64 protein-coding genes and 4 tRNA genes (1 of these 68 only partly in view) are annotated in these 54,467 nt (G+C 68.2%); 31 read left to right on the top strand and 37 right to left on the bottom strand.

Going from position 1 to position 54,467, the window contains the following annotated elements; translation table 11 throughout:
• The first annotated feature begins 219 nt into the window (after positions 1-219).
• Positions 220-1,854, top strand: coding sequence for a fatty acyl-AMP ligase (locus G6N51_RS28540; protein WP_083175934.1), 1,635 nt, complete (start codon positions 220-222; stop codon positions 1,852-1,854).
• A 46-nt stretch (positions 1,855-1,900) separates the two neighbouring features.
• Entirely contained in the window at positions 1,901-2,704 is an 804-nt protein-coding gene (locus G6N51_RS28535; protein ID WP_083175912.1) for a GAF and ANTAR domain-containing protein, read from the top strand.
• Between the two features lie 5 nt (positions 2,705-2,709).
• Here the strand turns inward: G6N51_RS28535 and G6N51_RS28530 are convergent, their stop codons facing one another.
• The 3 genes from G6N51_RS28530 to G6N51_RS28520 all read right to left on the bottom strand — a co-directional run bounded on the left by G6N51_RS28530 (position 2,710) and on the right by G6N51_RS28520 (position 4,503).
• Positions 2,710-3,468: a GAF and ANTAR domain-containing protein gene (locus tag G6N51_RS28530; protein ID WP_083175914.1), complete on the bottom strand. Its 759-nt coding sequence runs from the start codon at positions 3,466-3,468 to the stop codon at positions 2,710-2,712.
• Between the two features lie 43 nt (positions 3,469-3,511).
• Positions 3,512-4,219, bottom strand: coding sequence for a GAF and ANTAR domain-containing protein (locus tag G6N51_RS28525; RefSeq protein ID WP_083175916.1), 708 nt, complete (start codon positions 4,217-4,219; stop codon positions 3,512-3,514).
• A 212-nt stretch (positions 4,220-4,431) separates the two neighbouring features.
• Positions 4,432-4,503 (bottom strand) — tRNA-Val (locus tag G6N51_RS28520).
• Between the two features lie 182 nt (positions 4,504-4,685).
• Between G6N51_RS28520 and G6N51_RS28515 the strand changes: the two genes are divergently transcribed.
• The 3 genes from G6N51_RS28515 to G6N51_RS28505 all read left to right on the top strand — a co-directional run bounded on the left by G6N51_RS28515 (position 4,686) and on the right by G6N51_RS28505 (position 4,948).
• Positions 4,686-4,758 (top strand) — tRNA-Gly (locus G6N51_RS28515).
• Between the two features lie 28 nt (positions 4,759-4,786).
• Positions 4,787-4,860: transfer RNA gene (locus tag G6N51_RS28510), tRNA-Cys, on the top strand.
• 13 nt (positions 4,861-4,873) lie between these two features.
• A tRNA-Val gene (locus G6N51_RS28505) sits at positions 4,874-4,948 on the top strand.
• A 198-nt stretch (positions 4,949-5,146) separates the two neighbouring features.
• On the opposite strand, the gene G6N51_RS28500 is transcribed toward G6N51_RS28505, so the two are convergent.
• The 10 genes from G6N51_RS28500 to G6N51_RS28455 form a co-directional block, all read right to left on the bottom strand.
• Positions 5,147-6,040 carry a helix-turn-helix transcriptional regulator gene (locus G6N51_RS28500; protein ID WP_083175918.1) on the bottom strand — a complete coding sequence of 298 codons (894 nt, stop codon included), beginning with the start codon at positions 6,038-6,040 and terminating at the stop codon, positions 5,147-5,149.
• Between the two features lie 127 nt (positions 6,041-6,167).
• On the bottom strand, positions 6,168-6,974 hold the full coding sequence (locus G6N51_RS28495; RefSeq protein WP_083175920.1) for an SDR family oxidoreductase: 807 nt from the start codon (positions 6,972-6,974) through the stop codon (positions 6,168-6,170).
• A 304-nt stretch (positions 6,975-7,278) separates the two neighbouring features.
• The gene (locus G6N51_RS28490) at positions 7,279-7,611 is read right to left on the bottom strand and encodes a hypothetical protein (protein ID WP_083175922.1); all 333 of its coding nucleotides are present in this window, start codon (positions 7,609-7,611) and stop codon (positions 7,279-7,281) included.
• A 271-nt stretch (positions 7,612-7,882) separates the two neighbouring features.
• Complete coding sequence (locus G6N51_RS28485; RefSeq protein ID WP_083175924.1) at positions 7,883-8,173, bottom strand: hypothetical protein; 291 nt, start codon at positions 8,171-8,173, stop codon at positions 7,883-7,885.
• 66 nt (positions 8,174-8,239) lie between these two features.
• Positions 8,240-8,740, bottom strand: coding sequence for an Rv2253 family sensor-like surface protein (locus G6N51_RS28480; protein ID WP_083175936.1), 501 nt, complete (start codon positions 8,738-8,740; stop codon positions 8,240-8,242).
• 75 nt (positions 8,741-8,815) lie between these two features.
• Positions 8,816-9,007, bottom strand: coding sequence for a hypothetical protein (locus G6N51_RS28475; protein WP_142275248.1), 192 nt, complete (start codon positions 9,005-9,007; stop codon positions 8,816-8,818).
• Between the two features lie 126 nt (positions 9,008-9,133).
• Positions 9,134-9,403: a hypothetical protein gene (locus tag G6N51_RS28470; protein ID WP_083175926.1), complete on the bottom strand. Its 270-nt coding sequence runs from the start codon at positions 9,401-9,403 to the stop codon at positions 9,134-9,136.
• A 122-nt stretch (positions 9,404-9,525) separates the two neighbouring features.
• Complete coding sequence (locus G6N51_RS28465; protein ID WP_083175928.1) at positions 9,526-9,756, bottom strand: hypothetical protein; 231 nt, start codon at positions 9,754-9,756, stop codon at positions 9,526-9,528.
• 28 nt (positions 9,757-9,784) lie between these two features.
• On the bottom strand, positions 9,785-10,531 hold the full coding sequence (locus G6N51_RS28460) for a hypothetical protein (protein ID WP_083175930.1): 747 nt from the start codon (positions 10,529-10,531) through the stop codon (positions 9,785-9,787).
• Positions 10,532-10,627: 96 nt separating this feature from the next.
• Entirely contained in the window at positions 10,628-10,975 is a 348-nt protein-coding gene (locus G6N51_RS28455) for a DUF732 domain-containing protein (RefSeq protein WP_083175932.1), read from the bottom strand.
• Positions 10,976-11,596: 621 nt separating this feature from the next.
• Here G6N51_RS28455 and G6N51_RS28450 point away from each other — a divergent pair.
• Positions 11,597-11,809: a hypothetical protein gene (locus G6N51_RS28450; RefSeq protein ID WP_083176736.1), complete on the top strand. Its 213-nt coding sequence runs from the start codon at positions 11,597-11,599 to the stop codon at positions 11,807-11,809.
• A gap of 7 nt (positions 11,810-11,816) precedes the next feature.
• On the opposite strand, the gene G6N51_RS28445 is transcribed toward G6N51_RS28450, so the two are convergent.
• The gene (locus tag G6N51_RS28445; RefSeq protein WP_083176734.1) at positions 11,817-12,152 is read right to left on the bottom strand and encodes a DUF732 domain-containing protein; all 336 of its coding nucleotides are present in this window, start codon (positions 12,150-12,152) and stop codon (positions 11,817-11,819) included.
• 362 nt (positions 12,153-12,514) lie between these two features.
• Here G6N51_RS28445 and G6N51_RS28440 point away from each other — a divergent pair, with 362 nt between their 5' ends.
• Positions 12,515-13,435, top strand: a complete 921-nt coding sequence (locus tag G6N51_RS28440) for a cation diffusion facilitator family transporter (protein ID WP_083176732.1) — start codon at positions 12,515-12,517, stop codon at positions 13,433-13,435.
• Between the two features lie 31 nt (positions 13,436-13,466).
• Here G6N51_RS28440 and G6N51_RS28435 read toward each other — a convergent pair whose 3' ends face one another.
• From G6N51_RS28435 to G6N51_RS28420, 4 genes are all read right to left on the bottom strand, one after another.
• Complete coding sequence (locus tag G6N51_RS28435) at positions 13,467-13,811, bottom strand: DUF732 domain-containing protein (protein WP_083176730.1); 345 nt, start codon at positions 13,809-13,811, stop codon at positions 13,467-13,469.
• An 82-nt stretch (positions 13,812-13,893) separates the two neighbouring features.
• The gene (locus tag G6N51_RS28430) at positions 13,894-15,408 is read right to left on the bottom strand and encodes an alanine/glycine:cation symporter family protein (protein WP_232078496.1); all 1,515 of its coding nucleotides are present in this window, start codon (positions 15,406-15,408) and stop codon (positions 13,894-13,896) included.
• Positions 15,409-15,550: 142 nt separating this feature from the next.
• Positions 15,551-15,868 (bottom strand): DUF732 domain-containing protein, encoded by a 318-nt coding sequence (locus tag G6N51_RS28425; protein ID WP_083176728.1) that lies wholly within the window; start codon positions 15,866-15,868, stop codon positions 15,551-15,553.
• A 59-nt stretch (positions 15,869-15,927) separates the two neighbouring features.
• Positions 15,928-16,230: a DUF732 domain-containing protein gene (locus G6N51_RS28420; protein WP_232078495.1), complete on the bottom strand. Its 303-nt coding sequence runs from the start codon at positions 16,228-16,230 to the stop codon at positions 15,928-15,930.
• Between the two features lie 140 nt (positions 16,231-16,370).
• On the opposite strand from G6N51_RS28420, the gene G6N51_RS28415 reads away from it, so the two are divergent.
• From G6N51_RS28415 to G6N51_RS28405, 3 genes are all read left to right on the top strand, one after another.
• The gene (locus G6N51_RS28415; RefSeq protein WP_083176704.1) at positions 16,371-17,117 is read left to right on the top strand and encodes a Clp protease N-terminal domain-containing protein; all 747 of its coding nucleotides are present in this window, start codon (positions 16,371-16,373) and stop codon (positions 17,115-17,117) included.
• A 95-nt stretch (positions 17,118-17,212) separates the two neighbouring features.
• Complete coding sequence (locus G6N51_RS28410; RefSeq protein WP_083176738.1) at positions 17,213-17,737, top strand: hypothetical protein; 525 nt, start codon at positions 17,213-17,215, stop codon at positions 17,735-17,737.
• Positions 17,725-18,234 carry a GNAT family N-acetyltransferase gene (locus G6N51_RS28405; RefSeq protein ID WP_083176701.1) on the top strand — a complete coding sequence of 170 codons (510 nt, stop codon included), beginning with the start codon at positions 17,725-17,727 and terminating at the stop codon, positions 18,232-18,234. The genes G6N51_RS28410 and G6N51_RS28405 overlap by 13 nt, the downstream gene beginning before the upstream one ends.
• Here the strand turns inward: G6N51_RS28405 and zapE are convergent.
• Positions 18,212-19,309: a cell division protein ZapE gene (gene zapE / locus G6N51_RS28400; protein ID WP_163750854.1), complete on the bottom strand. Its 1,098-nt coding sequence runs from the start codon at positions 19,307-19,309 to the stop codon at positions 18,212-18,214. The two genes, G6N51_RS28405 and zapE, sit on opposite strands and share 23 nt — an antisense overlap.
• Between zapE and G6N51_RS28395 the strand changes: the two genes are divergently transcribed.
• From G6N51_RS28395 to msrB, 4 genes are read left to right on the top strand one after another with little or no spacing between them, the layout of a single operon-like run.
• Positions 19,308-20,069 (top strand): pyrimidine reductase family protein, encoded by a 762-nt coding sequence (locus tag G6N51_RS28395; RefSeq protein ID WP_083173766.1) that lies wholly within the window; start codon positions 19,308-19,310, stop codon positions 20,067-20,069. The genes zapE and G6N51_RS28395 overlap by 2 nt on opposite strands.
• A gap of 14 nt (positions 20,070-20,083) precedes the next feature.
• Positions 20,084-21,643 carry an alpha/beta hydrolase gene (locus G6N51_RS28390; RefSeq protein ID WP_142275116.1) on the top strand — a complete coding sequence of 520 codons (1,560 nt, stop codon included), beginning with the start codon at positions 20,084-20,086 and terminating at the stop codon, positions 21,641-21,643.
• 19 nt (positions 21,644-21,662) lie between these two features.
• Positions 21,663-22,973 (top strand): arabinofuranan 3-O-arabinosyltransferase, encoded by a 1,311-nt coding sequence (gene aftC, locus G6N51_RS28385; protein WP_083173764.1) that lies wholly within the window; start codon positions 21,663-21,665, stop codon positions 22,971-22,973.
• Positions 22,970-23,380: a peptide-methionine (R)-S-oxide reductase MsrB gene (gene msrB, locus G6N51_RS28380; protein WP_083173763.1), complete on the top strand. Its 411-nt coding sequence runs from the start codon at positions 22,970-22,972 to the stop codon at positions 23,378-23,380. Before aftC ends, msrB begins: the two co-directional genes overlap by 4 nt.
• 14 nt (positions 23,381-23,394) lie before the next feature.
• On the opposite strand, the gene G6N51_RS28375 is transcribed toward msrB, so the two are convergent.
• The 4 genes from G6N51_RS28375 to hemE are packed head-to-tail and all read right to left on the bottom strand — an operon-like array spanning position 23,395 to position 27,278.
• Positions 23,395-24,144, bottom strand: a complete 750-nt coding sequence (locus G6N51_RS28375) for a class I SAM-dependent methyltransferase (RefSeq protein ID WP_083173762.1) — start codon at positions 24,142-24,144, stop codon at positions 23,395-23,397.
• Between the two features lie 31 nt (positions 24,145-24,175).
• Complete coding sequence (gene hemQ, locus G6N51_RS28370) at positions 24,176-24,871, bottom strand: hydrogen peroxide-dependent heme synthase (RefSeq protein ID WP_083173761.1); 696 nt, start codon at positions 24,869-24,871, stop codon at positions 24,176-24,178.
• Between the two features lie 5 nt (positions 24,872-24,876).
• Positions 24,877-26,232, bottom strand: a complete 1,356-nt coding sequence (locus G6N51_RS28365; protein ID WP_083173760.1) for a protoporphyrinogen oxidase — start codon at positions 26,230-26,232, stop codon at positions 24,877-24,879.
• Complete coding sequence (gene hemE / locus G6N51_RS28360) at positions 26,229-27,278, bottom strand: uroporphyrinogen decarboxylase (RefSeq protein WP_083173759.1); 1,050 nt, start codon at positions 27,276-27,278, stop codon at positions 26,229-26,231. Before hemE ends, G6N51_RS28365 begins: the two co-directional genes overlap by 4 nt.
• A gap of 47 nt (positions 27,279-27,325) precedes the next feature.
• On the opposite strand from hemE, the gene G6N51_RS28355 reads away from it, so the two are divergent.
• From G6N51_RS28355 to G6N51_RS28345, 3 genes are all read left to right on the top strand, one after another.
• Positions 27,326-28,159, top strand: coding sequence for an enoyl-CoA hydratase/isomerase family protein (locus G6N51_RS28355; RefSeq protein WP_083173758.1), 834 nt, complete (start codon positions 27,326-27,328; stop codon positions 28,157-28,159).
• Between the two features lie 176 nt (positions 28,160-28,335).
• Positions 28,336-28,971: a DUF3000 domain-containing protein gene (locus G6N51_RS28350; protein ID WP_083173757.1), complete on the top strand. Its 636-nt coding sequence runs from the start codon at positions 28,336-28,338 to the stop codon at positions 28,969-28,971.
• Between the two features lies 1 nt (position 28,972).
• Positions 28,973-30,280: an HRDC domain-containing protein gene (locus G6N51_RS28345; RefSeq protein ID WP_083173756.1), complete on the top strand. Its 1,308-nt coding sequence runs from the start codon at positions 28,973-28,975 to the stop codon at positions 30,278-30,280.
• On the opposite strand, the gene dxs is transcribed toward G6N51_RS28345, so the two are convergent.
• The 4 genes from dxs to G6N51_RS28325 form a co-directional block, all read right to left on the bottom strand.
• A complete protein-coding gene (gene dxs, locus G6N51_RS28340) occupies positions 30,277-32,190 on the bottom strand; it encodes a 1-deoxy-D-xylulose-5-phosphate synthase (RefSeq protein ID WP_083173755.1) in 1,914 nt (637 codons plus the stop codon). The two genes, G6N51_RS28345 and dxs, sit on opposite strands and share 4 nt — an antisense overlap.
• Before the next feature lie 54 nt (positions 32,191-32,244).
• The gene (locus tag G6N51_RS28335) at positions 32,245-33,708 is read right to left on the bottom strand and encodes a cation:proton antiporter domain-containing protein (RefSeq protein ID WP_083173773.1); all 1,464 of its coding nucleotides are present in this window, start codon (positions 33,706-33,708) and stop codon (positions 32,245-32,247) included.
• 168 nt (positions 33,709-33,876) lie between these two features.
• Positions 33,877-35,064: a class I SAM-dependent RNA methyltransferase gene (locus G6N51_RS28330; protein ID WP_083173772.1), complete on the bottom strand. Its 1,188-nt coding sequence runs from the start codon at positions 35,062-35,064 to the stop codon at positions 33,877-33,879.
• Positions 35,065-35,099: 35 nt separating this feature from the next.
• Complete coding sequence (locus G6N51_RS28325) at positions 35,100-37,094, bottom strand: APC family permease (protein WP_083173754.1); 1,995 nt, start codon at positions 37,092-37,094, stop codon at positions 35,100-35,102.
• Positions 37,095-37,228: 134 nt separating this feature from the next.
• On the opposite strand from G6N51_RS28325, the gene G6N51_RS28320 reads away from it, so the two are divergent.
• Both G6N51_RS28320 and G6N51_RS28315 read left to right on the top strand, forming a co-directional pair.
• Positions 37,229-37,894 (top strand): potassium channel family protein, encoded by a 666-nt coding sequence (locus tag G6N51_RS28320; RefSeq protein ID WP_163750852.1) that lies wholly within the window; start codon positions 37,229-37,231, stop codon positions 37,892-37,894.
• Between the two features lie 12 nt (positions 37,895-37,906).
• Positions 37,907-38,584 (top strand): potassium channel family protein, encoded by a 678-nt coding sequence (locus G6N51_RS28315; protein WP_083173753.1) that lies wholly within the window; start codon positions 37,907-37,909, stop codon positions 38,582-38,584.
• On the opposite strand, the gene G6N51_RS28310 is transcribed toward G6N51_RS28315, so the two are convergent.
• Both G6N51_RS28310 and G6N51_RS28305 read right to left on the bottom strand, forming a co-directional pair.
• Positions 38,581-39,285 carry a DUF3159 domain-containing protein gene (locus G6N51_RS28310; RefSeq protein ID WP_232078600.1) on the bottom strand — a complete coding sequence of 235 codons (705 nt, stop codon included), beginning with the start codon at positions 39,283-39,285 and terminating at the stop codon, positions 38,581-38,583. The two genes, G6N51_RS28315 and G6N51_RS28310, sit on opposite strands and share 4 nt — an antisense overlap.
• Positions 39,286-39,299: 14 nt before the next feature.
• The gene (locus tag G6N51_RS28305) at positions 39,300-39,668 is read right to left on the bottom strand and encodes an OB-fold nucleic acid binding domain-containing protein (RefSeq protein ID WP_083173751.1); all 369 of its coding nucleotides are present in this window, start codon (positions 39,666-39,668) and stop codon (positions 39,300-39,302) included.
• Between the two features lie 114 nt (positions 39,669-39,782).
• Between G6N51_RS28305 and G6N51_RS28300 the strand changes: the two genes are divergently transcribed.
• Positions 39,783-40,484: a hypothetical protein gene (locus G6N51_RS28300; RefSeq protein ID WP_083173750.1), complete on the top strand. Its 702-nt coding sequence runs from the start codon at positions 39,783-39,785 to the stop codon at positions 40,482-40,484.
• On the opposite strand, the gene G6N51_RS28295 is transcribed toward G6N51_RS28300, so the two are convergent.
• Positions 40,481-41,221 (bottom strand): DUF3710 domain-containing protein, encoded by a 741-nt coding sequence (locus tag G6N51_RS28295; RefSeq protein WP_174814351.1) that lies wholly within the window; start codon positions 41,219-41,221, stop codon positions 40,481-40,483. The genes G6N51_RS28300 and G6N51_RS28295 overlap by 4 nt on opposite strands.
• On the bottom strand, positions 41,221-41,685 hold the full coding sequence (dut, locus tag G6N51_RS28290; protein WP_067927364.1) for a dUTP diphosphatase: 465 nt from the start codon (positions 41,683-41,685) through the stop codon (positions 41,221-41,223). Before dut ends, G6N51_RS28295 begins: the two co-directional genes overlap by 1 nt.
• 25 nt (positions 41,686-41,710) lie before the next feature.
• Here dut and G6N51_RS28285 point away from each other — a divergent pair, with 25 nt between their 5' ends.
• Positions 41,711-42,196 (top strand): DUF3093 domain-containing protein, encoded by a 486-nt coding sequence (locus G6N51_RS28285; RefSeq protein ID WP_083173748.1) that lies wholly within the window; start codon positions 41,711-41,713, stop codon positions 42,194-42,196.
• A gap of 13 nt (positions 42,197-42,209) precedes the next feature.
• Here G6N51_RS28285 and G6N51_RS28280 read toward each other — a convergent pair whose 3' ends face one another.
• Entirely contained in the window at positions 42,210-42,512 is a 303-nt protein-coding gene (locus tag G6N51_RS28280; RefSeq protein WP_007171590.1) for a DUF4193 domain-containing protein, read from the bottom strand.
• A gap of 191 nt (positions 42,513-42,703) precedes the next feature.
• On the opposite strand from G6N51_RS28280, the gene cei reads away from it, so the two are divergent.
• Entirely contained in the window at positions 42,704-43,354 is a 651-nt protein-coding gene (cei, locus tag G6N51_RS28275; RefSeq protein WP_083173747.1) for an envelope integrity protein Cei, read from the top strand.
• Between the two features lie 7 nt (positions 43,355-43,361).
• Here cei and G6N51_RS28270 read toward each other — a convergent pair whose 3' ends face one another.
• Positions 43,362-44,231, bottom strand: coding sequence for an inositol monophosphatase family protein (locus G6N51_RS28270; RefSeq protein ID WP_083173746.1), 870 nt, complete (start codon positions 44,229-44,231; stop codon positions 43,362-43,364).
• Between the two features lie 130 nt (positions 44,232-44,361).
• Here G6N51_RS28270 and ppgK point away from each other — a divergent pair, with 130 nt between their 5' ends.
• The 3 genes from ppgK to G6N51_RS28255 all read left to right on the top strand — a co-directional run bounded on the left by ppgK (position 44,362) and on the right by G6N51_RS28255 (position 47,343).
• On the top strand, positions 44,362-45,144 hold the full coding sequence (gene ppgK / locus G6N51_RS28265; RefSeq protein ID WP_372510049.1) for a polyphosphate--glucose phosphotransferase: 783 nt from the start codon (positions 44,362-44,364) through the stop codon (positions 45,142-45,144).
• Between the two features lie 175 nt (positions 45,145-45,319).
• Entirely contained in the window at positions 45,320-46,828 is a 1,509-nt protein-coding gene (locus G6N51_RS28260) for an RNA polymerase sigma factor (protein WP_142275115.1), read from the top strand.
• 101 nt (positions 46,829-46,929) lie between these two features.
• Positions 46,930-47,343, top strand: a complete 414-nt coding sequence (locus G6N51_RS28255; protein ID WP_083173769.1) for a RidA family protein — start codon at positions 46,930-46,932, stop codon at positions 47,341-47,343.
• Here the strand turns inward: G6N51_RS28255 and G6N51_RS28250 are convergent.
• Positions 47,292-47,657 (bottom strand): DUF952 domain-containing protein, encoded by a 366-nt coding sequence (locus tag G6N51_RS28250; protein ID WP_083173744.1) that lies wholly within the window; start codon positions 47,655-47,657, stop codon positions 47,292-47,294. The genes G6N51_RS28255 and G6N51_RS28250 overlap by 52 nt on opposite strands.
• A 136-nt stretch (positions 47,658-47,793) precedes the next feature.
• Here G6N51_RS28250 and G6N51_RS28245 point away from each other — a divergent pair, with 136 nt between their 5' ends.
• Entirely contained in the window at positions 47,794-47,979 is a 186-nt protein-coding gene (locus G6N51_RS28245) for a DUF7455 domain-containing protein (protein ID WP_083173743.1), read from the top strand.
• Between the two features lie 64 nt (positions 47,980-48,043).
• Complete coding sequence (locus G6N51_RS28240) at positions 48,044-49,015, top strand: YihY/virulence factor BrkB family protein (RefSeq protein WP_083173742.1); 972 nt, start codon at positions 48,044-48,046, stop codon at positions 49,013-49,015.
• A 20-nt stretch (positions 49,016-49,035) separates the two neighbouring features.
• Here the strand turns inward: G6N51_RS28240 and G6N51_RS28235 are convergent, their stop codons facing one another.
• The gene (locus G6N51_RS28235) at positions 49,036-49,275 is read right to left on the bottom strand and encodes a DUF3039 domain-containing protein (protein ID WP_083173741.1); all 240 of its coding nucleotides are present in this window, start codon (positions 49,273-49,275) and stop codon (positions 49,036-49,038) included.
• Positions 49,276-49,320: 45 nt separating this feature from the next.
• Here G6N51_RS28235 and G6N51_RS28230 point away from each other — a divergent pair, with 45 nt between their 5' ends.
• The 3 genes from G6N51_RS28230 (at position 49,321) to G6N51_RS28220 (ending at position 51,683) form a co-directional block, all read left to right on the top strand.
• Positions 49,321-49,740, top strand: a complete 420-nt coding sequence (locus G6N51_RS28230; RefSeq protein ID WP_142275114.1) for a DUF3099 domain-containing protein — start codon at positions 49,321-49,323, stop codon at positions 49,738-49,740.
• A 135-nt stretch (positions 49,741-49,875) separates the two neighbouring features.
• On the top strand, positions 49,876-50,865 hold the full coding sequence (sigB, locus tag G6N51_RS28225; protein ID WP_083173739.1) for a sigma-70 family RNA polymerase sigma factor SigB: 990 nt from the start codon (positions 49,876-49,878) through the stop codon (positions 50,863-50,865).
• 128 nt (positions 50,866-50,993) lie between these two features.
• A complete protein-coding gene (locus G6N51_RS28220) occupies positions 50,994-51,683 on the top strand; it encodes a metal-dependent transcriptional regulator (protein WP_083173738.1) in 690 nt (229 codons plus the stop codon).
• 15 nt (positions 51,684-51,698) lie between these two features.
• On the opposite strand, the gene G6N51_RS28215 is transcribed toward G6N51_RS28220, so the two are convergent.
• Entirely contained in the window at positions 51,699-52,757 is a 1,059-nt protein-coding gene (locus tag G6N51_RS28215; protein WP_083173737.1) for a DUF4192 domain-containing protein, read from the bottom strand.
• 110 nt (positions 52,758-52,867) lie between these two features.
• Between G6N51_RS28215 and sthA the strand changes: the two genes are divergently transcribed.
• Positions 52,868-54,283, top strand: coding sequence for a Si-specific NAD(P)(+) transhydrogenase (sthA, locus tag G6N51_RS28210; protein ID WP_083173736.1), 1,416 nt, complete (start codon positions 52,868-52,870; stop codon positions 54,281-54,283).
• Here the strand turns inward: sthA and G6N51_RS28205 are convergent.
• On the bottom strand, positions 54,280-54,467 hold the 3' end of the coding sequence (locus G6N51_RS28205) for a trypsin-like serine peptidase (RefSeq protein WP_083173735.1). Its footprint extends 652 nt past the window's final position; 188 of the gene's 840 nt are visible here — the last part of the coding sequence; its start codon lies off the right edge, out of view; it ends in the stop codon at positions 54,280-54,282. The two genes, sthA and G6N51_RS28205, sit on opposite strands and share 4 nt — an antisense overlap.

Genomic DNA, 54,467 nt, shown 5'->3' with positions numbered 1-54,467 from the left:
GCGCTATCGCTGCATTCATCGTCCGCCTCATTTCCCGGCGGACGGCACTCCTACCGCGCCAGCATCAGAAATGCGGGCGCACTCCCAATTTCGATGAAAGTTTGGCGCCGCAACATCGACGCATGGCTTCGTCCGGGCGCGCGGGTCCGCAATTGAACACCCAGGCGCACGGCCGGACGCCAACCGCGGCGCCGCCGCGCCGGAGCCAAAGGAATGGCCTTGAGTAAGTTCACGGAAACCATGTATGACGCCGCCCGGTCCAGTTCGAGGGGCCTGGTCACCGGGGAGCCGAATTGTCCCGTCCGACACACCTGGGGCGAGGTGCATGAGCGTGCCCGTCGGATCGCGGGTGGCCTGGCCGCCGCGGGCGTCGACCGCGGTGACGCCGTCCCGGTGCTGGCAGGTGCTCCGGCCGAGATCGCGCCTGCCGGGCAGGGAATCTGGATGCGCGGCGCCAGCCTCACCATGCTCCACCAGCCCACGCCGCGCACCGATCTTGCGCGCTGGGCCGAGGAAACCGCCGCCGTCATCAAGATGATCGGCGCCAAGACGGTCGTCATCTCGGACCCGTTCATGGCCGCCGGCCCACTTCTGGCCGAGCTGGGTACCCGAGTGCTGACAATCGAGCAACTGCTCGGCGGCCAGCCGATCGATCCGGTCCGGACCGACGAAGACGACGTTGCGCTGCTGCAGTTGACGTCTGGTTCTACCGGGTCGCCCAAGGCCGTTCAGGTTTCGCACCGCAATGTCGTTTCAAACGCCGAGGCAATGTTCATCGGCGCAGAAGTAGACATCGATACCGACGTGATCGTGAGTTGGCTGCCACTGTTCCACGACATGGGTATGACCGGCTTCTTAACCGTGCCAATGTATTTCGGTGCAGAGCTAGTCAAGGTCACTCCAATGGACTTCCTGCGCGACACGTTGCTGTGGGCGAAACTCATCGACAAGTACCAGGGCACGATGACCGCCGCGCCGAATTTCGCCTACAAGCTGTTCGCCAAACGCCTCCGTACGCTGGCCCAGCCTGGCCAGTTCGACCTGTCCAGCCTGCGGTGGGCGCTGTCGGGCGCAGAACAAGTCGAACCGGCCGACGTCGAAGACTTTTGCCAAGCGGGCAAACCGTTCGGGTTGCGTCCGGAGGCGATCCTTCCCGCGTACGGTATGGCCGAGACGACAGTGGCTGTGTCGTTCTCCGAGTGCGGCGCGGGCCTGATGATCGACGAGGTGGACGCAGACCTGCTCGCCCTGCTCCACCGAGCCGTTCCGGCGGCCAAGGGCAAAACCCGGCGGCTGACAACGCTTGGCCGTCCGCTGAAGGGGCTGGAGGCGCGCATCATCGACGACGATGGCAACATCCTGTCCGCGCGGGGCGTCGGCGTCATTCAGGTGCGCGGCGAACCGGTGACGGCCGGGTACGTGACGATGGGCGGTTTCGTCGGGGCCCAAGACGACCAGGGTTGGTATGACACCGGCGATTTGGGCTACCTCACCGAGACCGGACACCTCGTCGTCTGCGGCCGCGTCAAGGACGTGATCATCATGGCTGGCCGCAACGTCTACCCCACCGACATCGAACGTGCCGCCGGGCGCGTCCCCGGGGTCCGGCCGGGCTGTGCCGTGGCGGTGCGCCTGGATGCCGGACGGTCGCGGGAGACGTTCGCTGTCGCGGTCGAGTCCAATAGCTGGCAGGACCCGGCCGAGGTGCGCCGCATCGAGCATCAGGTGGCGCACGAGGTGGTCGCCGAGGTCGATGTCCGGCCTCGCAACGTGGTCGTGCTCGAGCCGGGAACGATCCCGAAAACGCCGTCGGGGAAGCTTCGACGCGTCCATACGCTGACGCTCGTGAGCTGACTACCGGGGCGCGGCAAAGAGTAGGTTTGTCTCGGAGGAGGGGATAGTGACCGACTTCGACGCCCAGCCCGGCCGCAATGCGCCCGCACGATCCGAGCCCTCCCCCACCCAACGGGAAGCGGACGAGGCCGAGTTGTATGCCGGGCTCCGCGGCGTGTCCGGGATTGTGGCCGGCGCCCAAGGCGTGATCGACATTCTGGGGGACGTGGCGGAATTCGCCGCCCAGGCGATTCCCCGCGCAGACGGTGTGGGCGTCGCGTTGATCGACCCTCGATACGGCATTTCCAGTGTCCAGACCTGGGCGGCGACAGCGGCACTCGTCCACGAGATCGACACCATCCAGTACGACGAACTGCACGAGGGGCCATGCATAACATGCATGCAGTCGCGGCGGCCCGCGGTGAGCGGATCGCTGGGAAGTGACAGCCGTTGGCCGCACTTCGGTGGCCGGGTAGCCCGGATGCACGTGCATTCCGCACTAGCACTCCCCTTGATCGTTGACGACCAGGTGATCGGGGCGATCAATGCCTATGCCAAAAACCGCGACGCCTTCGGCGAGCACGCGGTGCGGTTGGGGTCCCAGTTCGCCAGGCCCGCCGCGGTATCGGTGCACAACGCGCAGTTGCTGGCCAACGCCCAGGAACGGACGACGCGATTGCAGCGCGCGTTGGACAGCCGCGCGGTGATCGATCAGGCGATCGGCATCATCCGTAGCAGGTCGGGCAGCACCGCCGAGGAGGCCTTCGGCCGGCTCGCCCAGATCAGCCAGACCGAGAACATCAAGCTGAACGTCGTCGCCGAACGGCTGGTCGAAGAGGCCGTGCGGCGCGCCCGCGCGCGGCATCGCTGAACCGGTCAGCTTGGTGGCGCGGCCACGAGTTCGGTCAACTCCGCCAGCAGTAGCGGGCGGGAATCCCGATCGGTCATCAGTCTGCGGGCGACGTCGGTCAAGTGTTGGCGTTTGGCCCGCGCGTACGTGCGCAACAGATGGAACGCGTCCTCCACGGACACACCCAGGGTTTCACGGAGGAAGCCTTTGGCCTGCTCGATGATGACGCGACTGGTCAGTGCGGAGCGTAGGTGCGGCATGACGGTGGCGGGAGTGGGCGGGTGTTCCGCCAGGATCGCGACGCATGCGATGTGAGTCAGCGTCTGGCCGACGAGCAGGTCGGCCTCACTGAGCTCGCCCGGGCGAGTGCCGAACAAACCCAGCGCGCCGAACGCTATGCCGGCAGCGCGCATCGGAACGGCGTGCACGGAGGCGAAGCCCGCCCCGATCGCGGCGGGGACGAACCGCGGCCACCGCCCTGCGACCAATTGGACGTCGGCGACCGAAACCGGTCGACCCGTGGCGTAGCAGTCCACGCATGGGCCTTCGTCGGCTTGGAGCTGGAAGAGTTCGATTTCGCGGGCCTGCTCCGAGGTGGCGGCCAGCAACCGGAGCCGGTGCAGCGGGTCGGCAAGCAGAAATCCCGCGGCCTCGATGTCGAGCAGCTCAGCACATCGCTCGGTGAGGTCGGTCAGCAGGTCGACGACATCGAAGTCGTCGAGCAGGCTGTCGACGAGCGAGACGACGGCGTCCAGCACGCGGGTTTCACGGGGAGTGTCAGTCACAGCGCCTCCTTCGGACTGTTCCCTCTGCCTATGCGAGACCGCATCAGTCGGCCTCGAGCTTCAGCCGGCGCTCGAGGATGTCGCGGGCCACGTCGGTAGCGCTGCGGCCGGTGGCATAAGCGTGAGCGCGCAGCCGGACAAGGGCCTCGGCCGGCTCAATCCCCAGCTGCGCGACCAGCATTCCGGTGGCCTGGCTGACCTCCGAGCGGCTCAGCATGGTGAGTTCGGCCCAGGCATTGCTGGTGGGGTCGGCAACGGCTGCCTGCAGGTCGGCGTTCATGAGGTCCAGGAGCGGGATGCCGGCAAGCTCCGCGGCGGCGACCGCGCCGACCAAATCCTCGTCCGGCAGCGGTCCGGGCTGCGTACGGAACAGGTCGAGGGCGCCGACAAATTCGCCGGCCACCACGACCGGTATCGCACAGACGCTTCTGATGCCGTGGGCCAGCATGGCGGGCCCGTAGGCGGTCCACCGGGCCTCGCCGGGATCGGCGAGGTCGACGACCAGAATCGGAATCCGCCGCGTGACGGAGTCCAGGCACGGTCCCTCGCCGAGCGTGAACTGCAATTCGTCGTAGATGCGCGCGGCCGGGCTGCTGGATCCCAGTGTGCCGCTGCTGGCGCCGTCGAAGACGATCGAAATCGCCGCTGCGTCAACCTCGAGGAAGACCACGCAAGCGTGGCACAGAGAGTCGGCGGCCTCTATCCCGCGCCGGCCGTCGACGGCGGCGAGCAGCCGCTCGTGAATCGCCACATTTAACCGAACACGATTCGGGCAGCTGCTGAAGCGCCCGGGGGTCTCGCCATTGGCATCCCTCCACCTTTTTCCTAGTTCGAGGGCTTTGACGAGCGTACCGCCGCTACCGCAGGACGGTTCCGCCTCTCGCGGCGCAAAGCGGCCGTGATCGCGCATCGATTCGGCAGCCAACACAACGGTGATTGACCCGTGCCTGCACCGTCGCAAAGTGGTCCCGGCTGGGATCGAACCAGCGACCTTCCGCGTGTGAAGCGGACGCTCTCCCACTGAGCCACGGGACCGGCGCCGAGAGGCGAACGACGTCGAAGATTAGCACGAGCCTGGCCTCGACAGTACCGGCCGCCCGCGGGTCGCCAATACGCCGCGATAGCCTGGACACGGTCCGTACCAAGAAATTTGTATGTGCCCGCTCACGTCGACTATCGTCGTGCTTCGCACCGGGCGACGATCTCGTCCGAGGCGCGCGGATGTAGCGCAGTTGGTAGCGCATCACCTTGCCAAGGTGAGGGTCGCGGGTTCGAATCCCGTCATCCGCTCGAAGGTGCAAGTGGCATCAATCCCAGCGGTGGAGTGGCCGAGTGGTGAGGCAACGGCCTGCAAAGCCGTGCACACGGGTTCGATTCCCGTCTCCACCTCCAGCTTTTGGACCCGGCGCGATTAGCTCAGCGGGAGAGCGCTTCCCTGACACGGAAGAGGTCACTGGTTCAATCCCAGTATCGCGCACCAGAGTTCTTGCAGCTCAGAGGCTGTGTCCACTCGAGTTACACAAAGTGGCGTGTCAATGCGGGCCAATACGGCGATGGGATCGGCAGCCGCCAAGAGAACTACCACCGGTACGTGAGCGGCCGGTCAGACGGCGGAAGGCCAAGCTGAAAGAAATCCCTGGTGCGCGGTCCGCTGACCAGTACGGCTGACGGCGTCGGACTATCCGCTGGGTGCTTCAAGCTCGGTCGCCAGCCTCTGTTGGGTGGCCGCCCACGACGCCAGGAGCGCGAGACCATCAGCGGTCGGCGTGCCCGCGGGCGCGGTGTAGACGATGAGGTGCAGGCCGGGGTCGGCGGGCAGTTCCAAAGACTCGACGTCCAAGTCGAGCTGGCCCACGATCGGATGGTGCAACCGCTTGCGTCCGGACCGGTGCACCCGCACGTCCTGAGATGCCCACCGCTGCCGGAATAGCTCACTGCACGTTGACAGTTCGCCGACCAAGGCGATCAGCTGCTCGTCGTGCGGATTGCGGCCGGCTTCCATGCGTAGCTTCGCGGCCGCGTCACTGGCCAACTGGTCGTAGTCGACAAAGAAATCTCTGGCCGCCTCGGGAGCTAGATAAACGAACCGCGCTGTATTCGCGGGCCGCCGCGGGTCGGCCAGCACCGGTGAGTACAGCGCGCGGGCGAGTTGATTCATGGCGAGCACGTCAAATCGTCCATTACGGATCCAGGCCGGCGCATCGGAGATGGCGTCGAGCACCTGCTGCAGCGTCGAGCGCACCGTCACCACAGGCCTGCGCCGGCGTGGGCCGCTGGGCGCCCGGGATTGGCGTGCGAGGTGGAACAGGTGGTCGCGCTCGGCCTCGTCGAGTTGCAAGGCAGAGGCCAACGCATCGAGCACGCCATCGGAGGCACTGGCGAGGCTGCCGCGCTCCATGCGCACGTAGTAGTCGACTGATACGCCCGCCAGGAGCGCTACCTCCTCGCGGCGCAGACCTTTGACCCGACGATTGCCGCCGTACGCGGGCAGGCCCGCCTGCTCGGGTGCGATGCGGGCGCGACGCGAGCTGAGGAACCCCCGGATGTCGGCGCGTAGATCCACCGTGGCCATCCCCTCACCGTAAGCCCCTCCCGCAGCCTGAGGGAGGCACTGTGGGTACCCCGACGACCGCGTTGAGACCCGACTCGGAGGCGTTCACGCGGGGGCATCGGCCGCCGCCAAACGTTCGCGCCGACGCTCAGGGCGTACCCGTCGCGGTCGTCGCGATGCCGCCGTCGACCGGGATGATGGTGCCCGTGAGGTAGGACCCGGCCCGGCTAGCGAGAAACACGGCGACACCCGCCATGTCGTCGTCGCGGCCGAGCCGGCGCAGAGGCGCCGCCGCCGCGATCGTGTCGCCGATGGCATCGAGCGTGGACGCCATCATCTGTGACGGGAACACTCCCGGTGCTACCGCGTTCACCGTGACGTGCTGTGGGCCCAGCTCTCTGCCAAGCACTCTGGTGAGTTGATGGAGTGCCGCTTTGCTGCTGGCGTACGAGTAGTTGGGCGACTGGGCGACGTGGATGGCGGCGATACTGCCGATGTTGATGATGCGCGCGGGATCATCGGCGGTGCCCGCCCTGCGAAGTGCGGGGAGCAGCGCCTGCACCAGCCAGAACGGCGACTTGAGGTTGAGGCCGAGCACTGCGTCCCAGGCCTCGTCCGGGAATGTCGCTAGCGGCTCGCGCCACATCGCTCCCGCGTTGTTGACCAGGATGTCCAGGCGTTCCGAGTCGGCCTTGACAAGGTCTGCGAGGCGCTGACACTCGTCATGCCTGGACAGGTCGGCGGGGATAGCTTGAACGTCGCCGAATTCGGACAGTAGGCGCTGCGCCTCCGCGCACCTGTCTGCCTTGCGTGAGCTGATGACGACGCGGGCGCCCGCCTGGAGAAGGCCGCGCGCTATCATCATCCCAATGCCACTGGTGCCGCCAGTGACAAGGGCGTACTTCCCACTCAGGTCGAAAAGTTCTGTGTGAGTGGTGAATTGGTTGTCCGCCATTGGTCTCCGTCCCGTCGGTCGTGGAAGAATGCGTCGACACGGTCGCGCATTCGGGGCAGCCGGATTGAACTGATCGCGACCAGATTGACAGGCGTTTTGGACGTCTGGGAGATCCCGGTGATACAGGTACCGTGAGAGCCACCCGTGCCCGGTTGGCCGTCTCACACCGCCACAATCGTTCCTGCACAGTACCTTTCGAGATCACCTTGACCTGTATGACGACCCGGCATCGTCGTCTTGGATCGACCTGTTAGTCATAGATGACCGGTGTTATCGCGCCACCGCCGCGCGAATCAGCCCTCATCTACTTCGTAGGGGTGCGGGCTTCCTCGTAGCGGACCGACGCCACCAAAGCCGCGCTGAACAGCACCAACAATGGCACGAACACGAACGGGTACGCGGCGACCGCGGCCAAGGCGACGAGCGTGCCCGGGACCATCAACGCCATCGCGGCCGTCGGATGCCTTTCGCTTAGGCCGACGATCCTTGCCGGCGTCGCGAAAGCTACCGCCGCCTGCGGATACCAGTCCGGCCGATGACCGTACGAGTGGTGGGTTCTCAGGCCGCAACCCATGCAGGCGCGCCCATAGGAGTAACGGGTCTCGAGCCCGCAACCCATGCAGGTGTGGATGGTCATCCGCCTATGATCCCATCGCGACGAACGGTGCTCGCGGCTGACGGTGGGACGTACCCGCTCGGTTCTCGTTCCCGGGCAACGACTTGCGGGGAGCCCTCCCATCGGCCTCACCGACCAGACCCTCGAAAGCGGACCCCGAAAACGCAAGCCTCGCAACCACACTGAAGCCGTCTCATCGCCGGCGCCGCCACCAGGACACACGGTGGCGACCGCGGCTGGAGGGTTGGCCACACCCTCGTGAGAGGAGCTCGGCGACCGTTCAGCTAGGGCTTTACGGGCGCTCCTGAATCACGCACTCCACGATCCGATTGGCTAACCGGGGGTCGAACCCCATATGCGATACCTTTTGCGCTTCAGCGGCCGGAGAAACACCGGAGTTCAGGTCCTGTTCGATAACCCCAATGAGCTGCTGGTTCTGGTAGTCGTGTTCCCACAGCGGGACTTCCGTAATGCTTCCCACGCAATTTCCGTAACCGCTCAAGTCGGCGCGAGCCGGTGCGGCCACCAGCATGGCGACGACCATGCCGAGCACGGCAGCAACGGAGAAGAAACGCACGGTCACATGGATACCCAGCCATAACGGTAAGTAATCAGCAAACGAAACTGAGCAGGCGGCTTCGGGGTGAATTCACACGCGCTCAGCCTTCATGTCCATGTCGATGGTGCCCTGGCAGGCGCCGCTCAAGATGTCGGTGTGCATGATCCCGTCGAGCGACCCGTCGGGTTGGGGCGTGTAGCGCACCGTGGCCCGGGCCGGATTCCATTCGATCGAGGTGTCGGGCATCATGCAGTCCCACTGAAAGTCGCTGACTTGCGTCCAGGACTTTCCATCCCACGTGAACTGAATCGGCTGCGGCACCGTCGGGTTACTTGGCGGGGGACCGCTAACGATGGTGGCCACGCACTTTCCGTTCGTACAGCTCGAGCGCAAACCATAGGTTTCGGTGTGCTGCACCTCGGGATTGCCGACCGCCATGCTGGTCCCGGCCTTCGGACCAACCATGAACGTGATGGCGTACTGGCCGTTCCAGGACGGATTGTCGGCGACGGCCGTCGGGGAAAGTGCCAGGGCGATCGGTAGCGGCGAAGCGCACAAACCGGCGAATCTTTTCAAGCGGTCCGACGTCATCATTTCTCCTCTGAGGCCGTGCCCCTTCAATAGTCGTGCGCCGGTCCATTACGAGCAAGCATCTGCCCGATTGCCTTACCAACCCCACTCGTCGTCGTCCAGTACATCCACCGTCAGGGCGTTGTCGGCCGGGGCTTTGGTCCCGTAGTAAAAGGTGAGCATGGTGCGGTCGTCGTCGATGGGTTCAGTCGCGACGACGGTGGCATGCCCGATCTTCATGCGGATCTTGTCCCCGGGCTTCAATTCGTCAACACGTTTAAGGGGCACGCTCCACCCGTCAGCAGCACTGCAACCTGATGGAGCCAACGGTATTAGCTGCCATCAGGCCTGCACCAGATCCTGACTCTGGGTTACGCCACCCGCAGAGCGCGACATCAACAGCTCGATCGGAATCTAATCCGACGACTTCTTGGAGCCCTCCTCGTCGTCTTCGTCGTCCTCGTCGCGGTCTTCGTCGTCCTCGTCGTCCTCGTCGTCGTCCCTCGACTTGTCGGACTTATCGAGCTTGTCGGCGAACTTGGTCAAGAGCTCAGCCAGCTCGCGGGCCTCCTCGGACGCCAACGAATCGTCGAATAATCGCTCGTTGTCCTCCGAGACGCGCGCCAGATAAACCGCGTTGTCTTTGATGCCGACGTCCCACCGGCCTCCGTCTTGACGAGCCATCCGATGCCGCCTTTCGACTAGTGACTGATCGCACAACAGACGCTTCCCGGCGCGTCATTGCGTTGTTTACCCACTTGTGCCGCCGGCGCCTCAACCAAGGCGGCGCCGGCTCACGGACGGGGTTACGGCGCGATCGGCCGCTTGAAGAAGCATGCGACGGAAAAAGCCCCACGATGGTCGGCATCAAGACCGACCATTTCCCAGCCCTGCCGGCCCAGCTCGTCGGCCCTGAGCTTCATCTCGTCCATGGCGGTGTCCCCCTCGCGGTAATCCCACGTGTATTCCCACTGCTGCGGATACCAGTTGCCGTCGGACGCCAGCCACCAACCCGGGCCCGGTGAAGGATTGTTCATGTGGTCGTAAGTACCACAGCGTGCTCGGCTACGGCACGTACGCCCAACCGAGAAAAATGTTTTGCGAATCGCTGGGGCTTGGCCGTATTTCCCGAATGTGCGGCGGCGTGAAGTAGTTGGCGGTGAGGTACTGGCCATTGCCCTCGCTGAGCATGACGTGGCCGGTGCCGTGATCGAATCCGGGATTGCTCGTAAACACGAGTGCCCCCTGAGGAATGTTGTCCGCGTTGGTGTGGATGAGCCCCTTGCGATTGAAATCGTTGAAAGCGTCCATCGCCGACGGGTACCGGAACGCGTGGTTGTAGGCCTGCTCGACGAACGCCTCGCATTGGACCGTGTTGTCGGGATCGGCGGCCATCTGACCGCGTGCCCACGCCATCGCGCGAGCCGCCTTGTCCTCGCCGGCCGCTGCGGCCGGCGCCGCTCCCCCACCCCCACCGCAGTCGGGGCCGAGCGCGTCGAGGGTACGCGTGTCGATGTCGACGTCGGCGACGTAGTGCCCGTCAGATGTCTTGTACCACAGGCTGTCCCATCCCCCGTCGGCAATCTGATAGCTGAAGAAGCCCTTGACCGGCTCGCCCGTGCTGTGGCACACGAGCGTCAATACCTCGCCGGCGTTGTAAACCCCGTCGCGGCCGGCCTTCGTGTTGGGGCCGTTCATGCGCTGGGTGGTCTGGGCCTTGACGGTGGCCGTCGTCTCGGCACGGGCCGGCGCGGCATTCGGCAGACCTAGCGCAACAACCGCTGCCACCGCGACCGCGATTGCTGCTTTCATCGCCCGGTCTTTCTGCCACGCCCGTTATGAAATTGATCGGGACGCTACACCGGAAACAATGGCCGTGTCTCAGAAATGGTCCTAAGAATTCAACCGTCAGCAGTGGTCGGTCCAGCACCGCTGCAGCGGGCAATAGGTCGAATGCGCCAGCGCCACCATGGAATGGACGTCCCCGAACGTCACGTTCCGCGGGTCGAGGTCGGCGTGGATGTTCTGGGCGATTTGGTCGTACGTCCAGCCCCACCCCAGATCGTCACAGATGAGGCGCCCCATGCCGGTGAGGGCGGCTTCGTGGCCCGGTGGCCAACTGAAGCCCTGAGCGCGCAGTTGAGCGAGGTAGGCGTCATCGTTGGCATCGGCGGTCGCGATCGCCGTGCTGGCAATGAGGGCGGCACCGGCCACGACGGGGACGGCCAGTCGCGCCAGCCAGCGAGATGAGGGCATTTGATCCGCTTCCTTTCTTCGTACCGTTGACGGCGCCCGCAGGATGCGGCTCCAATGCGGCAGGATACGCAGAATAGGAAAACCAGGGAAAATGCAGCTTATCGAAAGTTGAATAATCGGCGTCGGGGGCGACGAATGCTTGATCCGACCATGTGACAATCACGGCCCAGGCGGCGGTGGGGGCGGCGGAGGGGTCCAGCGCCGGCCATCCGTCGTCCATCCGCACGGCAGCCAGTTCAACTGTGGGCCATCGAAGGTCAGGCATTTGGGTGTACCCGGAGGGGGCGTGGGACCCGGCGACGGCGAGTCAGCGTGAGCGGTAGCCCCGCTGAGCATTACCGTCCCAACGGCCACGAATATCGCTGCCGACTTTCTCATCGCCGGAGGACCCGACCGACGCGATCGCCGCTAGCGTTCGGCCTGCGCGTTCACCCCGCCAATTCTAGTCGTCCGGGCCCGTTACAAACCTGAAGAATTCCTGCCAATCAGCCGTACCCCGGGGTATCGGCAACCGAAGCCATTTGCCCCATCCCCGACCTTGGGGCGGATAGGGCAATTCACCGAGTTCTGCAGGTTATTTTGCCCCGCAATGGCTTTCGCCGAAAGGGTAGAGTCGCGGGCATGAATTTGGTCGAGTGGCTGAGGACCCCGCGCTACCTGCGGACGCGCCTGATGATGGAAAGACAACCGATAAGGAACATCGAGATAGAAACGGTGTTCCTCGAAGTCTCCCACCGCGACGCGCTGCTGCGGTTCCCGGTGATGCTGATGCTGCTACCGAGGCGCGCTCGCCGGTCGCGCGACGCGAAGCCGCACCCCGACGGGGACTCGTGACCGGTCGTTAGCTTTGCGTCGCTTTGCTGACGTACTGGGGGCAGTACGACTGCGTCGCGGCGCCGATGAAGTAGCCCGAATTCGTATCGGTTAATCCGAGCGCACCTTTGACGTCGGACAGGGTCTGCGCGAGTGTCGCGCCATTGGCCCAGTCCTGGCAAACTCCATGTCCGGCGTTGACGACGGTCTGGTTCGACAGGTTGGTAAAGGCGATGCCCTGCTGGCCGAGCGCCTGCAGAAAAACGTCGTCCGTCGCGTCGGCGTTGGCCATCGGGGCGGCGACAACGGCGATGCTTGCCAAAACGGCAGCGAGCGGGCCGGTCAGTGGTGCCGGATTCTTCATGGTGGGTCCTCGGTGGGTCTGTGTTTCGACATATCCTGATCGCGCAGCCAGCCGATCAACGTACGGGTCAGCGTTTCGATCAACAGATACTTTTGCATACGCCCCGCTCCGGCGCTGGCAAATTCAGAAAATCGCGCCCCTGCCGCCGACCGGCCTTTAATTGACGAGATCGCCAGTTACGTCCGGCGCCATTGCCCGCGCGCGGCAGCAGATGCGTGAAACGACGGAACGCCGCGTCGCGCGAGTGCGGGAACGGTAGCCGGACGATGCCGCTGCGTGCGAACCGCTTCGGCGCCCACCCGTCGTTCGCATGCGTCCGTGACCAGGTTGGGCACCGGAGATCGATGGGGCATGCTTGCCGTATGCACATCGTGAACGGCGTCCGTGACCCAGCGGCAAGTTTTCCTCTCGACACCGTCACCGACGATGCGGGCGAGCGTCGACAGGCCAACCGGGCCGTCGCCGTCAGCGCCATCGGGCTGGCGCTGACCGGGCTCGTCGAATTGGGCATCGCCCTGCTGTCCGGCTCGGTGGCGTTGCTCGGCGACGCCTTGCACAACCTGTCCGACGTCTCCACCAGCGTCCTGGTGTTCGTCGGGTTTCGGGCGTCGCGCAAACTCCCCAGCGAGCGCTATCCGTACGGCTACGAACGCGCCGAGGACCTCGCCGGAATCGGTGTGGCAGTGGTCATCTGGGGCAGTGCGGCGGTCGCCGCCTTCGAAAGCGTCAACAAGTTGCTCCGGCACGGCGGCACCGGATACGTGAGTTGGGGTATCGCCGCGGCGATCGTGGGAATCGCGGGCAACCAGCTGGTGGCCCGCTACAAACTGGTGGTAGGCAAGCGGATTCGCTCCGCGACCATGGTGGCCGACGCCAAGCATTCCTGGCTGGACGCCTTGTCCTCGGCCGGGGCGATGCTCGGGCTGATCGGTGTGGCGCTTGGCTGGGGCTGGGCCGACGCGGTCGCCGGGATCGTCGTCACCGGATTCATCTGCCACGTCGGCTGGGAGGTGACCGCCGACATCGCTCACCGCCTACTCGACGGCGTCGACCCCGAAATCGTCACGACCGCCGAGGCCGTCGCCGCCACCGTGCCCGGCGTCACCCACGCGCACGCCCGGGCCCGATGGACCGGCCGGACTTTGCGTGTCGAGGTGGAAGGCTTCCTCGATCCCGACACTCCGCTGGCGGCCGCCGATCGAATCGGTCGCCTGGTCGCGGCCGCGCTGACGCCGCGGATCCCCGAGATGCACAACTTCACGTGGACGGCACGAGCCGCCTGAGCGAACGCGGCCCAGGCGTCAGCCTGAGCGGTCAGTTGCCGGTCGCACCTTCCGGCTTCGGGCCGCGGTCCTCGCCGGTTATGTACTTCGGGCAATAGTGCGACGCGGACAGGTACGTGAACTTGGCCGCGCTGGCGCCCTGAAACGCCGGGTTCTGATTGCGCAGTTGCGTCACGATCTCCGCGGATGACTGCCCGTCGTCGAGCAGCTCGCACACCGACTTGCCGATGGTGATCGCGTTGCCACCATCCTGGTAGGTGATGCCGGCGTCTCGCAGGTCTTTGAGGAAGTCCTGATCGTTGTCGACGTCGGCAGACGCGGGGGCGGCCAGTCCAATCACGGCGGCGGCGCTCGCCAAAACCAGTAGGAATCGCATAACGCAAGCGATTCTCGCAGACCCGTTGGCGAATGGCACCTCGCCGGGGAAACGGCCGGTGAACTCTTACCGCCCGAACCGGCTACGCCGCCGGCGCCCGGGACGGTCGCAGCGCCGGCCGGCGCATCGTCAACGACGCGGGCAGCGCTCCGACCTGCCGCTGCTCCGCTGGTTCCCAGATGTCGCCGTCAAGCGCGCCGGGCAGGCCGGCCTCGCTGGCGATGAAAACCGGCAGTCCGCCCTGCGCGAACTGCCGGTGGTAATCCTTGAGCGCCGCGAACGCCCACTTCCCCAGCAGGCAGATGGTGAGCAGGTTCACGATCGCCATCACCGCCATCGTCAGGTCCGCGAGCGCCCACACCAGCGTCAGCTTCGCCAATGCCCCGAATACGATGGAAACCAGCGTGACCACCTTCAGCACATTGGCCGCCAGGCGCCGGCCACCCAGGTAGAACAGATTGGCCTCGGCGACCACGTAATTGCTCAGCACCGACGCGAACGCGAAGACGAACACCACGGCGGTCATCAACACCGTGGTCCACGACCCGAGGTCGGCGGCGACCGCGGACTCCGTGAGGCTCGCACCGGCAACCGATCCCAGGCGGGCCGGGTTGTAGGTTTCCGGACCCGACAGCAGCACGATGAATGCCGTCGCGGTGCAGATCACCATGGTGTCGACGAACACGGCGAGCGACTGGATAAGGCCCTGTTCCACCGGATGTCTCACCGTCGCGGCGCCGGCGATGTTGGGCGAGCTGCCCATCCCGGCCTCGCAGGCGAATAGGCCTCGCTTCACGCCGGTGAACATCGCGGCGAGCGCACCACCCGCGAAACCGCCTGCCATTTGGCGGATTCCGAACGCCCCGCCGATGATCTCCCTGATCACCGTCGGCAGCTCGGTGATGTTGACGGCCACGATTCCCAGGGCGAGCAGTGTGTACACCAGCGCCACCGCCGGAAGGACCGACCCGGCGAATTGGGCAACCCGCCGCACCCCACCGAAGAGCACGGGCGCCGCCAGCCCCGCCAAAACGACTGTCGTCCAACCCACTCCGATGCCGTGCGACGACTGCAACACCCCGCTGATCGCATTGGTCTCCACCATGTTGAAGGCGGTGGAGAACGTGATCACCAACAGCACGGCGAAGACGACGCCGCCCGCCCGTGACCGCAATCCGCGTTGGATGTAGAACGCGGGGCCGCCGCGGAAGGCGCCGTCATCAGAGCGGACCTTGAAGATCTGGGCCAGGGTGGCCTCGATCACCGCGGTGGCCATGCCGACCGCCGCGACCACCCACATCCAGAAGACGGCACCGGGCCCGCCCACGGTCAGCGCGATCGCGACGCCGGCGATGTTTCCGGTACCCACGCGCGACGCGAGGCCCACGCAGAACGCCTGGAAGGAGGAGATCCCGCCGTCGTAATGGTGCGCTCGGCGGAGCTGGCGGACCATGCGACCGAAGTAGCGGATCTGGATGAAACGGGTGCGCACCGTGAAATAGACACCGCCACCGATCAGCAAATAGATCAGGACGTGGGTATTCAGGATGTTGCTAAGGGGTTCGACCAACTGCTGCTGAAGGAAGTCCAAACCCATGCTTCCTTTCGACTGCGGCCGCTGTCCGTCGCCGAAATGGTATGGGCGAATTGTTGATTACACGTTTCGTTCACCCGCCGTTAGAAGGCGGATGTGTAAAAAGCCGATCACATGTCAAAACGGCCCCGACCGCCACCGACCGCTAGGAGGCGGCGTCGGAGGTCGAAAGGGCTTGGGGACAATACGAACTGGCGGCGATCGCCGCGAAGCGCGTGGCGTCGTCCCCCTGAAGCCCGCGATCGAGCATCTGAATCATCCGGACGACGTCCGACAGCTGCGAGCCCTCGCTCACCAACTTGCACACCGACCGGCCCGACGTAATCGCCTGATCCGGGTCCGAATAGGTCAGGCCGGCCGCGTGAACCGTGGCGAGGAAGGCGTCGTCGCTGCCATCGGCGCGAGCGGGACCGGCCAGACCGACTACGGCGGCAACGCCGAGCAGGATCAGAAAAAGCCTCACGGCTCACCGATCGTTCCAGAGCTGCCGTCCATCCGCATCTCGTGGAGCGAATCGGCCGATCAGGAGCTGGCGGTCGTGGTGGTCGGGGTGGACGACGAGATCGCGTCCGGGCAGTACGCGTTGGCCGCGATCGCGGTGAACTTCTCCGCCTTCTCCTGGGTCAGCGCGGCCGCCTTGGAGGTCATCGCGGTCACGATGTCCGGCATCGCCGTGCCACCGCTGGCCGCCGAGCACACGTAGTGGGCGGCCTGGATGACTTGGCCCGGATCGTTATAGGTGAAACCGGCCGAATTCAGCGACCCGAGGAATGCGTCGTCGGTGTCATCGGCGTGCGCGGGCACGGCCAAGCCAATTGCGGCCACGACGCTGGCAATTGTCAGAACAACCTTCATAAATTCGAAATCGTTCCAGACCCGTCGCAGGTCCGCAGCCGGCGAAACAATTCTTAACGTCCGTCAACCCACGGTTGACACCAGCCTTGCGTCAACCTACCGTTGACGCCATGTCCGAACCGGCCCGCATCGCCTACCTCGTCCGCCTCGACGAGCTGATCAACGCGATCAAGTCGGTGCACACCGACGCGCTGGACCAACTGGCCGACGCCGTGCTGGCCGCCGAGCACCTGGACGAGGTGGCGGACCACCTGATCGGGCACTTCGTGGACCAGGCCCGCCGCTCCGGGGCGTCGTGGACCGACATCGGCAAGAGCATGGGCGTCACCAAACAGGCGGCCCAGAAGCGGTTCGTGCCGCGCGCCGAGGCGGCCACGCTGGATCCCGAGCAGGGTTTCGGCCGCTTCACCCCGCGAGCGCGGGGCGCGGTGGTGGCGGCCCAGAACGCCGCGCACGAGGCGGCCAACGACGAGATCATCCCCGATCACCTGCTGCTCGGCGTGCTCAGCGATCCGGCCGCCCTGGCCACGGTGCTGCTGCGCCTGCAAAACGTCGACACCGAGGCCCTGCGCGCCGCCGTCAACCTGCCCCCCGCCGGCGCCGAGACCCCCGACCTGATCCCGTTCAGCGGCCCGGCACGCAAGGCCCTCGAGCTGACCTTCCGGGAAGCACTTCGGCTGGGCCACAACTACATCGGGACCGAACACATGCTGCTGGCGCTGCTCGAGCTTCAGGACTCCTCGCCCGAGCAGGGACCGCTGCACCGTTTCGGCGTGGACAAGGGCCGGGTCGAGGCCGATTTGATCAAGGCGCTGGAATCGCTCGGGGGTGGCGCGGGCGTCCGCGCGGGCGGCTGACCGGTGCCGTCGACCCCTCCCGGCCGCATGGCCGGGTGTGCGATCATTCGATGGTCCCCTTCCCCGGGCGCCTAGGAGGCGAAGACGTGGCGAAGATGCACCGCTGGTTGATCGTCGTGTCCGCCTTTCTCGTCGCCGCGGCGAGCCTCCCCGCCGTCGCCGTGCTTCCCGTTCCGCGCGCCTGGGCCGGTGACGCCCCCATCGGCCACATCGGTGACACCCTGCGGGTGGACACCGGCACCTACGTCGCCGACGTGACCGTCGCCGGCGTGTCTCCCTGCGATCCGCCCCCCGGCTTCGGCTACACCCGCGAAGGCACCTATAAGGGCTTCCCCGGCAGCACGGTTGAGCGCGCCGACGTGATCGTCCACGCGGTCCGGGTGCCCAACCCGTTCGTCATGGCGACCACCTTCAGCTTCGACGGCGTGACCCCGTTCGCCGACGCCTACAAGCCGCGCGCCACCGACGCACCCGACGCGCTGGACAACGTGCTCACCAACGCGCCCAACGGTGCGGTCGTGCGCGGCGAAGTGTATTGGGATGCCTACCGCGATCCCGTCTCCACCGTGGTGCTGCTGGATAGGAAGACGGGCTACCACCTCGCGCAGTGGAACCTCTGACCCGCACCGTACGCGTCGTCACGACGGACTCCGTTGACGTCCGAGAGCTTGCCGACATCGCCGCGCGCACCTTCCCCTTGGCCTGCCCGGCCTCGGTGGCGCCCGAGAACATCGCGTCATTCGTCGGCGCCAACCTGTCGGCCGACCGCTTCACCGAGTACCTCGCCGACCCGCGACGCGCCGTCCTCACCGCGACGCACGACGAACGAATCATCGGTTACGCCATGCTGATTCGCGGCGACGACGACGTCGAACTGTCCAAGATCTACGTTGCGCCCGAGCACCACGGCACCGGGGTCGCGACCGCGCTGATGGACCTCGCGCTGGCCACCGCCGGCGAATGGGGCGCGGGCCGCGTGTGGCTGGGTGTCAACCAGGCCAACCGACGCGCGCAACGCTTCTACGCCCGGAGCGGCTTCACGGTCAGCGGCACCAGAACCTTTCGGGTGGGCGCCAGCCGCGAGAACGACTTCGTCATGACCCGCACCCTTCGCTGACCCCGGCGGTCAGCGCCACGAGCCGAGACATGGCCCGCAGGTACTTCTTTCGGTAGCCCCCGGCGAGCATCTCCGCGCTGAAGATGGTGTCCAGCTTGTCGCCCGCGGCGACCACCGGTGTGCCGGCGTCATACAGCCGGTCGGTCAGCGCCACCAGGCGCAGCGCCACGTTCTGGTCGTCGATGCCGTGCACTCCGGTCAAGAACACCGCGGTCACCCCCTCGATCAGGGTCAGGTACCGCGACGGGTGCATGGTGGCCAGGTGCGCGCACAACGCGTCGAAATCGTCCAGCGTCGCCCCGTCGACCCGCGCCGCGCGCGCGGCCACCTCGTCGTCCGACAGGGGCCGGGGCGCCGGCGGCAACCCACGGTGCCGATAGTCGGGCCCTTCGATCCGCACGGTCGTGAAAATGCTTGCCAACGTGTTGATTTCGCGCAGGAAGTCCTGCGCGGCGAACCGGCCCTCGCCGAGCTGCTCGGGCAGCGTGTTGGAGGTGGCGGCCACCGACACCCCCCGCTCGACCAGCGACGAGAGCAGTCGCGAGATCAGCGTGGTGTTGCCGGGGTCATCCAGCTCGAACTCGTCGATGCACACCGCCGTGTAATCGGCGAGCAGGTCAACGCATTCGGCGAAACCGAACACCCCGGCCAACTGGGTCAGCTCTGCGAAAGTTGCGAACGCCTTGGGAGTTGGCGGCTCCGGTCCCTCGCCGGGCAGCGCGTAGTAGGCCGACGCCAGCAGATGGGTCTTGCCCACCCCGAAGCCCCCGTCCAGGTACAACCCGACCCCGGGCAGCACCACCCGTCGGCCCAACAACTTTCGCCGGCCCGCGCGGCGCTGCACGGCCTGGCGGCAGAAGCCCTGGCACGCCGCGACGGCGGCCGACTGGGTCGGCTCGGCCGGATCAGGTTGATAAGTCGCGAAGCTCACGTCGGCGAACGTTGGGGGCGGCCTCAATTGAGCGATCAGCCGCTCGACCGACACGGTCGGATGCCGGTCCACCAGGCGCGCCACCCGGCGGGAAGGGGACCCGTGCATGCCAGAACTGTAGCGGCGTGCTGCAATCAACCCCATGGGCCTTCCCGAGACGCCGCTGTCGCTGCTCGGATCGGTACGCGAACTCACCGACGGTGAACTCCCCGGACTTTACGACTATCCCGAACGCGACGGGACCTGGGTGCGCGCCAACTTCATCGCCAGCGTGGACGGCGGTGCCACCTCCGGCGGCAGCAGCGGAACGATGGGCGGCCCCGGCGACCGGTTCGTGTTCAACCTGTTGCGCGAGCTCGCCGACGTCATCGTGGTCGGCGCGGGCACCGTGCGGGTCGAGGGCTATTCCGGCGCCCAGCTGGGCGCCGCCCAGCGGCAGCGGCGGCAGGCCCGCGGGCAAAGCGAGGTGCCGCAACTGGCGATCGTCACCAAGTCCGGTCGCCTGGACCGCGACATGCCCGTGTTCACCCGGACCGAGGTGCCGCCGCTGGTGCTCACCTGTGCCGCGGCCGCGGCCCCGGCGAGCCGGCTACTCACCGACCTGTGTGAGGTCATCGACTGCTCCGGCGGCGACCCCGGCGCCGTCGACGAGGGTGCCATGCTGGCAGCCCTCGGCGAGCGGGGAATGCACCGCATCTTGACCGAGGGCGGGCCGATGCTGCTCGACTCGTTGATCCGGCGCGACATGCTCGACGAGCTCTGCCTGACCATCGCGCCCTACCTCGTCGGCGGCCTGGCCCGGCGCATCGCCACGGGGCCCAGCCAGCTGCTCACCCGGATGCGCTGTGCCCACGTTTTGACCGACGGCGCCGGTTACCTCTACACCCGTTACGTCAAGGCCTAGCTACTGTGGTCGACATGAGTCGGCAGATCACGCTCGCCACGGTCTTGGTTGCGGTGACCACCGTGGTTGCCGGCTGCGTCCCGGGCCTGGCCGCCGACCCGCGCTTCGCCACCAATTCCGGTGCGCGGCCCCAAGGGGCGACGACGCCCAAGCCGCCGCCCGCCGGCCCGCCACCGATCGCGGCCCCCAAGAACGACCTGCCGTGGCACGACTGCACGTCCAAGGTGTTCGGCGACGCGGCGATCCCGCCCGCCGCGGGCGTCCAGCTGGAGTGCGCGAACTACGACGCGGACCTGGACCCGAACGGCGGTGGGACCGGCACCGTCAGCGTCGGCGTCGTCCGCGCCCGCTCGAACCAGACCCCGCGCGACGCGGGCCCGCTGGTCTTCACCACCGGGACCGACCTGCCGTCCTCGGCGCAGCTGCCGGTCTGGCTGTCGCGGGGCGGCGCCGACGTGCTGCAGACCCGACCGATCGTCGCCGTCGACCGCCGTGGCATGGGCATGTCCAGCCCGATCGACTGCCGGGACACCTCCGACCGCCAGATCATGCGCGACCAGGCGCAGTTCCAAACCGGCGACGACCCCGTCGCCAACCTGTCCGACGTCGCGAACACCGCCACCACCAACTGCACCGACGCCATCGCGCCCGGCGCATCCGCCTACGACGACGCCCACGCCGCCTCGGACATCGAGCGCTTACGGACGCTGTGGGACGTGCCCGCGGTCGCGCTGGTCGGAATCGGCAACGGCGCGCAGGTGGCGCTGGCCTACGCCGCCGCGCGCCCCGACAAGGTCGCCCGGCTGATCCTCGACTCGCCAATTGCGTTGGGGGTGAACGCCGAAGCCGCCGCCGAACAACAGGTCAAGGGCCAGCAGGCCGCGCTCGACGCGTTCGCCGCGCAATGCCTCGCGGTGAACTGCGCGCTGGGTCCCGACCCGAAGGGTGCCGTCAGCGGGCTGCTGGCCGACGCCCGCGCCGGCAAGGGGCCCGCCGGTGCCTCGCTGGCCCAGCTGGCCGGCGCCATCACCGTCGCGCTGGGCTTCCCCTCCGGCGGGCGCGTCAACGCCACCACCAGCCTGGCCAACGCCCTGGCGGCCGCCCGCTCCGGGGACACCAATGCGCTGACCAGCCTGATCAACCACGCCGACGCCGCCGAGGACTCCGACGGCCAATTCGTCAACACCTGCAGCGACGCCGTCAACCGCCCCACCCCGGACCGGGTGCGCGAACTGGTGGTGGCCTGGGGCAAGCTCTATCCCCAGTTCGGCACCGTCGCAGCGCTCAGCTTGGTCAAATGCGTGCACTGGCCGACCGGTTCGCCGCCGGCGCCGCCGAAATCGCTGAAGGTCGACGTCCTGCTGCTGGGCGTGCAGAACGACCCGATCGTCGGCACCGAGGGGGTCGCCGCGACGGCGGCCACCGTCATCAACGCCAACGCGGCCAGCAAGCGGGTGATGTGGCAGGGCATCGGCCACGGCGCCAGCATCTACTCGAACTGCGCGGTTGCCCCGCTGATCGGCTACGTCAACAGCGGGAAACTCCCCGGCACCGACACGTACTGTCCCGCCTGACATTCGGGGTGGGCGTCCGGTGTACGGTGCGCTGGTGACGGCAGCTGACTCGACCCGAACCGGCCCGCGCGATCGGGTGCTGGCCGCCTTCCGCCCCCGCAGCGGCCCGCCGAGCACCGCGACGATACTGCGGTCGGCGCTGTGGCCGATCGCGATCTTCTCGGTCCTGCACCGCAGCATCATCCTCACCCTCAACGGCAACATCACCGACGACTTCAAGCCGGTGTACCGCGCGGTCCTCAACTTCCGGCACGGCTGGGACATCTACAACGAGCACTTCGACTACGTCGACCCGCACTACCTGTATCCGCCCGGCGGCACGCTGCTGATGGCCCCGTTCGGCTACCTGTCCTTCACGCCGTCGCGGTATCTGTTCGTCCTGATCAACACCGTCGCCATCCTGATCGCCTGGTACCTGCTGCTGCGGTTGTTCAAGTTCACGCTGTCGTCGGTGGCCGCACCCGCCCTGCTGCTGGCGATGTTCTGCACGGAAAGCGTGACCAGCACGCTGGTCTTCACCAACATCAACGGGTGCGTGCTGCTGGCGGAGGTGCTGTACCTGCGCTGGCTGCTGGATGGCCGGGCCAGCCGCCAGTGGTGGGCCGGGCTGGCGATCGGCCTCACACTCACGCTCAAACCGGTCCTGGGGCCGCTGCTCCTGCTGCCCCTGCTGAACCGCCAGTGGCGCGCCCTGGTCCCGGCCGTGGCGGTGCCCGTCGTCGTCAACCTGGCCGCGTGGCCCCTGGTCAGCGATCCCATGGACTTCGTCACCAAGACGGTGCCCTACATCCTGGGCACGCGGGACTATTTCAACAGCTCGATCGAGGGCAACGGCGTCTACTTCGGCCTGCCCACCTGGTTGATCGTCTTCCTGCGAATCCTATTCACCCTGCTGGCCATCGGCGCTCTGTGGCTGCTGTACCGCTATTACCGCACCCGCGACCCGCTGTTCTGGTTCACCGGTTCGTCGGGCGTGCTGCTGCTGTGGTCGTGGCTGGTGCTGTCGCTGGCCCAGGGCTACTACTCGATGATGCTATTCCCGTTCCTGATGACCGTGGTGCTGCCCAACTCGCTGATCCGCAACTGGCCGGCGTGGCTGGGCATCTACGGCTTCATGACGCTGGACGACTGGCTGATTTACCGATGGATGAGATACGGCCGCGCGCTGCATTATCTGAAGATCACCTACGGCTGGTCGCTGTTGCTGATCGTGGCGTTCACCGTGCTGTACTTCCGCTACCTGGACGCCAAGGCCGAGGACCGGCTGGACGAGGGCATCGATCCGGCGTGGCTGCCGCCCAAGTCGGATCGCGCTAGCGTGGAGGCATGACGAGTCCGAAGGTGCAACTGTCCGACGACGAGTGGCGCCGAAAGCTGAACCCGCAGGAGTTCGAGGTGCTGCGCCGCGCCGGCACCGAGCGGCCCTTCACCGGTGAATACACGGACACCAAAACCGAAGGCGTCTACCAGTGCCGGGCCTGCGGCGCCGAATTGTTCCGCAGCACGGAGAAGTTCGAGTCGCACTGCGGATGGCCGTCGTTCTTCGACCCGGCGAACTCCGACGCGGTGATCCTGCGGCCCGACCACTCGATGGGCACCACGCGCACCGAGGTGCTGTGCGCGAACTGCCACAGCCACCTGGGCCACGTGTTCACCGGCGAGGGCTATCCCACCCCGACCGATCAGCGTTACTGCATCAACTCGATCTCGCTGCGCCTGGTGCCGGCGGGAGCTTAGTCCCGGCGGCGAAATCAGTCCACGCGGGTGGCGTGCACTTCCCAGAACGGGGCGTGCACCCGGCCGCGCTCCAGCCACGGCTCCATCGCCCGGAACCGCTTCAGCAGCTCCTGCACCTGATCGGCCATGTCGGGATTGCGCGCGGCCATCATCTCGATCTGCTCGACGCTGATGTTCACCAGGTACGTCGTCGGCCCCAGATACGTGATCTCCCAGCCGCCGTGCGGCAGCACGTCACGAAAGTCCTTCTCGGACAACGACCGCATCATCTTGAAGCCGTTGACGTCGTGTTCGCCGAATTCGAACATGTACAGCCGCGCCCCCGGCTTGGTGGCCCGGCGCAGCGCCTGCACGTAGGACCGTTGCAACTCGGGATCGGTGCTGAAGGTGTGGTAGAAGGCGCAGTCGACGACGGTGTCGAACCGGCCGTCCAGGCCGTCGAGCTTGGTGGCGTCGGCCAGCTCGAAGTTGACCGAAACCCCGGCCTGGCGCGCGTTTTCGCGGGCCCGCTCCAGCGCACTCGCGGATCCGTCGATGCCGGTGGCACGGTAGCCCTTGGACGCGTAGTAGATCGCGTGGTGGCCGGGCCCGGTGCCCGGGTCGAGCACCTCGCCCTTGACGGCGCCGAGGGCGACCAGCCGCTGCACCACCGGCTGGGGGCCGCCGATGTCCCACGGCGTGGCGGCGGGCAACCCGTGCGACGTCCGGTCGTCGCGGTACATCTCCTCGAATCGGGCCGGGTCGGTGACGTCGGGCGTAGTCATTGGGCGCCGCTCTGCATCGTCGTCGGTGCCGTCATGGCAGCGAGTTCACCAACTGCTCGACCGGCACGCGCGGGCCGGTGAAGAACGGCGTCTCCTCACGGGTGTGCCTGCGGGCATCGGTGGCGCGCAGCTCGCGCATCAGGTCGACGATGCGGTGCAGTTCGGGGGCCTCGAAGGCCAGGATCCACTCGTAATCGCCGAGCGCGAACGCCGGCACCGTGTTGGCGCGGACGTCCTTGTATTCGCGCGCGGCCATGCCATGCTCGGCGAGCATGCGGCGCCGCTCCTCGTCGGGCAGCAGATACCACTCGTAGGACCGCACGAACGGATACACGCAGATGTAGTTGCCGGGCTCCTCGCCGGCCAGGAACGCCGGGATGTGGCTCTTGTTGAACTCCGCCGGCCGGTGCAGCGCCACGCTGCTCCACACCGGCGCGCTGGCCCGCCCCAGCGCGGTGGTTCGCCGGAAGTCGGCGTAGGTGGCCTGCAGCGCCTCGACGCGTTCGGCGTGGGTCCAGATCATGAAGTCGGCGTCGGCCCGCAGGCCCGCCACGTCGTAGAGCCCGCGCACCACGACGCCGCGCTCCTCCTGCTGCTTGAAGAACGTGGACGCTTCATCGATGACGTCGTCGCGCTGGTCACCGAGCTCACCCGGCTCGACGCTGAACACCGAGAACATCAGGTAGCGGATTGTGGAATTGAGCGAGTCGTAGTCGAGCTTGGCCATGGAACCTATCGTGCCACTTCGGTGTCGAGGGCCTCGACCGCGCGGCCGGCCGCCCCGACGCACGCGGGCACGCCGATGCCGTCGAGGTAGCTGCCGGCCACGGCGAGTGTCGGCGGCAGGCCCGCGCGTATCTCGGCGACCAGCTCCGCGTGCCCGGGGCCGTACTGCGGCATCGCCTCGATCCAGCGCTGCACGCGGGCATCGACCGGCTCGACGGCCAGCCCGAACACGTCGACCAGGTCGCTCAACGCCCATCCCAGCAGCTCGTCGTCCGACGCCGTTTCGGCCACGCCGTCGCCGCACCGGCCGAACGAAAGCCGCAGCAGCTGGGTGTCCCCGCGGGCGCCCCACTTGCGCGACGAAAGCGTAATCGCCTTGCCCCGCAGCGTTTCCCCGGTCGCCACCAGCACACCGGAGCACTGCGGGAAGGGGGTGTCACCCGGCACCGCCAGCGCCACCACCACCGACGACGCGCTGGCGATCCGGCCGGCGGCGGCGGCGCTCGTGGGGGCGACATCGGCGACCAGGCGCGCCAGCCGCGGGGCGGGGATGGCCAGGATCACCGCATCGGCGTGCCAGCGGGCGCCGGTGGAATCCAGCAGCGACCATCCCGGTCCGGCGGGGTCCAGCCGTTGCACCGCGGCCCGGACCCGGTGCGGCCGGGCACGTTCCGCGAGCGCGTCGAGCAGTACCCGGTAGCCCCCGTCCAACGCCCCGAACACCGGCCCGCCGGTCGCCGGGGGCAGCGCGCGGCGGACCGCATCCGTCAGGCTGGTGGCGCCGGCGTCCAAGGCGGCCGCGACCCCGGGGGCGGCCGCGCGCAGACCGATGGTGGCCGCCGAACCCGCGTACACCCCGCTCAGCAGCGGATCCACCGACCGGGCCACCACCTGCTCGCCGAACCGCTCGGCCACCAGTTCGGCGGTCGCGGGATCGCTGCCGGTTCGCCAGCCGAACGGGCGGCTCGGCTCGGCTTCGATGCGCGCGACCGTCGCCTCGTCGACCAGTCCGGCCACCGAGGCGGCCGACGACGGAATCCCGACCACCGTGGCGGTGGGCAGCGGATGCAACTTCTGCCGGCTGTAGATCAACGGCCGGGCGCCGGTCGAGACCAGCTGGCGCCCCGAGAGGCCCAACTCGGTCAGCAGCGCCGGCATCTCGGGCCGGCGCAGGATGAACGCCTCGGCGCCGACGTCCATGGTCTGCCCGCCGACCTGCTCGGTGCGCAATATCCCGCCCAGCCGGTCGCCCGGTTCGAACAGCGTGATGGCCGCGCCGTCGCCCACCGCCGCGCGCAGCCGGTAGGCCGCCGTCAGACCCGAAATCCCGCCCCCGACAACGCAATACGAGAGGGACGTCATAGGGAGTGGACCAGCGACACCAGATCGGTCAGCACACCGGGGTCGGTCTCCGGCAGCACGCCGTGACCCAGGTTGAAGACGTGACCGCTCGCGCCCGCGTCGACGGCGCGGCGCCCGTCCTCGACCACGGCCCGCGCCGCGCGCTCCACCACCGGCCAGCCGGCCAGCGCCACCACCGGATCGAGGTTGCCCTGCAGCGCCGTGCCCGCCGCGACCCGGGCGGCCGCGTCGGTGAGCGACGTTCGCCAGTCCACACCCACCACCGTCGCGCCGACGGCCGACATGGCGCCCAGCAGTTCGGCGGTGCCGACGCCGAAGTGCGTCATCGGCACGCCGTGCTCGGCCAGCGCGCCGAACACCCTGGCGCTGTGCGGTTGCACGTGGGTGCGGTAGTCGGCGAGCGACAGCGCGCCCGCCCACGAGTCGAACACCTGGATGGCGTCCACCCCCGCTTCGAGCTGCGCCCGCAGGAAGCCGACGGTGATGTCGGTCAGCTTTTCCATCAGCGCATGCCAGCTGTCCGGTTCGGCGAACATCATCGCCTTGGTGCGGGCGTGGTGGCGGCTCGGGCCGCCCTCGATGAGGTACGACGCCAGGGTGAACGGGGCGCCCGCGAACCCGATCAGCGGGACGTCGCCGAGCGCGGCCACCAACAGCGTGACCGCGTCGGATACCGGTTGAATCCGTTGCCGGTCGAGGGGTTTCATCGCGTCGACGTCGGCGGAGGTGCGCACCGGCGACGCGATCACCGGCCCGACGCCCGCGACGATGTCCAGGTCGACGCCCGCGCCGAGCAGCGGCACCACGATGTCGGAGAACAAGATCGCCGCGTCGACGTCGTGCCGGCGCACCGGCTGCAGGGTGATCTCGCAGACCAACTCGGCGTCGAAGCAGGCCGACAGCATGTCGGTCTGGGCCCGCAGCGCGCGGTATTCGGGCAGCGAACGGCCCGCCTGCCGCATGAACCACACCGGGATCCGGCCGGGCTTCCCACCGGTGACGGCGGCCAGATACGGCGACTCGGGGAGGTCGCGGCGAGTACTCATTGTCCTCAATGCTGCCATGACGGCCCCGCTGCGTAGTATCGACGACCGTGCCAGTCAGCCACCCACCGGTCAGCTACGACCAGTTCCCCAGCCTGCGCTGCGAAGTGGGCGACAAAACCGGCCTCGAAGGCATCCTGACGCTGGTTCTCGACGCCCCCGGCCTCAACTCGGTCGGGCCGCAGATGCACCGCGACCTCGCCGACATCTGGCCGGCGATCGCCCGCGACCCCGACGTGCGCGTGGTGCTGGTCCGCGGTGAGGGCAAGGCGTTCTCCTCCGGCGGCAGCTTCGACCTGATCGCCGAGACCATCGGCGACTACGAGGACCGGATGCGCATCATGCGGGAGGCCCGCGACCTGGTGCTCAACCTGGTGAACTTCGACAAGCCCGTCGTCTCGGCGATCCGGGGCCCCGCCGTCGGGGCCGGGCTGGTGGTGGCCCTGCTCGCCGACATCTCCGTGGCGGGGCGCACCGCGAAACTCATCGACGGGCACACCAAGCTGGGCGTGGCCGCGGGCGACCACGCCGCCATCTGCTGGCCGCTGCTGGTCGGCATGGCCAAGGCCAAGTACTACCTGCTCACCTGCGAGACGCTGCTGGGCGAGGAAGCCGAGCGCATCGGGCTGGTGTCGACCTGCGTCGACGACGACGACGTGCTGTCCACCGCGACGCGGATCGCCGAGGACCTGGCGCGCGGGGCGCAGAACGCCATCCGCTGGACCAAGCACAGCCTCAACTCCTGGTACCGCATGTTCGCGCCCACCTTCGAGACCTCGCTCGGCCTGGAATTCCTCAGCTTCAGCGGCCCCGACGTGCAGGAAGGCCTCGCCGCGCATCGCGAGAAGCGCCCGGCCCGGTTCACCGGCGGATCCGCCCCCTGAGCAGGCGCGATACGCTGTCCCATGAGGTCTGGTAACGGCTTGATAGCGGTCGGCGCGCCTGATTCCGCGTGTCGGCCGATGGGTCTACCGTCGGACCCTGTGACCCGCACCGCGACGATGCAGTGGGGGCACGCCCCGCTTGCCGGGGACGGCTACGACGCCGAGGAGCGGCCCTCATGACGTACGCCGCGCCGCCGCAAAGTGGCCGGGATGAACAGGAGCGGCGCCAAGTGACCTCAGCTGAACCGGAGCCCTTCCGCGAGGCGGTCGCGGCGATGAACGGCGTCACCGTGCGGCAGGAAATCGAGCTGGGCCCCATCCGCCCGCCGCAACGCCTGGCGCCCTTCAGCTACGCGCTGGGGGCCGAGGTCAAACATCCCGACTGCGAGATCGTCCCCGAGCGATCCGAGGGCGACGCCTTCGGCCGCCTGATCCTGCTGTACGACCCGGAAGGCGCCGACGCCTGGGACGGCACCATCCGCCTGGTCGCCTACATCCAGGCCGATCTGGACCCCAGCGAGGCCGTCGACCCCCTGCTGCCGGAGGTGGCGTGGAGCTGGCTGGTCGACGCGCTGGAATCCCGGATGGAGCAGGTCACCGCCCTGGGCGGCACCGTCACCGCCACCACGTCGGTGCGCTACGGCGACATCTCCGGTCCGCCGCGCGCCCACCAGCTGGAGCTGCGGGCGTCGTGGACGGCGACCACGCCGCAGGTCGGGGTCCATGTCGAGGCCTTCTGCGAGGTGCTGGAACATGCGGCGGGCCTGCCGCCGACGGGCGTCACCGACCTGAGCTCGAGGTCCCGCGCCTGACATGTGCGAACCGGAGGCCGACGGGCCCGGCAGCACCGGGCCCGGCAGCACCGAGCCCGACAGCGCCGAGCCCCAACCCACCCCGCTGGTGCGTCCCGCCGAAGGGATTCCGGACCTGTCGGTGACCGTCCGCCAGATCGAGGCGGCGGCGGAGCTCCTGGACCGTGGCAGCGGACCGTTCGCGGTGGACGCCGAGCGGGCCTCTGGTTTCCGGTACTCCAACCGCGCCTACCTGATTCAGATCCGGCGGGCCGGCGCCGGCACCGTGCTCATCGACCCGGTCAGCCACGGCGCCGATCCGCTGGAGGCGCTTCGACCCGTCGCCGAGGTGCTGAGCGGGGACGAATGGATCCTGCATTCCGCCGACCAGGACCTGCCCTGCCTGGCGGAGGTCGGCTTGCGGCCACCGGCGCTCTACGACACCGAACTGGCCGGTCGGCTGGCCGGGTTCGAGCGGGTGAACCTGGCGACCATGGTGGAGCGGCTGTTGGGTGCCGGATTGGCCAAGGGCCACGGGGCGGCGGATTGGTCCAAACGCCCCCTGCCCGAGGAATGGCTCAATTACGCGGCCCTGGACGTGGAACTGCTGATCGAGCTGCGCGGGGCGATCGCCGGCATCCTCGGCCAGCAGGGCAAAAGCGGTTGGGCGGCAGAGGAATTCGACTATCTGCTGGGTGCGGGTTCCCGGGATCCCAGCGCGGCGGCGCGACCGGATCGGTGGCGGCGCACGTCGGGGATTCATCGGGTGCGCGACCGGCGCGCCCTGGCCGCGGTTCGCGAGCTATGGCTGACGCGCGACCGCATCGCCCAGCGCCGCGACATCGCGCCGCGACGCATCCTGCCGGACTCGGCCATCATCGAGGCCGCCATCGCCGACCCGAAGACCATCGAGGACCTCACCGCGCTGCCGGTGTTCGGGGGGCGCAACCAACGTCGCAGCGCCGCCACGTGGCTGGCGGCACTCGAAGCGGCACGGCAGACCAAGAATCAGCCTGCGGACGCCGAACAGCCGAACGGACCGCCGCCGCCGGCGCGGTGGAGCCGGCGCAAACCGGAGGCCGCCGCGCGGCTGGAGGCGGCGCGCGCGGCGCTGTCACAGGTGTCGGAGCAGGTCAACGTCCCCACCGAGAACCTGGTCTCACCCGACCTGGTGCGGCGGCTGTGCTGGGATTGGCAGCCCGCGCCCGACCCCCTCGAGGCGGTCGAAGAGTTCCTGCGAGCCGGGCAGGCGCGGCCGTGGCAGCGGGAATTGGTGGATCCCCCGCTGGCCCGCGCATTGCAGCCGCCCGACGACGGCGGCGCCGACTAGTCGAGGTGCTCGCGGATCTCCGCTTCGGTGACGGCGCTGCCCAGCGCCGCGACCCAGCCGGTGACGCGGCGGGCCACGTCCTGATCCGTCAGCCCCAGGTCGGCCAGCAGCTCACCCCGCGAAGCGTGTTCGTAGAACCGCTGCGGCAGGCCCACGTCGCGACAGGGCACGTCGATCTCCGCGGCGCGCAGGGCCGCGGACACCGCCGACCCGACGCCGCCGCTGACGCCGTTGTCCTCGCACGTGACGACCAGTTTGTGCTGCGCGGCGAGCTCGATGACCCCCTCGGACACCGGTAGCACCCAACGCGGGTCGATCACCGTCACACCGATCCCCTGGTTGTGCAGCCGCTTGGCGACCTCCAGCGCCATCGGGACGAATGCGCCGACACCCACCAGCAGCACGTCATGGTTCAGCCCGGCGGCCGGCACAGCGAGCACGTCAACACCCGAGCGCCGCTCGAGGGCCGGAATGTCTTCGCCGACATCACCTTTGGGGAACCGCAACGCGGTCGGACCGTCGTTGACGTCCAGCGCCTCACCGAGTTCCTCGCGCAACCGGGTGGCGTCGCGGGGCGCGGCCACCCGCATGCCGGGCACAATACCCAGCATCGACATGTCCCACATGCCGTTGTGACTCGCGCCGTCCGAACCGGTCACGCCGGCCCGGTCGAGCACCATGGTGACGGGCAGCTTGTGCAGTGCCACGTCCATCATGATCTGGTCGAAGGCCCGGTTGAGGAAGGTCGAGTAGATGGCCACCACCGGATGCATGCCGCCCATCGCCAGGCCCGCCGCCGACGTCAGGGCGTGCTGCTCGGCGATGCCGACGTCGAACAAGCGATCCGGGAACTGCTGGCCGAACGCGCTCAGCCCGGTCGGGCCGGGCATCGCCGCGGTGATGGCCACGATGTCGCGGCGTTTCCTGGCATAGCCGATGAGCGCATCGGAGAACGTGGCGGTCCAACCGGGGCCGGCCACCTTGGTGGCCTGCCCGGTGACCGGGTCGATGACGCCGCACGAATGCATCTGCTCGGCCTCGTCGTCCTCCGCCGGGCCGAAACCCATGCCCTTGCGGGTGACGACGTGCACGATCACCGGCCGGCCGAAACCGCGCGCGTGCCGCAGCGCCATCTCCACCGCGCGTTCGTCGTGGCCGTCGACCGGGCCGACGTACTTGAGCCCGAGATCGGTGAACAGCAGCTGCGGCGACAGGGAGTCCTTGATGCCGGCCTTGACGCTGTGCATGAAGCGGTACGCGATCTGGCCGACCAGGGGCAGCGAGCGGACCGCTTCGCGGCCCTTTTCCAGGGCCTGCTCGTAGGCCGGTTGCAGCCGCAGGGTGGCCAGATGGTCGGCGACGCCGCCGATGGTGGGCGCGTAGCTGCGGCCGTTGTCGTTGACCACGATGATCACCGGGCGGCGCGACGCCGCGATGTTGTTCAGCGCCTCCCAGCACATGCCGCCGGTGAGCGCGCCGTCGCCGACCACGGCGACCACGTGCCGGTTGCGGTGACCGGTCAGCTCGAACGCCTTGGCCAGGCCGTCGGCGTAGGACAGCGCCGCGCTGGCGTGGCTGGACTCCACCCAGTCGTGTTCGCTCTCCGCCCGCGACGGATAGCCCGACAGCCCGCCCTTCTTACGCAGGCTCTCGAAATCCTGCGCGCGCCCGGTCAGCATCTTGTGGACGTACGCCTGATGACCGGTGTCGAAGATGATCGGGTCGTGCGGCGAGTCGAACACCCGATGCAGCGCCAGGGTCAGTTCGACCACCCCGAGGTTGGGCCCGAGGTGTCCACCGGTGGCAGCGACCTTGTGGATCAGGAACTCCCGAATCTCGGCGGCGAGTTCGCGCAGCTGCTGTCCCGACAGGTGTTGCAGATCAGCGGGCCCGCGGATCTGTTCCAGCATCCCGATAGTCTACGCAGCGACCGCCGCAACAGCAGGGAGCCGGAGGTCGCCGGCCTACGCGGGCCCGAAAAGCTCGGCCAGGGTGTCGTGCAGTTCGGGATCCGCCAGCACGACGACCTCGTCGCCGGCCTGAAGTTCGGTGTCACCCCGCACCGGCACCAGGCCGGTGGTGCGGACCACGATGCTCACCCAGATGTCGCCGACACGGTCACTGAGCCCCTCCACCGTGCATCCCTCGGCGGCAGAGCCGGGGGCAACGCTGAAGCGACGGACCCCCTCCGGTTCGTCTGCGAGCCGGACACCTATCTCCCACGGCCGCGTTTGCACCATGCGTATGGGCAGCTCCAACAGTTTTGCCACGCCCGGGACCGAGCTGCCCTGCACCAGAACCGAGAAGATCACGACGACGACGACAATGCCGTAGAGGCGCTCGGCGTTGGGGACGTGCGCGGCGCGCAGCAACTCGCCGAGCAGGATGGGGACCGCGCCCTTGAGGCCGGCGAACAGTATGAAGACGCGTTCGTTTCGCTCGAGTTGCACGCCGACCAGGCAGGCACCGACCGCCAGCGGACGAATCAGCGCCGTCAGGGCCACTCCGAGAGCGAGCCCGGGAATCCACACGTCGGGATGGGTGAGCACGCCGAGGTCGACGGTCAGACCCAGCACGACAAACGCGACGATTTCGGCCAGGCCGGCCAGGGCGGCGTGGAAGCGCTTGATCTCCGGCTTGTAGGGCGCGCGAGCGTCGCCGATCACGATGCCGGCGACGAACACCGCCAGGAATCCCGATCCGTGTGCAAGCGTGGCGATGCCGTACAGCATCAGGCTCGATGCCAGCGTTCGCAGCGGGTAGAGGCCTTCGCTCGGCAGCGCCACGCGGCGCATGAAGACGAGCAGGGCGCGCCCGCCGATCACCCCGACGGCCAGGCCGATCGCCATCTGGAGAACGAATTGAGTTCCGACGCTGGCGAATCCGGCTGCGCTGAGACCACCGGCGGCGATCAGGCTGGTCATCAACGCGATGCCGACCGGATCGTTGGCACCGGACTCGCCCTCCAGGATGGTGCTGCTGCGACCCCTGATCTCGCGTTTGCCCAGGACGGAGAACACCACGGCCGGGTCGGTGGGGGCTATGGCGGTTGCGACGAGCACAGCGGGGAACCAGGTGACGCCGCATACGTAGTGCAGCATCAACGCGGCGCCGGCGGCGGTGAGCGCGGTGCCCACGACACCGACCGACAGGATGGGGACCACCGCCGCGCGGAAACGAGCAGGCCCGATGTGCATTCCGCCGTCGAACAGCACCAGCACCAGCGCGATGGTGATGACCTGTTCCACGATCCGCTCGGACGGTGGCTGCACCGCGGGCACGGAGTGCGCCACCGCTGCCGTTCCGACGAGCACGAGCAGGGGCACTGGGATTTTGAACCGCTCGGTCAGGCGGTTCGCCAGCACCGCCACCAGACCGACGCCACTGGAGAACAAGATGATGAGCGCGAACCGAAGACCGTCGTTCACGATCGCGGCACCCGGAGACGGGACGGCGCTTTGGCGGTGGGCACTCGTGCCTTTCGGTTGGTCGACAAGCACATCGAGGACATCGCCGACCAGACTTCCCGGCACACCGCGACGGAGTCTAGCCGGTCTCGGGGCACCGCACCCGCAGAGGCGGTGCGGCTGCGCCGCCTAGCGCGTCAGCAGCGCGACGCATTCGCTGTGGTGGGTGAGCGGGAAGGCGTCGAACACCTTGATCTTCTCGACGGCATAGCCATGGCCGAGGTAGAGTCCGACGTCGCGAGCGAAAGACGCTGCCTCGCAACCGATGTGGACTATCCGGCCGACGCCGGCGCCGGCCAGTAGATCGATGACTTCGCGTCCGGCGCCGGCCCGCGGCGGGTCCAGGACCGCCACGTCGGCGCTCGCCCGTTGCGCGCCGAGCGCCCGCCGCACCGAGTCGGTGACGACCTGCACCTGTGGCAGGTCATCGAGCGCGACGCGGGCGGCCCGCGTGGCCGCGCGCGAGGTGTCGACGGTCAACACCCGCCCGGACTCCCCGACCGCGGCGCCCAGGGCGGCGGCGAAAACGCCCGCGCCGCCGTAGAGGTCCCAGGCGGTCATGCCCGCGCCGACCTGCGCCCAGTCGGCGACCAGCCGGCTGTACAGCGTGGCCGCGCCGCGGTGCGCCTGCCAGAAGGCCGTCACGGGGATCTGCCAGCTGCGCCCGTCCACCCGCTGCACCGCCTCGTAGCGGCCCTCCATCACCTTGGTCGCCGTCCGTCGGCCCTGTCGCAGCGTGCGCACCATGTGGCGCGCACCGTCATCGTCCACGACCACATGCACCTGCGCGGTCGGCGGCCACTTGGAGTCGGCGAGCCCGTCGAGCATGCCGGCCGGCAACTGCGCGCAGCGCAGGTCGGTCATCAGCTCGTCGCTGTGATACCGGTGAAAGCCGGGCCGGCCGTCCGCCCCGACGTCGAGCCGGACGCGGGTGCGCCAGCCCGTCGGCCCGCAGTCCGCCAGCGGTTCGGCCGCACCCTTCCAGCGGTACCCGCCCAGCCGCTCCAGCTGGTTGGCCACCACCTGCGCCTTGAGCGCGCGGGCCGCCTCCGGGGCGGCGAACGCCAAGTCACAGCACCCGGCCCCGTCCACCCCGGCGATGGAGCACAGCGACTCGATGCGGTCGGCCGACGGCTCCAGCACCTCGACAACCTCTGCGTGCCAATAAGATCCGCGGTCGGCGGTCACCCGGACCCGCACCCGCTCACCCGGCAGCGCGTAGCGGACGAACACCACGCGCCCCTCGTGGTGCGCCACGCAGCTACCGCCGTTGGCCGGGGCGCCGGTGACCAACGTCAGCTCGTCGCATGGGGGCAGCGTCGCGTTGGGCGCGCGGCGTGGTGGTTCGCGGGTCAATCGAAGATTCCCCGACGAGCGTCACCCGGGGCGGCATGCGGCTGCAGCGCTTGGAGTCGTTCCGACGAACTCAGTTGCCACGGAACAGAAGTCACCATCACATTCGGCATGAACAACAGCCGGCCCTTGAGCCGCAGCGCGCTCTGGTTGTGCAGCGCCTGCTCCCACCAATGCCCCACCACGTACTCGGGAATGAACACGGTGACCACGGTGCGCGGCGACTCTTTGCTCACCCGCTTGACGTATTCGAGTATGGGACGGGTGATTTCCCGGTAGGGCGAGGCGATGACCTTGAGCGGCACGCTGATGTCGCTCTCTTCCCACTGGTGCACCAACTCGCGGGTCTCGCCCTCGTCGACGCTGACGGTGAGCGCCTCGAGCGTATCCGGACGGGTCGCGCGGGCGTACGCCAGGGCGCGCAGCGTCGGCAGATGCAGCTTGGACACCAGCACCAGGGCGTGATTGCGGCTGGGCAACACCACGTCGTGCTGGGCGGCGGCCTGCTCCTCCAGTTCCCGGCTGACCGTGCCGTAGTGCCGGTGGATCATCTTCATGATGCCGAACAGCAAACCCATGGCGAACAACGCGATCCATGCGCCGGCGACGAACTTGGTGACCAGGACGACTAGCAAAACCGCTCCGGTGGCAAGCAATCCGATGGTGTTAACCACCCGCGAGCGCATCATCTTGCGCCGTATCTGCGGATCGGTCTCGGTGCGCAGCAACCGTGTCCAGTGCCGGACCATGCCGATCTGGCTCAGCGTGAACGAGATGAACACGCCGACGATGTAGAGCTGGATCAGCGCGCTGAGCTCGGCACGGAACGCGATGATCGCCAGCAGAGCCGCCCCGGACAGGAACAGGATCCCATTGGAGAACGCCAACCGGTCCCCGCGGGTGTGCAGCTGGCGCGGAAGGTAGCTGTGCTGCGCCAGGATTGAGCCGAGCACCGGGAACCCGTTGAACGCGGTGTTGGCCGCCAGCACCAGGATGAGGGCGGTCACGGTCGCGATCAGCAGGAAGCCGATGTGGAAGCTCCCGAACACCACCTGGGCGAGCTGCGCGACCAGAGTCTTCTGGTAGTAGTGCGGCGGTGTCCCCGCCAGCTGCCTGACCGGGTCGTCGACGACTTGGACACCGGTCTTCTTGGCAAGCAGGATCATTCCCATAAACAGGCTCACCGCGATCGCGCCCAGCATCAGCAGTGTGGTGGCGGCGTTGCGCGACTTCGGCTTCTGAAACGCCGGCACCCCGTTGCTGATCGCCTCCACACCGGTCAGCGCCGCGCATCCCGAGGAGAACGACCGCGCCACCAGGAATGCCAAAGCGAAACCGATGACCTTCCCGTTTTCGGCATGCATCTGGAAACCGGCGGATTCGGCCCGCAGCGGATCGGCGAGCACGAAGACCCGGAAAAGTCCCCAACCGATCATGACGGTCAAGCCGATGATGAACGCGTAGGTCGGAATGGCGAAAGCCACCCCGGACTCGCGGACGCCGCGCAGGTTCATCGCCATCACCAGCAGGATGGCCGCCACGCAGAAGAACACCTTGTGCTCGGCCACGATCGGGATCGCGGAGCCGATGTTCGACATCGCCGACGCGGTCGAAACGGCCACGGTGAGTACATAATCCACGAGCAGAGCGCTGGCTACCACCAGGCCGGCGGTGTCGCCGAGATTGGTGGTGACCACCTCGTAGTCGCCCCCGCCAGACGGGTAGGCGTGCACGTTCTGCCGGTAGCTGGCCACCACGACGAGCATGACCGCCGCGACGGCAAGACCGATCCACGGCGCCAGCGAGTAGGCGGCCACCCCTGCCACGGAGAGCATCAGGAAGATTTCCTCGGGCGCGTACGCCACCGAGGACAGCGCATCGGAGGCGAACACCGGCAGGGCGATCCGTTTGGGCAGCAGGGTATGGCTCAGCCGGTCGCTGCGAAATGGCCGGCCGATCAGCAACCGGCGCGCTGCGGTTGAAAGTTTGGACACGAGAGCCAAGAGTAAGCCCACAAGGGTTTGGCGGTAGCTTCGTAGGTGAGAATGTTTGCCGACGCGAAATCGGCTGGCCGACGTGGGTTGCCGATTGGGACGCAGGACACAGGACACAGCCGAGAGGAACCGCAGTGCGAGTAGTGGTGATGGGCTGCGGCCGCGTCGGTTCCTCGGTGGCCGACGGGCTGTCGCGGATCGGCCACGACGTCGCCGTCATCGACCGCGACAGCACCGCCTTCAACCGGCTCAGCCCCGAGTACGCCGGCGAGCGGGTGCTGGGCCAGGGGTTCGACCGCGACGTGTTGCTAAGGGCCGGCATCGAGGAGGCGGACGCGTTTGCCGCCGTGTCATCCGGGGATAACTCGAACATCATCTCGGCGCGACTGGCGCGGGAGACGTTCGGCGTCAAGCGCGTCGTCGCCCGGATTTACGACGCCAAGCGCGCCGAGGTCTACGAACGCCTCGGCATCCCCACGATCGCCACCGTGCCCTGGACCACCGACCGCCTGCTCAACGCGCTGCTGCGGGACACCGAGACCGCCAAATGGCGGGACCCGACCGGCACGGTGGCCGTCGCCGAGGTCGTCCTGCACGAGGAGTGGATCGGGCACCGGGTCACCGATCTCGAGCAGGCCACCGGCGCGCGCGTCGCGTTCCTGATCCGGTTCGGCGCCGGCGTCCTGCCGGAACCGAAATCGGTCATCCAGGCCGGCGATCAGGTCTACGTGGCCGCGATCTCGGGCCGCGCCGCCGAAGCCGTGGCCATCGCGGCGATGCCACCCAGTGAAGACTCTTAAGGAGCGGCGAACATGAAGGTAGCTGTCGCCGGGGCCGGCGCGGTCGGCCGTTCCGTCAGTCGCGAGCTCGTCGGCAACGGCCACGAGGTCACGCTCATCGAGCGCAACCCCGACCACGTCGACGTCGACGCCATCCCGGCCGCGCATTGGCGGCTCGGTGACGCCTGCGAGCTGAGCCTGCTGGAATCGGTGCACCTGCAGGAGTTCGACGTGGTGGTGGCCGCAACCGGCGACGACAAGGCCAACGTCGTGCTCAGCCTGCTGGCCAAGACCGAATTCGCGGTGCCCCGGGTGGTGGCCCGGGTGAACGACCCCCGCAACGAATGGTTGTTCACCGACGCCTGGGGCGTAGACGTGGCGGTGTCCACGCCGCGCATGCTGGCCTCGCTGATCGAGGAGGCCGTCGCAGTCGGTGATCTGGTGCGGCTCATGGAGTTCCGCCGGGGGCAGGCCAACCTCGTCGAGATCACCCTGCCCGACGACACCCCGTGGGGCGGCAAGCCGGTGCGCCGGCTGCAACTGCCCCGCGACGCCGCGCTGGTCACCATCCTGCGCGGCCCCCGGGTGATCGTGCCCGAGGCGGACGAGCCGCTGGAAGGCGGCGACGAGCTGCTCTTCGTCGCCGCCGCCGAGGCCGAAGAGGACTTGCGCAAGCTGCTGCTGCCGGACGGCCCGGCGCTGGACGACTAGTTGTCGCGGACCGGACCGGCCTCGAGCTGGACGCCGGGGTCGCCGGCCGCCGGCACGGCGCGTTGCACCGACTTGATGGCCGCGTAGGTCGCCAGCGCTGCCGCCACGGTCAGCGGCCACCCCATCGCGATCCGCGCCACCGCCAGCCAACCGGTCCGGTTGGCGTCGTAGAGCAGCCCCTGGACGACGAACCGGGCGGCGAAGACCAGCACCCAGCAGATCGAGGCGATGTCGAACGCGTAGACGGCCCGGGGTACGTCGCGCCAGCCGCGACCGCGCCCGCTGGCCCAGCCCCACACGTAGCCGACCAGAGGCCGCCGGATGACCACCGACACCGCGACAACCACCGCCCACAGCAGCGACATCCAAATGCCCATCAGGAAGTAGCCCTTGGACTCCCCGACGATGTAGGCGACGAGCGCACAGATGGCGACGCCGAAGAACCCGGAGAACGCCGGCTGCGGCGATTCCCGCCGAATCAGCCGCCACAGCAGGACGAGTGCGGCGACGGCCAGCGCGGACGCGATCGCGACGAACAAGCCCGACACCGAAGAGGCAATGACGAAGATCACAACGGGCAGCGACGAATAGATGACGCCGCTGACCCCACCCACCTGTGCCAGCAGGCGTTCCGGCGTGACGCGGGTGGTGTTCGTGCGGTCGGGCGAGCCCGACTCATGGGGTCCCGGAGCCGACCCCAAGTCGCCGGGTCGCGTCACCGCTGAATTTCGTAGTGCGGGTTGTAGATGGCCTTGCTGCCGTTCTCCAGCTCGCCCAGCCGGCCCCGCACCCGCAGTTTGCGGCCCGAGTCGATGCCGGGTATCCGGCGCTGGCCCAGCCAGACCAGAGTGACGGTGTCGCTGCCGTCGAACAGCTCGGCGCGGACACCGCCCGCACACGCCTTGCCGTTACATTCCACGCTGCGCAGGGTGCCGATCATGGTGACCTCTTGGCCACGCTCGCAATCGACTGCGCGTTGTGCGCCGGTAAGCGCTGCCTCGTCGGACAACTCTTCGGAGTCGCGTTGCTCCGGCGCCTCCGTCAAACGGCGGCTGAGCCGGCGAAGATATCCTTGGGCCCCCATGGCCACTCCTGACAATGCTGATAAGCCTCGGCGCTTCCACTTATGCCAACGGACACCGTAGACCTGTTGGTTCCCGCGCGCCAACCGACTCAAACGTGGTGTCACTATCGGGGAGTGCCTGTCGATTTGCGGGGTGTCACGACCGTGTTGTTGCCCGGTACCGGGTCCGACGACGACTACGTTCGCCGGGCGTTTTCGAATCCGTTGCGCGAGGCCGGCGCCGTGCTGGTGGCAGCGCCGCCCCGCCCGGACCGGTTGATCGACGGGTACCTGTCGGCGTTGGATTCCGCCGCGCGCACGGGCCCGATCGCCGTCGGCGGCGTGTCGATCGGGGCGGCGGTGGCGGTCGCCTGGGCGCTGCTCCACCCGGACAAGGCGGTCGCCGTCCTGGCCGCGCTGCCGGCCTGGGCCGGGGCGCCGGAAGCGGCGCCCGCCGCCCTCGCCGCGCGGCACACGGCGGCTCAGCTGCGCGCTGACGGGCTTACGGCGACGACGGGCCAGATGCGGGCGTCCAGCCCGCCGTGGCTGGCCGACGAGCTGGCCCGGTCGTGGCGCGCCCAGTGGCCACAGTTGCCCGACGCCATGGACGAGGCCGCCGCCTTCGTGGCGCCGAACCACGCGGAGCTGGCCCGGCTGGCCGCCCCGCTGGGCGTGGCGGCCGCCGTGGACGACCCCGTCCATCCCGTGCAGGTCGCCGTCGAATGGGTCGAGGCCGCGCCGCGGGCGGCGCTGCGGACGGTGACACTCGACCAGATCGGCTCGGACCCCGCCGCGCTGGGCGCGGCGTGCCTGGCCGCGCTCGCCGAGGTCGGCTAGCCGCCGGTGGTGGTGCGCAGCTGCTGCATGGCCGAGCCCTCGACGCTGCGGCGCGCCGCCGGCTCGCCGGGTCCCTGCTGAGCCTCGGCTTGCTGCGCCTGCTGGGCGGCCGCGGCTTCCCGCAATTGCTGCGCCATCGGCTCGGGCAGCTGCACGGTCAACGGCGTGCGCACCGGAAGCGGTGTGTCGCCGCGGCGAACGACGGTGTCCGCCAACGCGGCCCGCGCCTCCTGCTCGAGGGCTTCCATCGTCTCGTGGGGGCCGTTGATGACGCAGCGGATCATCCAGCGGTACCCGTCGACCCCGATGAAGCGCACCGCACCGGAGGCCGAGCCAACCACTTCACGGCCCCACGGGCCGTCCTTGATACTGACCTTGGCCGAGTCCTTGCGCAGCGAATCGGCGAGCTCGCCGGCGACTTCTCGCCACAGGCCGCCCGTCTTCGGCGCCGCGTAGGCGGCGATGGTGAACCGGCCGTTGGGGGTGACCACCCACACCGCGCTCGGGACCCCCGTCTCGGTCAGCTCGACCTGGAGTTGCCCCGCCTCCGGCATGGGAATGAGCACCGAGCCCAGGTCCAGGCGGGCCAGCTCCGCGACCGACGGGTCGTCGAAATCGTCGATGTCGAACGGCCCCTCGAGCTCTTCGATCTCATCGGGCGCCTCGTCACCGGGCTGGCTCACGACGACGTCGTCCGCGGCCTGTTCGCTGTCACCTTTACGTCTGCCAATAGCCATCACAAACTCGCATGTCCGCCGGAGGAACCGTGGCCACCGTCGCCACGGGATGTTTCGGCCAGGCCCGCCTCGTCGAACGAGGACACCTCGACCAGCTCGACCAGCTCGACCCGCTGCACGAGCAGCTGGGCGATGCGGTCGCCACGATGCACCACGATGGGCTCGGCCGGGTCGAGATTGATCAGCGCGACCTTGATCTCGCCGCGATAACCCGCGTCGATGGTGCCCGGACTGTTGACGATCGAAAGCCCCACGCGCGACGCCAATCCCGAACGCGGGTGAACCAGGCCGACCATCCCGAACGGAATCGCGACGGCCACGCCCGTGCGCACCAGGGCGCGCCGTCCGGGCTCCAGCTTGAGGTCTTCCGCGCTGTAGAGATCCACCCCCGCGTCGCCCTGGTGGGCACGCGTGGGCAGTGGAAGCTCGGGATCGAGGCGGACGATGGCCAGACTGGTCGACACGGGGCCACAGATTACCCTTGACTGCGTGTCCGGTACGCGCGTCGCGCCGCACAGCGTGCGATATCGCGAACGACTGTGGGTGCCATGGTGGTGGTGGCCGCTGGGCCTCGGCCTGGCGGGGCTCATCGCCTTCGAAGTCAACATGGGTGTCGCACCCGGGCCTTCCTGGCTGCCATACGCGACGCTTTTCGCGGTGGCGGCCGGCGCGCTGTTGTGGCTGGGCCGCGTCGAGATCCGCGTTATCGCCGATCCGAACGTCCCCGGCGGGGTGGAGCTGTGGGCCGGCGAGGCGCACCTGCCGGTCACCGTCATCTCCCGGTCCGCCGAGGTGGCCCGGTCTGCCAAGTCCGCGGCCCTGGGCCGCCAGCTCGACCCCGCGGCTTTTGTGCTGCATCGGGCATGGGTGGGGCCGATGATCCTGGTCGTGCTCGACGACCCGGACGATCCGACGCCGTACTGGCTGGTCAGTTGCCGCCATCCGGAGCGGGTGCTGTCGGCGCTGCGCAGCTGACCCCGGAATACGGTCAAGCCGCGCAGTCGGTACAGATCATCAGGCCGTTCTTCTCGCTGGCCAGCCGGCTGCGGTGTTGCACCAGAAAGCAACTGGAGCAGGTGAACTCGTCGGCCTGCTTCGGAATGACGCGAACCGACAGTTCTTCCCCGGACAGGTCGGCGCCAGGCAACTCAAAAGATTCAGCGGTTTCAGATTCGTCGACGTCGACAACGGCCGAAGCCGCCTCGTTGCGTCGCGCTTTGAGCTCCTCCAGCGAGTCCTCCGAGACATCGTCGGTCTCGGTGCGCCGTGGAGCGTCATAGTCGGTAGGCATACCTATTCCCCTGCCCTATTGCCTCATGCCCTCGTAATCTCAAGCATCGCTTTGTACCAGCGTCGAACGCATCCACCAAATGATTCGTGCCCGGATCGCGGCCCGTTAATGTGTGATTTACGTCACACCATCATTCTGGGCCTTGCGTTCGCCTTTGAACAGTGCGTTTAGCGTGCGACTAGAGTGCACGTGTGGTCGCGCAAATCACCGAGGGTACCGCCTTCGACAAGCACGGTCGGCCCTTCCGGCGCCGCAATCCCAGGCCCGCCATCGTCGTGGTGATTTTCCTCATCGTGGCGACCGCCGTGGTGTGGACCATCGCGCTGACCCGGCCGGCGAAGGTGCACGAGGTCGCGGTCTGCAACCCGCCGCCGCAAGCGGCCGGATCGGCACCGGCTCAGCTCGGCGAACAGGTGTCGCGCAGCGCGATGATGGACGTCCCGCCCGCCAAGCTCGCCGACACCAAGGTTCGCGTGCTCAACGCCAGCGGTCGCGGCGGACAAGCCGGCGACGTCGCCGGCGCGATGAAAGACCTCGGGTTCGCCCAGCCGACCGCCGCCAACGATCCCCTTTATGCCGGCGCCCGGCTCACCTGCCAGGGTCAGATTCGTTTCGGCACGGCCGGCCAGGCCACGGCGGCCGCGGTCTGGCTGGTGGCGCCGTGCATGGAGCTGTTCAACGACAACCGCGCCGACGCCTCCGTCGACCTCGCGCTGGGCACCGACTTCACGGCCCTGGCCCACAACGACGACATCGATGCCGTGCTGGCCACGCTGCGCCCGGGCGCCACCGAGCCCGCGGACCCCGCGCTGCTGACCAAGATTCACTCGGCCAGCTGCTGACGCGGGCTCAATCGAGAATCGGGTCCAGGCCGTCGATCTCGTCGAGGGCGGCCAGCAGCTCGTCGGCAATTCCCGGCGCGGCGGCCAGCACCAGACCGGCGCCGTCGATGTCGAACGGCGGCAAGGACACCCGCGCCCCCGCCTCGGCCGCGATCAACGCACCGGCGGCGCAATCCCATGGCTGCAGGCCGTGCTCGTAATAGGCGTCGAGCCGGCCCGCCGCGACCATGCACAAATCCAGCGCAGCCGACCCGATACGACGGACGTCGCGGACCACCGGCAGCAGCCGCGCCAACAACGCCGCCTGCGTCGCCCGACGCTGCCGTGAGTAACCGAAACCGGTGCCCAGCAACGCCATCGACAGGTCGTCCACCGTGGCGCACCGCAACGGTCTTAGCCCGTGCTCGTCGATGACGTGCGCGCCCAGGCCCGCCGCCGCCGAGTACACCCGGTCACCCACGACGTCGGCGACCGCGCCGGCCACGGATACGCCGTCCACTTGCGCACCGACCGAGACCGCGTAGGCCGGAATGCCGTAGACGAAGTTCACCGTGCCGTCGATGGGATCGAGCACCCAGGTGACCGCGCCCGCCGCCATGCCCGCCGGGTCGGCCGGCCCGCCGCCCTCCTCGCCGAGAATCGGGTCCCCGGGCCGCAATTGGGCCAGCCGGTCCCGCAGCAGGCGCTCCGTCTCCGTGTCGACGACGGTCACCGGATCGGTGGGGGTGGTCTTGGACCGCACGGCGCCGTTGCCGTCACCCGCCGCGGCTTCGCCGAACACCTCCACCCGGCGACGCCGCACGAAGGCGGCGGCTTCCGTGGCCAGCGCCTCGGCCACCGTGCGCAGCCGGGCGGGCTCGTCATCTGCTCGGGTCACCGGTCTATCGCATCACAGGCGCCACGGCCCCGCAGATACGCCGTCGCCACACGGGCGCCGGGCTAAGGTGGGCGCACAGCCCAAGTCACGCTCAGGAGCTTCGATGACCAGCACCGACTCGACCACGGATATGCCCGGCACCGGCGCCGCCGTCGGCACACCACAGCGTCGGGGATTCGGCATCGACGTCGGCGGCAGCGGCATCAAGGGCGGCATCGTCGACATGGACACCGGGCAGTTGATCGGTGAACGGATCAAGCTGCTCACCCCGCAGCCGGCGACGCCGGCGGCCGTGGCGAAGACCATCGCCGAGGTGGTCAACGGGTTCGGCTGGACCGGTCCGCTCGGCGTGACCTATCCCGGTGTCGTCACCCACGGCGTCGCGCAGACGGCGGCCAACGTCGACAAGTCGTGGATCGGCACCAACGCGCGGGACATCATCAGCGCCGAGCTGGGCGGGCAGGACGTCACGGTCCTCAACGACGCCGACGCCGCCGGGCTGGCCGAGGAGCACTACGGGGCGGGCAGAAACCGGTCCGGCCTGGTCGTCTTGCTCACGTTCGGCACCGGAATCGGCTCGGCGGTCATTCACAACGGCACGCTGATACCCAACACCGAGTTGGGCCATCTCGAGGTCGGCGGCAAAGAAGCCGAACAGCGGGCGGCGTCGTCGGTCAAAGAGAAGAACAACTGGAGCTACGAGAAGTGGGCCACGCAGGTCACCCGGGTGCTGGTGGCCATCGAGAACGCGGTGTGGCCGGACCTGTTCATCGCCGGGGGCGGCATCAGCCGCAAGGCCGACAAGTGGCTACCGCTGCTCGAGAACCGCACCCCCGTGGTGGCTGCGGCCCTGCTCAACACGGCCGGAATAGTCGGCGCGGCGATGGCCTCCACCTCCGACGTGACCCACTGATTTTCCCCGGCAGAGCCGTCCGACCGCCCACTGTCGTTACAATGGTCAACGGCGACCGCCCGAACGATAGCGTGCACATACCCACGCTGATCCAACGCCGACATCGACATAGCAGACACTTTCGGTTGACCATGCCCAATACCCACCGAAGGTGAGCCCAAACGAAGGGGTGTAAGTGGCACCGACCAAGGCCAGCCCGGCAACCGATGCGCCGGTGAAACGGACCGCCACCAAGTCTCCGTCCTCCCCCGCCAAGCGCTCGGCGGCCAAGGCCGCTAATGGGTCGGCCCCCGCGAAGCGCCCCGCCAAGGCGCCGGCGCGGACCGCCAAGCCCGAGGGCGACGCCGCCGCCGAGCCGAAGAAGGCCCGCGCCGCCAAGGCCGCGCCGGGCCGCGGGACCAAGGCGGCCAAGGGCGCCCCGGCGGACCCCGAGGTAGACCTGGACGTCGTCGAAGACCTCGACGACGCGGAGCTCGACGCCGAGCCCGGCGAAGACCTCGAGATCGACGCCGCCGACCTGAGCCTCGACGACCTGGAAGACGAAGTCGCGGCCGACACCGAGGACGCCGACGTCGAGCCGGCCGACCCCGACGACAGCGAGGCAGAGGCAGCCGCCCCGGCCCCCGCGGCCGGCGAGGCTCCCGCCGACGAGGACGAAGAAATCGCCGAGCCGACCGAAAAGGACAAGGCCTCGGGCGACTTCGTCTGGGACGAAGACGAGTCCGAGGCGCTGCGCCAGGCGCGCAAGGACGCCGAACTCACCGCCTCAGCGGACTCGGTTCGTGCCTACCTCAAGCAGATCGGCAAGGTGGCGCTGCTCAACGCCGAAGAAGAGGTCGAGCTGGCGAAGCGGATCGAAGCCGGCCTGTACGCGACGCAGCTGATGGCCGAGATGGCCGAGCGCGGCGACAAACTGCCCGCCGCTCAGCGCCGCGACATGATGTGGATCTGCCGCGACGGCGATCGCGCGAAAAACCATCTGCTGGAAGCCAACCTGCGCCTCGTGGTGTCGCTGGCCAAGCGGTACACCGGTCGCGGCATGGCGTTCCTCGACCTCATCCAGGAAGGAAACCTGGGCCTGATCCGCGCGGTCGAGAAGTTCGACTACACCAAGGGCTACAAGTTCTCCACCTACGCGACCTGGTGGATCCGTCAGGCCATCACCCGCGCGATGGCCGACCAGGCCCGCACCATCCGCATCCCGGTGCACATGGTCGAGGTGATCAACAAGCTGGGCCGCATCCAGCGCGAGCTGCTGCAGGACCTGGGCCGCGAGCCCACGCCCGAAGAGCTGGCCAAGGAAATGGACATCACACCCGAAAAGGTGCTGGAGATCCAGCAATACGCCCGGGAGCCGATCTCGCTGGACCAGACCATCGGCGACGAGGGCGACAGCCAGCTGGGTGACTTCATCGAGGACAGCGAGGCCGTGGTGGCGGTCGACGCGGTGTCGTTCACGTTGCTGCAGGACCAGTTGCAATCGGTGCTGGAGACCCTCTCCGAGCGTGAGGCCGGCGTAGTACGGCTGCGCTTCGGCCTCACCGACGGCCAGCCGCGCACCCTCGACGAGATCGGCCAGGTCTACGGCGTCACCCGCGAGCGCATCCGGCAGATCGAATCCAAGACGATGTCAAAGCTGCGCCACCCCAGCCGTTCCCAGGTCCTGCGCGACTACCTGGACTGAGAGTCACCGGCCGTCCTCGCCGGAGCGGTTGCGGCGCAACGACTTTCACCACCGTGCCAAAATCCGTCGCACCGGCGGCGGCGGCGTCGTACGGTGAGCGCATGTCAGTCAGCCGCACACTGATCTCCTCCGACTCCGGGTTCGAAACGACCGTCGGTTATTCGCGCGCGGTACGGGTCGGCCCGCACGTGTCGGTGGCCGGGACGACCGGCGCCGGACCGGCCGGTGATATCGCGGCCCAGACCCGAGATGCCTTGCACCGCATCGAGATTGCGCTCCACCAGGCGGGCGCGGCGCTCACCGACGTGGTCCGCACCCGGATCTTCGTCACCGACATCTCCCGCTGGCGCGAGGTCGCCGCGGTGCACGCGCAGGTCTTCGGTGCCATCCGCCCCGCGGCGACCATGGTGGAGGTGTCCGCGCTGATCGCGCCCGAGTTCCTGGTGGAGATCGAAGCCGACGCCTACGCGGAGTCCCCGGCCGGCGGGAACGTGCCGTCCGGCCCCGGGCGGTAATCGGTGACACCAATCACAGCGGCGGTGGGCAGCGGGCCGTACAGGTGCGGGAACAGCATCGACTCGGGATCCGTTGCCACACCTGGTTCCCAACGCACCTCGGAGTCCAGGCGGGCCGGATCGATGTGCAGCAGGACCAAGTCACCGCGACCGCGATAGAGCCGGTTGGCCGGCAGGTGCACCTGCCCGGGCGTCGACAGATGGATGAACCGTCCGCCGCCAGACGCGTCGGGGCGAATTTCACCGCGGGCGCGGGCACGGGACCACTCGTCCACCCCGCACAGATGTACCAGCAGGTCAGGAGCGAAAGCCATGGGTGATCACTGTAGAGAGCACGACGAAACGAAACGTTTACAGGCCGTGAGAAACGACACACCCGATAACGATCGGGGAACAACGCAAAAACCCCATACGTCTGAGAGAGTGAATAAAAGCAAGAACGGAGAAGCCATGAATGCAACTCTGACCAGTCCCGAGCTAACCCGTGCGGACCGCTGCGATCGCTGCGGTGCCGCGGCTCGAGTCCGTGCCACGCTGCCTTCAGGAGCTGAGCTTCTCTTCTGCCAGCATCACGCCAATGAGCACGAGGCGAAGCTGACCGAGCTTGCCGCCGTCCTGGAGGTCAGCGCGAGCTAGTCCGCCGAACTCACCCGCCGGCAATGTGGGCGTGCGGGGCAGTCTTCGGTAATGCTGGACGGATATGAGCGATCAAGTCGCAAAACCGTCTCGCCATCACATCTGGCGACTCAGTCTGAGGACCCTCTCGAAAAGCTGGGATGATTCCATCTTTTCCGAGTCGGCCCAGGCGGGTTTCTGGTCGGCACTGTCGCTACCGCCACTGCTGCTGGGGATGCTGGGCAGCCTGGCTTACGTGGCGCCGCTGTTCGGCCCGGACACGATGACGGCGATCGAGACGAGCATCATCTCGGCGATCCGCAGCTTCTTCTCCCCCAGCGTCGTCAACGAGATCATCGAGCCGACCATCCGGGACGTCACCGCGAATGCCCGCGGCGAGGTGGTGTCGGTCGGCTTCCTCATTTCGATGTGGGCGGGATCGTCGGCGATCTCGGCCTACGTCGATGCCGTGGTGGAGGCGCACGACCAGACTCCCCTGCGGCATCCCGTACGGCAGCGGCTCTTTGCCCTGTTCCTCTACGTGGTGATGCTGGTGGTGGTGGTCGGGATCGCACCGGTGCTGGTGGTCGGTCCGCGCAAGTTGAGCGAGCACATCCCGGACGGTCTGGCCAACGTGCTGCGCTACGGGTATTACCCGGCGCTGATCCTCGGACTGCTGGTCGGGGTGGTCATTCTGTACCGGGTGTCGCTGCCCGAACCGCTGCCGACGCACCGGCTGATCTTCGGGGCCGCGCTCGCCACGGCGGTCTTCCTGATCGCCACGCTCGGCCTGCGGATCTACCTCACGTGGATCACCAGCACCGGGTACACGTACGGCGCGCTGGCCACACCGATCGCGTTCCTGTTGTTCGCGTTCTTCGGTGGCTTCGCGGTCATGCTGGGCGCCGAACTCAACGCCGCGGTCCAAGAGGAGTTCCCGGCGCCCAAGACGCACGCCCACCGCCTGCGCAAGTGGCTGGAAGCCCGCATGCCCGTGTTGAAGCGGCCGACGGGTCCCTCGCCGGAGCCGGCACCCGCGGACAACGTGACGCTGTGACGGTTGGCGCCCCGGCCGGCCTACTCCTTCTTCATGCGGTCGAAGATCCGCTTGCAGTCCGGGCAGACCGGCGAGCCGGGCTTGGCCGCCTTGGTCACGGGAAAGACCTCCCCGCACAACGCCACCACGTGGTTGCCCATGACCGCGCTCTCGGCGATCTTGTCCTTCTTGACGTAGTGAAAGTACTTCGGCGTATCGCTGCCGGTCCCGTCGTCGACGCGTTCGTCGGTGTCGGTGCGCTCGATCGTCTGGGTCTGCATGCCTCACATTGTGCCCCGTAACTCGCTCCTGCCGGAATCCGTCCCGTGTGGGACAGTGGAGGAATGAAGCGCGATTCCCAGCTGGGATTCGACGACGACGGCAGGCCAGTCCTCATCACCGCCGCCGAGCCCTCCTACGAGGAGCAGCACCGCGCACGGGTGCGGAAATACCTGACGCTGATGGCGTTCCGCATCCCGGCGCTCATCCTGGCCGCGCTCGCGTACGGCGCGTGGCACAACGGGCTGATCTCCCTGGCGATCGTGGCGGTGTCGGTGCCCTTGCCGTGGATGGCCGTCCTGATCGCCAACGACCGGCCGCCGCGGCGCTCCGACGAGCCCCGGCGGTTCGATGACGCCCACCGCCGCACCCCGTTGTTCCCGACGGCCGAGCACCCGGCGCTCGAGGCGCCGCCCCGCCCGCAACCGGGCTGGCCCCCGGGCCCGGGCGGCGACATCATCCCCTAGCCGAGGCGAGCGGCGAGACGGGAATGGGTCACACTTCTTAGGACATTCTCAGGTCGACGGCACATCTGTGCACGTCAAGACGTGTGAGATGGCAAGCGGCTGGGAACTCTCAGGGCTGATCTGTCGTTGAACTCGATGACAGTACAAGCCGAACGGGAGGTCGCTATGGCGAACGCCAGCACGAGCAGATTTGACGGCGATCTGGATGCTCAAAGCCCCGCCGCTGACCTCGTGCGCGTGTATCTCAATGGCATCGGTAAGACGGCACTGCTGAACGCGGCGGGCGAAGTTGAACTGGCCAAGCGCATCGAGGCCGGGCTCTACGCCGAGCATCTGCTCGACACGCGTAAGCGCCTCGGCGAGAACCGCCGACGCGACCTCGAGGCCGTGGTGCGCGATGGCCAGGCCGCGCGCCGTCACCTGCTGGAAGCCAACCTGCGCCTGGTGGTGTCGCTGGCCAAGCGTTATACGGGTCGCGGCATGCCGTTGCTGGACCTGATCCAGGAGGGCAACCTGGGGCTGATCCGCGCGATGGAGAAGTTCGACTACACAAAGGGTTTCAAGTTCTCCACGTACGCGACGTGGTGGATCCGTCAGGCAATCACCCGCGGCATGGCCGACCAGAGCCGCACCATCCGCCTGCCCGTCCACCTGGTCGAGCAGGTCAACAAGCTGGCGCGGATCAAACGGGAGATGCACCAGAACCTCGGCCGCGAGGCCACCGACGAGGAACTGGCGGCCGAATCCGGCATCCCGGTCGAGAAGATCAACGACCTGCTCGAGCACAGCCGCGACCCGGTGAGCCTGGACATGCCGGTCGGCTCCGAAGAGGAAGCACCGCTGGGCGATTTCATCGAGGACGCCGAGGCCATGTCCGCCGAGAACGCGGTGATCGCCGAGCTGCTGCACACCGACATCCGCAGCGTGCTCGCCACTCTCGACGAGCGCGAGCACCAGGTGATCCGGCTGCGCTTCGGCCTGGACGACGGCCAGCCACGAACCCTGGACCAGATCGGCAAGCTGTTCGGCCTCTCGCGTGAGCGGGTCCGACAAATCGAACGGGACGTAATGTCCAAACTCCGCCACGGCGAGCGCGCCGACCGGCTACGGTCGTACGCAAGCTGAGGCTTCCAAAAACTAGTAGCAAGACGGTATGCCCGCCGCGGACGCGGCGGGCATACTGCTTGTCGGGGAAGCGTTGCACCCATTCGCGCAGCTGGCCAAGTAGACTCGGCGTCGATGGAAGGTGCTGAATGAACGACCTGGTTGACACCACCGAGATGTACTTGCGGACCATCTACGACCTCGAAGAAGAGGGCGTCACGCCGCTGCGTGCGCGCATCGCCGAGCGGCTCGACCAGAGTGGGCCGACTGTCAGCCAAACCGTGTCCCGCATGGAGCGCGACGGGCTGCTCCACGTCGCCGGCGACCGCCACCTCGAGCTCACCGACAAGGGCCGGGCGCTGGCCATCGCCGTGATGCGCAAGCACCGCCTCGCCGAACGACTGCTCGTCGACGTCATCGGGGTGCCCTGGGAGGAAGTGCACGCCGAGGCGTGCCGGTGGGAGCACGTGATGAGCGAGGACGTGGAGCGGCGGCTGGTGAAGGTGCTCAACCACCCGACCACCTCCCCCTTCGGCAACCCGATTCCGGGACTGCTGGACCTGGGCGTGGACCCCGAATCCGGCGCCGAGGACGCCAACCTCGTCCGGCTGACCGAATTGCCGCCCGGCTCGCCGGTGGCCGTGGTCGTCCGCCAGCTGACCGAGCACGTGCAAGGCGACATCGACCTGATCACCCGCCTGAAGGACGCCGGCGTCGTCCCCAACGCCCGGGTGACCGTCGAGACCGGCCCCGCCGGGGTCACCATCGTCATCCCGGGCCACGAGAACGTCACGCTGCCGCACGAGATGGCGCACGCCGTCAAGGTCGAGAAAGTCTGACCGCTCGGCGCCGGCTCAACATGCCCGGCGGCCGAACGCCCGCCGTGGCGGTATCCGCACACCGAGCTCTTTGGCCAGTCGGTAGCCGGTGAGCGCCAGTTCCCGGATGTCCTCGGGCCGCAGCCCCGACTGCAACGCCGTGTCCAGCATGCCCGCCATCCGGTGCTCGGGCTCGCAGCGCAACGCGGCCTCCAGCGATACCCCGGCCAGCGGACCGTCGCCGCGGGCGTAGGCGCTGAACGCCAGCAGCGCCAGCGCCTCGGCCCGCCAGGGCGCGGGCAGGGTGCGCGCCAGCAACGCCCACAACGACTCCGCCGCCCCGGCGTTCTCGCCGACCGCCAGGGCGTAGAGGATGTCGCGCACCTGCGCGTCGGTCAGCGCGCAGGCCAGCTTCGCCAGCTGGGTCTCCGACAGCGCCTCGCCGGCGGCCACCCGCGTGGCCGCCGCCATGGCGTGCCTGACGTCGCTTCGCGCGCAGCGGCCCGGGTTGGCGCGGTGGGCCGTCGCGCGCCTGGTCGCCTGCCGGTCGATCACGCCGGTCAGCTCGGCGCTCCGCGCGATGTCCTCGACGGCGATGACGGCCTGCAGGTCGGCGCGCCGCGCGTAGAGCCGCCGGCCGTCGAGCACCGCCGCGGCCGCCAGCGGCGACGCCGAGGGATCGTCGACCAGGCCGCTCGAACCGCAGCCGTCCACACAATGCCAGCGCCCGCCGAGCGCGACCCGGTCGACCACGTGCGCGGCCCACAGCTCGATGTCGTGTTGCGACAATGACTTTGCCAGCGCGTCACACAGCTGCCGGTATTCGTCGTTGCACCCCGGACAGTGCGCACCCTCCGCGTCGACGATCACCGCGATGGCGGCGTCGGGCCGGGCCGCGGCGGCGACATCGGCCAGGTGGCCGACTCGGGCGGCGAGCTCGTCGGACAGGTCGACCCGCATCACCGCCCCGAGGTCACCGCCATCCAAAGACACCACTACCAATGAATTTTCGGGAACAAAGCCGAGAACGGCCGGCAGCGCGGCGATCAGTGCGCCGGGACGATTCAGTTTGAAGTCAGGTCGATGCGTCGTCATGGGCACCACGCTGACGGTCCCCGCCGTCAACCGGCGCTCGCAGAACCGGCGGAATCCCGGGCCTGTGAATGAACCCAGCACTGTGAGTTCCGCTGCTCTACTGTTACCCCATGAGTTCGGCGCAAGAGTACGACATGGTAGTCATCGGCTCGGGCCCCGGCGGGCAGAAGGCAGCCATCGCCTCGGCCAAGCTCGGCAAGTCCGTGGCGATCGTCGAACGTGGCCAGATGCTCGGCGGTGTATGCGTCCAGACCGGCACCATCCCGTCAAAGACGTTGCGCGAGGCCGTCCTTTACCTGACCGGGATGAGCCAGCGCGAACTGTACGGCGCGAGCTACCGCGTCAAAGAAAAGATCACCCCGGCCGACCTGCTGGCCCGCACCCAGCATGTCATCGGCAAGGAAGTCGACGTGGTGCGCAACCAGTTGATGCGCAACCGCATCGACCTGTTGTTGGGCCACGGGCGGTTCGTCGACCCGCACACCATCGAGGTCGAAGACCCCTCCCGGCGCGAAAAGCTATTAGTCAGCGGCAAATACATCGTCATCGCCACCGGCACCCGGCCGGCGCGACCGTCCGGCGTCGAGTTCGACGAGGAGCGGGTGCTCGACTCCGACGGGATCCTCGACCTCAAATCGCTGCCCGCGTCGATGGTGGTGGTCGGCGCGGGGGTGATCGGCATCGAGTACGCCTCGATGTTCGCCGCGCTGGGCACCAAGGTCACCGTCGTGGAGAAGCGGGGCGACATGCTGGACTTCTGCGACCCCGAGGTCGTGGAGGCGCTGAAGTTCCACCTGCGCGACCTGGCGGTGACGTTCCGATTCGGCGAGGAGGTGACCGCGGTCGACGTCGGCTCGGCGGGGACCGTCACCACCTTGGCCAGCGGCAAGCAGATTCCCGCGGAGACGGTGATGTACTCGGCCGGGCGGCAGGGCCAGACCGACCACCTGGATCTGCACAACGCCGAGCTGGAGGCCGACAACCGCGGCCGGATCTTCGTCGACGACTTCTTCCAGACCAAGGTGCCCCACATCTACGCCGTCGGCGACGTGATCGGGTTCCCGGCGCTGGCCGCGACCTCGATGGAACAGGGCCGGCTGGCGGCCTACCACGCCTTCGGCGAAGCGTGCGAGGGCATCACCGAGCTGCAGCCGATCGGCATCTACTCCATCCCCGAGGTGTCCTACGTCGGGGCGACCGAGGTCGAGCTCACCAAAAACGCGATCCCCTACGAGGTGGGGGTGGCCCGCTACCGCGAGCTGGCGCGCGGCCAGATCGCCGGCGACTCCTACGGGATGCTCAAGCTGCTGGTGTCCACCGACGATCTCAAGCTGCTGGGCGTGCACATCTTCGGCACCAGCGCCACCGAGATGGTGCACATCGGGCAGGCCGTCATGGGCTGCGGCGGCACGGTCGAATACCTGGTGGACGCCGTGTTCAACTACCCGACTTTTTCCGAGGCCTACAAGGTGGCGGCGCTCGACGTGATGAACAAGGTGCGCGCGCTCAACCAGTTCCGCCGCTAACAGCTGTCGTCGAGTTCGCCCGGAACCGGGTCGCCGGGCCCGCCGGCGTCCGCGCGGGTCAGCAGCTGCGCGGTCTGCGCATCGAACGGGGCCGAATACGACACGTTCGCGGCGCACCCGCCGCGCTCGAAACCACCGATCACCCCGGTGACCGTGGTGCCGCTGACCCAGGGCGCGCCGCTGG

The organism is Mycobacterium paraseoulense (genome assembly GCF_010731655.1).
GTDB lineage: Bacteria > Actinomycetota > Actinomycetes > Mycobacteriales > Mycobacteriaceae > Mycobacterium > Mycobacterium paraseoulense.
This window is presented reverse-complemented; position numbering and strand designations above follow the sequence as displayed.

Coding starts and splice junctions, on each gene's coding strand:
- G6N51_RS28500 (WP_083175918.1), bottom strand. CDS start 6,040: ATGGCCACGGTGGATCTACGCGCCGACATCCGGGGGTTCCTCAGCTCG.
- G6N51_RS28495 (WP_083175920.1), bottom strand. CDS start 6,974: ATGGCGGACAACCAATTCACCACTCACACAGAACTTTTCGACCTGAGT.
- G6N51_RS28490 (WP_083175922.1), bottom strand. CDS start 7,611: ATGACCATCCACACCTGCATGGGTTGCGGGCTCGAGACCCGTTACTCC.
- G6N51_RS28480 (WP_083175936.1), bottom strand. CDS start 8,740: ATGACGTCGGACCGCTTGAAAAGATTCGCCGGTTTGTGCGCTTCGCCG.
- G6N51_RS28470 (WP_083175926.1), bottom strand. CDS start 9,403: ATGGCTCGTCAAGACGGAGGCCGGTGGGACGTCGGCATCAAAGACAAC.
- G6N51_RS28465 (WP_083175928.1), bottom strand. CDS start 9,756: ATGAACAATCCTTCACCGGGCCCGGGTTGGTGGCTGGCGTCCGACGGC.
- G6N51_RS28460 (WP_083175930.1), bottom strand. CDS start 10,531: ATGAAAGCAGCAATCGCGGTCGCGGTGGCAGCGGTTGTTGCGCTAGGT.
- G6N51_RS28455 (WP_083175932.1), bottom strand. CDS start 10,975: ATGCCCTCATCTCGCTGGCTGGCGCGACTGGCCGTCCCCGTCGTGGCC.
- G6N51_RS28450 (WP_083176736.1), top strand. CDS start 11,597: ATGAATTTGGTCGAGTGGCTGAGGACCCCGCGCTACCTGCGGACGCGC.
- G6N51_RS28445 (WP_083176734.1), bottom strand. CDS start 12,152: ATGAAGAATCCGGCACCACTGACCGGCCCGCTCGCTGCCGTTTTGGCA.
- G6N51_RS28440 (WP_083176732.1), top strand. CDS start 12,515: ATGCACATCGTGAACGGCGTCCGTGACCCAGCGGCAAGTTTTCCTCTC.
- G6N51_RS28435 (WP_083176730.1), bottom strand. CDS start 13,811: ATGCGATTCCTACTGGTTTTGGCGAGCGCCGCCGCCGTGATTGGACTG.
- G6N51_RS28430 (WP_232078496.1), bottom strand. CDS start 15,408: ATGGGTTTGGACTTCCTTCAGCAGCAGTTGGTCGAACCCCTTAGCAAC.
- G6N51_RS28415 (WP_083176704.1), top strand. CDS start 16,371: ATGTCCGAACCGGCCCGCATCGCCTACCTCGTCCGCCTCGACGAGCTG.
- G6N51_RS28410 (WP_083176738.1), top strand. CDS start 17,213: ATGCACCGCTGGTTGATCGTCGTGTCCGCCTTTCTCGTCGCCGCGGCG.
- G6N51_RS28395 (WP_083173766.1), top strand. CDS start 19,308: ATGGGCCTTCCCGAGACGCCGCTGTCGCTGCTCGGATCGGTACGCGAA.
- zapE (WP_163750854.1), bottom strand. CDS start 19,309: ATGGGGTTGATTGCAGCACGCCGCTACAGTTCTGGCATGCACGGGTCC.
- G6N51_RS28390 (WP_142275116.1), top strand. CDS start 20,084: ATGAGTCGGCAGATCACGCTCGCCACGGTCTTGGTTGCGGTGACCACC.
- msrB (WP_083173763.1), top strand. CDS start 22,970: ATGACGAGTCCGAAGGTGCAACTGTCCGACGACGAGTGGCGCCGAAAG.
- G6N51_RS28375 (WP_083173762.1), bottom strand. CDS start 24,144: ATGACTACGCCCGACGTCACCGACCCGGCCCGATTCGAGGAGATGTAC.
- hemQ (WP_083173761.1), bottom strand. CDS start 24,871: ATGGCCAAGCTCGACTACGACTCGCTCAATTCCACAATCCGCTACCTG.
- G6N51_RS28365 (WP_083173760.1), bottom strand. CDS start 26,232: ATGACGTCCCTCTCGTATTGCGTTGTCGGGGGCGGGATTTCGGGTCTG.
- hemE (WP_083173759.1), bottom strand. CDS start 27,278: ATGAGTACTCGCCGCGACCTCCCCGAGTCGCCGTATCTGGCCGCCGTC.
- G6N51_RS28350 (WP_083173757.1), top strand. CDS start 28,336: ATGACGTACGCCGCGCCGCCGCAAAGTGGCCGGGATGAACAGGAGCGG.
- G6N51_RS28345 (WP_083173756.1), top strand. CDS start 28,973: ATGTGCGAACCGGAGGCCGACGGGCCCGGCAGCACCGGGCCCGGCAGC.
- dxs (WP_083173755.1), bottom strand. CDS start 32,190: ATGCTGGAACAGATCCGCGGGCCCGCTGATCTGCAACACCTGTCGGGA.
- G6N51_RS28315 (WP_083173753.1), top strand. CDS start 37,907: ATGAAGGTAGCTGTCGCCGGGGCCGGCGCGGTCGGCCGTTCCGTCAGT.
- G6N51_RS28305 (WP_083173751.1), bottom strand. CDS start 39,668: ATGGGGGCCCAAGGATATCTTCGCCGGCTCAGCCGCCGTTTGACGGAG.
- G6N51_RS28295 (WP_174814351.1), bottom strand. CDS start 41,221: ATGGCTATTGGCAGACGTAAAGGTGACAGCGAACAGGCCGCGGACGAC.
- G6N51_RS28280 (WP_007171590.1), bottom strand. CDS start 42,512: ATGCCTACCGACTATGACGCTCCACGGCGCACCGAGACCGACGATGTC.
- ppgK (WP_372510049.1), top strand. CDS start 44,362: ATGCCCGGCACCGGCGCCGCCGTCGGCACACCACAGCGTCGGGGATTC.
- G6N51_RS28255 (WP_083173769.1), top strand. CDS start 46,930: ATGTCAGTCAGCCGCACACTGATCTCCTCCGACTCCGGGTTCGAAACG.
- G6N51_RS28250 (WP_083173744.1), bottom strand. CDS start 47,657: ATGGCTTTCGCTCCTGACCTGCTGGTACATCTGTGCGGGGTGGACGAG.
- G6N51_RS28245 (WP_083173743.1), top strand. CDS start 47,794: ATGAATGCAACTCTGACCAGTCCCGAGCTAACCCGTGCGGACCGCTGC.
- G6N51_RS28240 (WP_083173742.1), top strand. CDS start 48,044: ATGAGCGATCAAGTCGCAAAACCGTCTCGCCATCACATCTGGCGACTC.
- G6N51_RS28235 (WP_083173741.1), bottom strand. CDS start 49,275: ATGCAGACCCAGACGATCGAGCGCACCGACACCGACGAACGCGTCGAC.
- sigB (WP_083173739.1), top strand. CDS start 49,876: ATGACAGTACAAGCCGAACGGGAGGTCGCTATGGCGAACGCCAGCACG.
- G6N51_RS28220 (WP_083173738.1), top strand. CDS start 50,994: ATGAACGACCTGGTTGACACCACCGAGATGTACTTGCGGACCATCTAC.
- G6N51_RS28215 (WP_083173737.1), bottom strand. CDS start 52,757: ATGACGACGCATCGACCTGACTTCAAACTGAATCGTCCCGGCGCACTG.
- sthA (WP_083173736.1), top strand. CDS start 52,868: ATGAGTTCGGCGCAAGAGTACGACATGGTAGTCATCGGCTCGGGCCCC.